General features: G+C 70.1%; 59 protein-coding genes (1 of these 59 cut by a window edge). 14 read left to right on the plus strand and 45 right to left on the minus strand.

The window, feature by feature from the left end; genetic code table 11:
• Positions 1–128: 128 nt before the first annotated feature.
• The 5 genes from ACZ63D_RS41945 to menD form a co-directional block, all read right to left on the minus strand.
• The gene (locus tag ACZ63D_RS41945; protein ID WP_465359953.1) at positions 129–518 is read right to left on the minus strand and encodes a DUF3592 domain-containing protein; all 390 of its coding nucleotides are present in this window, start codon (positions 516–518) and stop codon (positions 129–131) included.
• 84 nt (positions 519–602) lie between these two features.
• Positions 603–1,277, minus strand: coding sequence for a hypothetical protein (locus ACZ63D_RS41950; protein WP_465359898.1), 675 nt, complete (start codon positions 1,275–1,277; stop codon positions 603–605).
• A 57-nt stretch (positions 1,278–1,334) separates the two neighbouring features.
• Positions 1,335–2,849, minus strand: a complete 1,515-nt coding sequence (locus tag ACZ63D_RS41955) for a M1 family metallopeptidase (RefSeq protein WP_465359899.1) — start codon at positions 2,847–2,849, stop codon at positions 1,335–1,337.
• A 91-nt stretch (positions 2,850–2,940) separates the two neighbouring features.
• Positions 2,941–3,285, minus strand: a complete 345-nt coding sequence (locus ACZ63D_RS41960; protein WP_465359900.1) for a hypothetical protein — start codon at positions 3,283–3,285, stop codon at positions 2,941–2,943.
• Positions 3,286–3,318: 33 nt separating this feature from the next.
• Positions 3,319–4,995, minus strand: coding sequence for a 2-succinyl-5-enolpyruvyl-6-hydroxy-3-cyclohexene-1-carboxylic-acid synthase (gene menD, locus ACZ63D_RS41965; protein ID WP_465359901.1), 1,677 nt, complete (start codon positions 4,993–4,995; stop codon positions 3,319–3,321).
• A gap of 93 nt (positions 4,996–5,088) precedes the next feature.
• Between menD and ACZ63D_RS41970 the strand changes: the two genes are divergently transcribed.
• The 3 genes from ACZ63D_RS41970 to ACZ63D_RS41980 all read left to right on the plus strand — a co-directional run bounded on the left by ACZ63D_RS41970 (position 5,089) and on the right by ACZ63D_RS41980 (position 8,135).
• Positions 5,089–6,012 (plus strand): 1,4-dihydroxy-2-naphthoyl-CoA synthase, encoded by a 924-nt coding sequence (locus ACZ63D_RS41970; RefSeq protein WP_465359902.1) that lies wholly within the window; start codon positions 5,089–5,091, stop codon positions 6,010–6,012.
• Between the two features lie 66 nt (positions 6,013–6,078).
• Complete coding sequence (gene menE, locus ACZ63D_RS41975) at positions 6,079–7,218, plus strand: o-succinylbenzoate--CoA ligase (protein ID WP_465359903.1); 1,140 nt, start codon at positions 6,079–6,081, stop codon at positions 7,216–7,218.
• A 47-nt stretch (positions 7,219–7,265) separates the two neighbouring features.
• On the plus strand, positions 7,266–8,135 hold the full coding sequence (locus ACZ63D_RS41980; protein WP_465359904.1) for a 1,4-dihydroxy-2-naphthoate polyprenyltransferase: 870 nt from the start codon (positions 7,266–7,268) through the stop codon (positions 8,133–8,135).
• Here ACZ63D_RS41980 and ACZ63D_RS41985 read toward each other — a convergent pair.
• The gene (locus ACZ63D_RS41985) at positions 8,132–8,908 is read right to left on the minus strand and encodes a helix-turn-helix domain-containing protein (RefSeq protein ID WP_465359905.1); all 777 of its coding nucleotides are present in this window, start codon (positions 8,906–8,908) and stop codon (positions 8,132–8,134) included. The genes ACZ63D_RS41980 and ACZ63D_RS41985 overlap by 4 nt on opposite strands.
• Before the next feature lie 87 nt (positions 8,909–8,995).
• Here ACZ63D_RS41985 and ACZ63D_RS41990 point away from each other — a divergent pair, with 87 nt between their 5' ends.
• The gene (locus ACZ63D_RS41990) at positions 8,996–9,664 is read left to right on the plus strand and encodes an alpha/beta fold hydrolase (RefSeq protein ID WP_465359906.1); all 669 of its coding nucleotides are present in this window, start codon (positions 8,996–8,998) and stop codon (positions 9,662–9,664) included.
• A gap of 81 nt (positions 9,665–9,745) precedes the next feature.
• On the opposite strand, the gene ACZ63D_RS41995 is transcribed toward ACZ63D_RS41990, so the two are convergent.
• On the minus strand, positions 9,746–11,185 hold the full coding sequence (locus tag ACZ63D_RS41995) for an aldehyde dehydrogenase family protein (RefSeq protein WP_465359907.1): 1,440 nt from the start codon (positions 11,183–11,185) through the stop codon (positions 9,746–9,748).
• Positions 11,186–11,288: 103 nt separating this feature from the next.
• Here ACZ63D_RS41995 and ACZ63D_RS42000 point away from each other — a divergent pair, with 103 nt between their 5' ends.
• The gene (locus tag ACZ63D_RS42000; protein ID WP_465359908.1) at positions 11,289–11,939 is read left to right on the plus strand and encodes a TetR/AcrR family transcriptional regulator; all 651 of its coding nucleotides are present in this window, start codon (positions 11,289–11,291) and stop codon (positions 11,937–11,939) included.
• Here the strand turns inward: ACZ63D_RS42000 and cds1 are convergent.
• The 3 genes from cds1 to ACZ63D_RS42015 are packed head-to-tail and all read right to left on the minus strand — an operon-like array spanning position 11,917 to position 13,765.
• Positions 11,917–12,993, minus strand: coding sequence for an L-cysteine desulfhydrase Cds1 (gene cds1 / locus ACZ63D_RS42005; RefSeq protein WP_465359909.1), 1,077 nt, complete (start codon positions 12,991–12,993; stop codon positions 11,917–11,919). The two genes, ACZ63D_RS42000 and cds1, sit on opposite strands and share 23 nt — an antisense overlap.
• Positions 12,990–13,280 carry a DUF4229 domain-containing protein gene (locus ACZ63D_RS42010; protein WP_409183594.1) on the minus strand — a complete coding sequence of 97 codons (291 nt, stop codon included), beginning with the start codon at positions 13,278–13,280 and terminating at the stop codon, positions 12,990–12,992. Before ACZ63D_RS42010 ends, cds1 begins: the two co-directional genes overlap by 4 nt.
• Before the next feature lie 11 nt (positions 13,281–13,291).
• The gene (locus ACZ63D_RS42015) at positions 13,292–13,765 is read right to left on the minus strand and encodes an Lrp/AsnC family transcriptional regulator (RefSeq protein ID WP_009072012.1); all 474 of its coding nucleotides are present in this window, start codon (positions 13,763–13,765) and stop codon (positions 13,292–13,294) included.
• A 362-nt stretch (positions 13,766–14,127) separates the two neighbouring features.
• On the opposite strand from ACZ63D_RS42015, the gene ACZ63D_RS42020 reads away from it, so the two are divergent.
• Positions 14,128–14,340 (plus strand): BldC family transcriptional regulator, encoded by a 213-nt coding sequence (locus tag ACZ63D_RS42020; RefSeq protein ID WP_009072010.1) that lies wholly within the window; start codon positions 14,128–14,130, stop codon positions 14,338–14,340.
• Positions 14,341–14,533: 193 nt separating this feature from the next.
• Positions 14,534–14,716, plus strand: coding sequence for a hypothetical protein (locus ACZ63D_RS42025; RefSeq protein WP_465359910.1), 183 nt, complete (start codon positions 14,534–14,536; stop codon positions 14,714–14,716).
• Positions 14,717–14,887: 171 nt separating this feature from the next.
• Here ACZ63D_RS42025 and ACZ63D_RS42030 read toward each other — a convergent pair whose 3' ends face one another.
• The 7 genes from ACZ63D_RS42030 to hemL all read right to left on the minus strand — a co-directional run bounded on the left by ACZ63D_RS42030 (position 14,888) and on the right by hemL (position 22,321).
• The gene (locus ACZ63D_RS42030; RefSeq protein ID WP_465359911.1) at positions 14,888–16,183 is read right to left on the minus strand and encodes a MinD/ParA family ATP-binding protein; all 1,296 of its coding nucleotides are present in this window, start codon (positions 16,181–16,183) and stop codon (positions 14,888–14,890) included.
• A gap of 85 nt (positions 16,184–16,268) precedes the next feature.
• Positions 16,269–17,264 carry a c-type cytochrome biogenesis protein CcsB gene (ccsB, locus tag ACZ63D_RS42035; RefSeq protein ID WP_465359912.1) on the minus strand — a complete coding sequence of 332 codons (996 nt, stop codon included), beginning with the start codon at positions 17,262–17,264 and terminating at the stop codon, positions 16,269–16,271.
• A gap of 3 nt (positions 17,265–17,267) precedes the next feature.
• Positions 17,268–18,872 (minus strand): cytochrome c biogenesis protein ResB, encoded by a 1,605-nt coding sequence (gene resB, locus ACZ63D_RS42040; protein WP_465359913.1) that lies wholly within the window; start codon positions 18,870–18,872, stop codon positions 17,268–17,270.
• Positions 18,869–19,642, minus strand: a complete 774-nt coding sequence (locus tag ACZ63D_RS42045) for a cytochrome c biogenesis CcdA family protein (protein WP_465359914.1) — start codon at positions 19,640–19,642, stop codon at positions 18,869–18,871. Before ACZ63D_RS42045 ends, resB begins: the two co-directional genes overlap by 4 nt.
• 173 nt (positions 19,643–19,815) lie before the next feature.
• Positions 19,816–20,397: a TlpA family protein disulfide reductase gene (locus tag ACZ63D_RS42050; RefSeq protein ID WP_465359915.1), complete on the minus strand. Its 582-nt coding sequence runs from the start codon at positions 20,395–20,397 to the stop codon at positions 19,816–19,818.
• Positions 20,394–21,020, minus strand: a complete 627-nt coding sequence (locus ACZ63D_RS42055; protein ID WP_465359916.1) for a histidine phosphatase family protein — start codon at positions 21,018–21,020, stop codon at positions 20,394–20,396. Before ACZ63D_RS42055 ends, ACZ63D_RS42050 begins: the two co-directional genes overlap by 4 nt.
• Positions 21,017–22,321 carry a glutamate-1-semialdehyde 2,1-aminomutase gene (gene hemL / locus ACZ63D_RS42060; protein WP_465359917.1) on the minus strand — a complete coding sequence of 435 codons (1,305 nt, stop codon included), beginning with the start codon at positions 22,319–22,321 and terminating at the stop codon, positions 21,017–21,019. The genes ACZ63D_RS42055 and hemL overlap by 4 nt, the downstream gene beginning before the upstream one ends.
• Before the next feature lie 103 nt (positions 22,322–22,424).
• Between hemL and ACZ63D_RS42065 the strand changes: the two genes are divergently transcribed.
• On the plus strand, positions 22,425–22,937 hold the full coding sequence (locus ACZ63D_RS42065) for a TspO/MBR family protein (RefSeq protein ID WP_465359918.1): 513 nt from the start codon (positions 22,425–22,427) through the stop codon (positions 22,935–22,937).
• On the opposite strand, the gene ACZ63D_RS42070 is transcribed toward ACZ63D_RS42065, so the two are convergent.
• The 15 genes from ACZ63D_RS42070 to ACZ63D_RS42140 form a co-directional block, all read right to left on the minus strand.
• Positions 22,934–23,464, minus strand: coding sequence for a hypothetical protein (locus ACZ63D_RS42070; protein WP_465359919.1), 531 nt, complete (start codon positions 23,462–23,464; stop codon positions 22,934–22,936). The genes ACZ63D_RS42065 and ACZ63D_RS42070 overlap by 4 nt on opposite strands.
• Positions 23,465–23,471: 7 nt before the next feature.
• The gene (locus ACZ63D_RS42075) at positions 23,472–24,674 is read right to left on the minus strand and encodes an ABC transporter permease (RefSeq protein WP_465359920.1); all 1,203 of its coding nucleotides are present in this window, start codon (positions 24,672–24,674) and stop codon (positions 23,472–23,474) included.
• Entirely contained in the window at positions 24,671–25,369 is a 699-nt protein-coding gene (locus ACZ63D_RS42080) for an ABC transporter ATP-binding protein (protein ID WP_465359921.1), read from the minus strand. The genes ACZ63D_RS42075 and ACZ63D_RS42080 overlap by 4 nt, the downstream gene beginning before the upstream one ends.
• Positions 25,366–26,619, minus strand: a complete 1,254-nt coding sequence (locus tag ACZ63D_RS42085; RefSeq protein ID WP_465359922.1) for an efflux RND transporter periplasmic adaptor subunit — start codon at positions 26,617–26,619, stop codon at positions 25,366–25,368. The genes ACZ63D_RS42080 and ACZ63D_RS42085 overlap by 4 nt, the downstream gene beginning before the upstream one ends.
• A gap of 64 nt (positions 26,620–26,683) precedes the next feature.
• Positions 26,684–27,022: a hypothetical protein gene (locus ACZ63D_RS42090; protein ID WP_465359923.1), complete on the minus strand. Its 339-nt coding sequence runs from the start codon at positions 27,020–27,022 to the stop codon at positions 26,684–26,686.
• Between the two features lie 49 nt (positions 27,023–27,071).
• On the minus strand, positions 27,072–27,557 hold the full coding sequence (locus ACZ63D_RS42095; protein ID WP_465359924.1) for a hypothetical protein: 486 nt from the start codon (positions 27,555–27,557) through the stop codon (positions 27,072–27,074).
• Positions 27,557–28,129 (minus strand): hypothetical protein, encoded by a 573-nt coding sequence (locus ACZ63D_RS42100; protein ID WP_465359925.1) that lies wholly within the window; start codon positions 28,127–28,129, stop codon positions 27,557–27,559. The genes ACZ63D_RS42095 and ACZ63D_RS42100 overlap by 1 nt, the downstream gene beginning before the upstream one ends.
• A gap of 20 nt (positions 28,130–28,149) precedes the next feature.
• Complete coding sequence (gene hemB, locus ACZ63D_RS42105) at positions 28,150–29,121, minus strand: porphobilinogen synthase (RefSeq protein WP_465359926.1); 972 nt, start codon at positions 29,119–29,121, stop codon at positions 28,150–28,152.
• 340 nt (positions 29,122–29,461) lie between these two features.
• Positions 29,462–30,994, minus strand: coding sequence for a bifunctional uroporphyrinogen-III C-methyltransferase/uroporphyrinogen-III synthase (locus ACZ63D_RS42110; protein ID WP_465359927.1), 1,533 nt, complete (start codon positions 30,992–30,994; stop codon positions 29,462–29,464).
• An 82-nt stretch (positions 30,995–31,076) separates the two neighbouring features.
• Positions 31,077–32,024, minus strand: coding sequence for a hydroxymethylbilane synthase (gene hemC / locus ACZ63D_RS42115; RefSeq protein WP_465359928.1), 948 nt, complete (start codon positions 32,022–32,024; stop codon positions 31,077–31,079).
• Entirely contained in the window at positions 32,025–33,338 is a 1,314-nt protein-coding gene (locus ACZ63D_RS42120) for a glutamyl-tRNA reductase (protein WP_465359929.1), read from the minus strand. It lies immediately after the preceding gene.
• Positions 33,339–34,139 (minus strand): redox-sensing transcriptional repressor Rex, encoded by an 801-nt coding sequence (locus ACZ63D_RS42125; RefSeq protein ID WP_465359954.1) that lies wholly within the window; start codon positions 34,137–34,139, stop codon positions 33,339–33,341.
• A 740-nt stretch (positions 34,140–34,879) separates the two neighbouring features.
• Positions 34,880–36,436: a molybdopterin-dependent oxidoreductase gene (locus tag ACZ63D_RS42130; RefSeq protein ID WP_465359930.1), complete on the minus strand. Its 1,557-nt coding sequence runs from the start codon at positions 36,434–36,436 to the stop codon at positions 34,880–34,882.
• A 58-nt stretch (positions 36,437–36,494) separates the two neighbouring features.
• The gene (locus ACZ63D_RS42135) at positions 36,495–36,710 is read right to left on the minus strand and encodes a glutaredoxin family protein (RefSeq protein WP_465359955.1); all 216 of its coding nucleotides are present in this window, start codon (positions 36,708–36,710) and stop codon (positions 36,495–36,497) included.
• Positions 36,711–36,732: 22 nt separating this feature from the next.
• A complete protein-coding gene (locus ACZ63D_RS42140) occupies positions 36,733–38,268 on the minus strand; it encodes an AMP-binding protein (protein ID WP_465359931.1) in 1,536 nt (511 codons plus the stop codon).
• Positions 38,269–38,518: 250 nt separating this feature from the next.
• On the opposite strand from ACZ63D_RS42140, the gene ACZ63D_RS42145 reads away from it, so the two are divergent.
• From ACZ63D_RS42145 to ACZ63D_RS42155, 3 genes are all read left to right on the plus strand, one after another.
• Positions 38,519–39,229, plus strand: coding sequence for a sigma-70 family RNA polymerase sigma factor (locus ACZ63D_RS42145; protein ID WP_465359932.1), 711 nt, complete (start codon positions 38,519–38,521; stop codon positions 39,227–39,229).
• Between the two features lie 96 nt (positions 39,230–39,325).
• Positions 39,326–40,414, plus strand: a complete 1,089-nt coding sequence (locus ACZ63D_RS42150) for a DUF5667 domain-containing protein (protein ID WP_465359933.1) — start codon at positions 39,326–39,328, stop codon at positions 40,412–40,414.
• A gap of 163 nt (positions 40,415–40,577) precedes the next feature.
• A complete protein-coding gene (locus tag ACZ63D_RS42155) occupies positions 40,578–41,486 on the plus strand; it encodes an HAD family hydrolase (protein WP_465359956.1) in 909 nt (302 codons plus the stop codon).
• Positions 41,487–41,493: 7 nt separating this feature from the next.
• On the opposite strand, the gene ACZ63D_RS42160 is transcribed toward ACZ63D_RS42155, so the two are convergent.
• A complete protein-coding gene (locus ACZ63D_RS42160; protein WP_465359934.1) occupies positions 41,494–41,901 on the minus strand; it encodes a RidA family protein in 408 nt (135 codons plus the stop codon).
• Positions 41,902–41,970: 69 nt separating this feature from the next.
• Here ACZ63D_RS42160 and ACZ63D_RS42165 point away from each other — a divergent pair, with 69 nt between their 5' ends.
• Positions 41,971–42,582: a TetR/AcrR family transcriptional regulator gene (locus tag ACZ63D_RS42165; protein ID WP_465359935.1), complete on the plus strand. Its 612-nt coding sequence runs from the start codon at positions 41,971–41,973 to the stop codon at positions 42,580–42,582.
• Positions 42,583–42,587: 5 nt separating this feature from the next.
• Here ACZ63D_RS42165 and ACZ63D_RS42170 read toward each other — a convergent pair whose 3' ends face one another.
• The 12 genes from ACZ63D_RS42170 to ACZ63D_RS42225 all read right to left on the minus strand — a co-directional run bounded on the left by ACZ63D_RS42170 (position 42,588) and on the right by ACZ63D_RS42225 (position 54,341).
• Complete coding sequence (locus ACZ63D_RS42170) at positions 42,588–43,616, minus strand: lysophospholipid acyltransferase family protein (RefSeq protein ID WP_465359936.1); 1,029 nt, start codon at positions 43,614–43,616, stop codon at positions 42,588–42,590.
• Positions 43,613–44,659: an NAD-dependent epimerase/dehydratase family protein gene (locus ACZ63D_RS42175; RefSeq protein WP_465359937.1), complete on the minus strand. Its 1,047-nt coding sequence runs from the start codon at positions 44,657–44,659 to the stop codon at positions 43,613–43,615. The genes ACZ63D_RS42170 and ACZ63D_RS42175 overlap by 4 nt, the downstream gene beginning before the upstream one ends.
• A gap of 261 nt (positions 44,660–44,920) precedes the next feature.
• Positions 44,921–45,022: a 30S ribosomal protein bS22 gene (locus tag ACZ63D_RS42180; RefSeq protein WP_007030867.1), complete on the minus strand. Its 102-nt coding sequence runs from the start codon at positions 45,020–45,022 to the stop codon at positions 44,921–44,923.
• A 143-nt stretch (positions 45,023–45,165) separates the two neighbouring features.
• Complete coding sequence (locus ACZ63D_RS42185; RefSeq protein ID WP_033291067.1) at positions 45,166–45,381, minus strand: helix-turn-helix domain-containing protein; 216 nt, start codon at positions 45,379–45,381, stop codon at positions 45,166–45,168.
• A 231-nt stretch (positions 45,382–45,612) separates the two neighbouring features.
• Positions 45,613–46,425, minus strand: a complete 813-nt coding sequence (gene proC, locus ACZ63D_RS42190) for a pyrroline-5-carboxylate reductase (RefSeq protein ID WP_465359938.1) — start codon at positions 46,423–46,425, stop codon at positions 45,613–45,615.
• Between the two features lie 24 nt (positions 46,426–46,449).
• Positions 46,450–47,280: a thioesterase family protein gene (locus ACZ63D_RS42195; RefSeq protein ID WP_465359939.1), complete on the minus strand. Its 831-nt coding sequence runs from the start codon at positions 47,278–47,280 to the stop codon at positions 46,450–46,452.
• 234 nt (positions 47,281–47,514) lie between these two features.
• Entirely contained in the window at positions 47,515–48,318 is an 804-nt protein-coding gene (locus tag ACZ63D_RS42200) for a sugar phosphate isomerase/epimerase family protein (protein WP_465359940.1), read from the minus strand.
• Between the two features lie 34 nt (positions 48,319–48,352).
• The gene (locus tag ACZ63D_RS42205; RefSeq protein ID WP_465359941.1) at positions 48,353–50,059 is read right to left on the minus strand and encodes a hypothetical protein; all 1,707 of its coding nucleotides are present in this window, start codon (positions 50,057–50,059) and stop codon (positions 48,353–48,355) included.
• Between the two features lie 148 nt (positions 50,060–50,207).
• A complete protein-coding gene (locus ACZ63D_RS42210; RefSeq protein ID WP_465359942.1) occupies positions 50,208–51,191 on the minus strand; it encodes a Ppx/GppA family phosphatase in 984 nt (327 codons plus the stop codon).
• Positions 51,192–51,400: 209 nt separating this feature from the next.
• On the minus strand, positions 51,401–52,090 hold the full coding sequence (locus tag ACZ63D_RS42215) for a response regulator (protein WP_465359943.1): 690 nt from the start codon (positions 52,088–52,090) through the stop codon (positions 51,401–51,403).
• Positions 52,087–53,325: a sensor histidine kinase gene (locus ACZ63D_RS42220; RefSeq protein ID WP_465359944.1), complete on the minus strand. Its 1,239-nt coding sequence runs from the start codon at positions 53,323–53,325 to the stop codon at positions 52,087–52,089. The genes ACZ63D_RS42215 and ACZ63D_RS42220 overlap by 4 nt, the downstream gene beginning before the upstream one ends.
• A gap of 143 nt (positions 53,326–53,468) precedes the next feature.
• On the minus strand, positions 53,469–54,341 hold the full coding sequence (locus ACZ63D_RS42225) for an oxidoreductase (protein ID WP_465359945.1): 873 nt from the start codon (positions 54,339–54,341) through the stop codon (positions 53,469–53,471).
• A 75-nt stretch (positions 54,342–54,416) separates the two neighbouring features.
• Here ACZ63D_RS42225 and ACZ63D_RS42230 point away from each other — a divergent pair, with 75 nt between their 5' ends.
• Both ACZ63D_RS42230 and ACZ63D_RS42235 read left to right on the plus strand, forming a co-directional pair.
• Entirely contained in the window at positions 54,417–55,043 is a 627-nt protein-coding gene (locus tag ACZ63D_RS42230; protein ID WP_465359946.1) for a DNA-binding response regulator, read from the plus strand.
• Positions 55,040–55,741, plus strand: partial view of a hypothetical protein gene (locus ACZ63D_RS42235; protein WP_465359947.1) — the 5' portion only. It continues 216 nt past the right edge of the window; only the first 702 of its 918 coding nucleotides appear in the window; its start codon is at positions 55,040–55,042; the stop codon falls past the right edge of the window. Before ACZ63D_RS42230 ends, ACZ63D_RS42235 begins: the two co-directional genes overlap by 4 nt.

The raw sequence follows: 55,741 nt of genomic DNA on the forward strand, positions 1-55,741 counted from the left end.
ACCCCGCGGCCCCATCGAAACCGAAGCAGCCCGCCGCCTAGCAGAAGACCACGACAACTAACCGCCCAGGTTCCACAACACCCTCTGAGGGAATCAGATTCCGTGAGGGTTCCCCTCACGGACCTCCCTCAGACCTTCGCGGGCACCGGTCCCGGAACACCAGCTGACCGGTCCCGCTTGATCAGCCTGCGCAGCCACCACAGCAGCGGGCCCGCCACGAGCCACGTGATCAGCACCGTCATCCCGACCGGCAGCAAGGTCAGCGACGCGGTCCGGCCCGCGACCCGCGTCAGCTCCGGATTGGTCGCGTCGTACTCGATCGACACCAGCTGGCCCGCGGCGAGGCCCGAGGGGTACAGCACCCCGGTGGGCGGGCTGTGCACGATGCCGTCCGGGGTCTGGTACTGGATGATCGTGCGGTCGAAGGCCACCGATTCGACCGTCGCGGTCGCCGTGCCCAGGTGCGCTTCGATCGCGTTGTCGTTGCGGAACGCGGCGAAAACCAGGCTCACGCACATCACGGTGAGCAGCACAGCGACGCCCAGCACGGCGAACCACCCGATCCGCCGCGCCCGCACACTCCTGGCTGCCACACCGGGAGTTTAGTCGGGTGCGCCGACCAGCTCGGCACTCGGCAGCCAGTGCGCCCGGTAGAGCACGTGCAGGTTGTACGCGTTCACCAGCAATCGAGACGTCCAATGCAGCTGAGAACACTTGTGGTGCGGCGATTCCTCGCCCGGAGCCGAACCCGGGGCGCCGAACGCGAGGTCGAAGAAGTCCTCGGCGGTGTGCCGGAAGACCGCCGGGCTGCCGGTCAGGAACATCGTGCCGGCGTGGAACCGGTCGAGCAGCCGGTCCCGCGTCGGCCATTCCGGCCAATCGATCGGCCGCCGATCCGCCGGGATCCGCACCGTATGCGGCCGGGCCGTGCCGAGCGCCGCCCTGAGCCGCGGCCACTGCGAAGGACGCAGGTGCGCGGTGTGCTGGCTCAGCACGAGGTCCAGCGGCCGGCCGGAAAACTCCGGTTCAGCGGGAATCCGGCCGGTGCGCAGCGGCAGGTGGATGATCGTGTGCCGGGACCGGGAGGCCAGCAGCCACAGCACCCCGATCCGATACGCCGCGCGCCGATCGACGTACATCTCGACGTGCGACATCTCCTTGCCCGGGTCAAGCTCGAACAACAGCGCGGTATCTAATCCAGGATCCGGGCGCAGCACCCGCCACGCCCGGCCGTCGAGCCGAGCGTGGCGGAGCTGTGCCCGCACTTTCATGGCCACCGAATCCTCCTTCAGAGAGCGGAACTCTCCAGGATCCCGCGGCCAGGCAAGCGAATTTCAGTGCTGATGAGCCTCCGCGAGCGCACGGTGGTTCGCCTGGATCTGGTCCCACGCCTTCGGCTTCACGTGCGCGGCGAACGCCCTCGCCGCCGCGACCGTCCCATTAGGACCGACAGCGGGCTTGCCCTTGGTGAACAGCCAGGTCTGGAAAAGCTCCTGCAACGGCTTGCCCGACACCTTCTCCGCGAGTGCGATGAAGTCCGGGATCACCGCCGCCTTGCCTGCCTTGGCCGCCTGCCACTGCTGAAGGATCGAGAAGAACGCCTGGTCGCCGACCGTGGTGCGCAACGCCTGCACGGCCATCGCACCGCGGTCGTACACCGCGCGGTCGAACTGCTTCGGCTCGCCCGGGTCGCCCGGCAGGACCTGCCAGAACGGGTCGTCGGCGGCGTAGGAGTCGTAGGCGTACTGCGCGAGTTCCGCGGTCGTGCCCTCGCCCTGGTGCTCGGTCCACAGGTATTCGGCGTAGGACGCGAAGCCCTCGTTCAGCCAGATGTCGCTCCACTTGCCCAGCGAAACGTTGTCGCCGAACCACTGGTGTGCGTTCTCGTGCGCGATCAGCGTGGTGTTGGCACCGGCGGCGAAGTTGCGCGCGCCGTAGGTCGGCCGGGTCTGGTTTTCCAGCGAGAAGGTGATTCCGCTGGTCACGACGCCACCTTGAGCCTCGAACGGGTACGGCCCGAACTGCGAGGCCAGGAACTCGTCGACCTCCGGCGTCCGCTCCACGCTCGCCTTGGCCGCGTCGAGCGAAGGCCCGAGGTCGGAGCCGTAGGCGGTGATGAACGGCTTGCCGTCCGGCGTGGTGGACTGGACCACGTCGTACTTGCCGACGATGAACGACGTCAGGTAGGTCGCCTGCGGCTGGGTGCTGCGCCAGTTCCACCGCGTCCAGCCCGCGCGCTTCTTGGTTTTCTTCACGAGCGTGCCGTTCGTGATGGCGGCGAGGCCGTCCGGGGCCTCGATCGACACGTCGTAGGTCGCCTTGTCGGTGGGGTGGTCGTTGGCGGGGAACCACCACTGCGAGCTCTGCGGCTCGTCGACGCCGAGCGCGCCGAAAGCACCCTTCTTCCACGTGTTCAGTCCGCCGACCTTCTCTGTCGACGGGCTGTCGGAGTAGCTCACGACGACGGTCGCGGACTGGCCCTTGAGCAGCGGCTGCGCCGGGGTGATCACCAGCTCGCCGTCGCCGTTGGAGTTCGTGAACTGCGCCGGCCGGTTGTTCACCAGCACCTTCGACGCCTTGAGCGCGAAGTCCAGGTCGAAGCGCGACAGGTCCTGGGTGGCGGTGAGCAGCAGCGTCGTGGTGCCCGACAGGACGTCGGTTTCCGGTTGGTAGCTCACGCGGATGTCGTAGTGCTGCACGTCGGTGCCGCCGTTGCCGGCGTTGGGGTAGTACGGGTCGCCGACGCCCGGCGCGCCCGGTGCCGGTACTGCCGACGCGGTGCCCGCCAGCAGCACCGTCGCGACTCCAGCCGCAACCGCTCCGATTCCGGCCCGAGTTCTCGATCGCATGGTTCCTCCAAGGTGGCCAATGCGACCGAACGTATCCACGGCGGCACCCGGAAGGTACGTCCGAAGGACGGGTTCTTACCCCGTGGGAAGATCACCCGGATTCGGCGATCCACCACGCGATGGCGATCGGAATGCCGTAAAGGATCGGGCCCGCGTACAGCCCCGGCCACGGTCCCCAGCCGCGCCGCACGGCCAGCGCCGCCATCGCGAACGACCCGGCGATCGCCGCGATCCAGCCGACCCACGGCAGCGCCGCGACCGCCTGCTGCCCGGCCGCGCTGCAGATCGCCCGGCTGTCCCCGGCGAAGCAGTTGTCGCTGGCCATCACCAGAAACGACGAGAAATACGAGCACACCAGCCCGATCAGCGCCAGCGCCGCCACCGCCGCGCTGAACCACGCCCACCGGCCCCGCGGGCGCGGGTCCGCCTCGTTCACGCACACTCCCCAACTTCACCGGCTCCCCGCCGGTCAGACCGTCCCCACTGCTTCCGCGACCGCGGATTTCAGCCGCGCGTGGAGATTCCGGTGTTGTGCCCGGTCGACCCGGACCTCGACCACGCGCAGGCCCGGCGCGGGCCGCAGCGCGGCACGGAACTCTTCGACCGTCCCGGCCACGACGTGCGGCACCCGGTAGCCCGCGCAGAGCGCGCCCAGGTCCGCGCCGTGCGGTGTTCCGAAGACCCGCTCGAAGCTCGCCGAGTGTTCCGGCGCGCCCTGTTCCAGCAGCGAGAAAATCCCGCCGCCATCGTCGTTCAGCACCACGATCGTCAAGTCCGGCAACTGCTCCGCGGGCCCGGTGAGCAGACCGGACGCGTCGTGCAGGAACGTCAGGTCGCCCAGCAGCGCGTACGACGGCGCACGGTGCACGGTGGCCGCGCCGATGGCTGTCGACACCGTGCCGTCGATCCCGGCCACACCGCGGTTGCGATGCACCAGGACGTCCGGACGCAGCCGTCCGGCGAGCGCGACATCGCGCGTCGGGTTCGAGGAACCCACCACCAGCAAAGCGCCTTCCGGCAGCGCGTCGACCAGCTCAGTCGCCACCCGGACGCCGCTCGGCCACGGCTCGGCGGCCAGCGCCGTCGAAACCGCTTGGCTGGCCGCGGCGTCCGCGCGCTGCCAGCTCGCCAGCCACTCCGGGTCGGCGGGCTTGGTCGGTTCGGCGAACCACTGCCCGACCTGGCGGACGTTGTGCGCGGGCGCGGGCCAGTCCGAATCCGGACGCACCAGCAGCACCTCGACCTCGGGGTCCGACAGCACCTTCTGCACCTGCCGGAACACGGTCGGCCGGCCGAGGCACAGCACCTGCTCGGGACGGTGCCGCGAGATGAATTCCTCGACCCCCAGCAGCCAGGCCCCCGACGACATCGCGGTCGCGCCGGACAGCCCCAGCCCGCCGGTCTCCGAAACCACCGGCCAGCCGTGCTGTTCGGCCCATTCGCTGGCCGCCTGCGCGCCGGTGTCGCACGCGATGACCAGGCCGTGCCGCGCCGAGGGGACCACGAACGAGGGCAGCGCGCCGAAGTCCGGCAGCTCGGTCCAGCGTTCGCCGTCGGGACGGCCTTCGAGCGATTCGTACCACTCGCCGTCATCGTCGAGATCCGGCACGAGCGGCTCGCGGAACGGGATGTTCAGATGCACCGGCCCGCAGCGCCACTCGCCGTACGCGGCGTTCCACGCGCGGCAGATCTGGCTGCGCCAGTAGGAGTTCTGCCCGGCGCGGCGCTCGCCGACGGCCAGCTCGTCGAAGTAGCGGACCGCGTCGCCGTACAGCTCGTACTGGTTGATCACCTGGCTCGCGCCCGCCGAACGCAGCTCCGGCGGCCGGTCGGCGGTGAGCACGATCAGCGGCACGCCCGCCCGGTCGGCCTCCAGCACGGCCGGGTGGAAGTTCGCCGCCGCGGTGCCGGAGGTGCAGACCACCGCCGCCGGACGGCCGGTGCGCGCCGCGATGCCGAGCGCGAGGAACGCCGCGCCGCGCTCGTCGATGCGGACGTGCAGCTGCAGGCGTCCCGAAGCGGCGGCGTCGTAGAGCGCGATCGACAGCGGCGCGTTGCGAGATCCTGGACACAACACCACGTGCGACACGGTGTTGCGGACGAGTTCGTCGACGATGACCCTGGCCTGCGCGGTGGACGGGTTCACCGGCAGGCCCCTGGTAGGGCACCGTCCGACGGGCTCTCCCCGGGGGCGGCGTCAGGCACAGCGATCATGTCCACAGGTCCTATTCTCCCAAACGTGGATGACGCCCGAGTTTCCGAGCTGTTCGACCCCGCCGCCTGGTCCGAGGTCGAAGGGTTCTCCTTCACCGACATCACCTACCACCGTTCGCGAGACGCCCGCTCCGGCAAACGGGTGGTCCGGATCGCTTTCGACCGTCCGGAGGTCCGCAACGCCTTCCGCCCGCACACCGTCGACGAGCTCTACCGGGCGCTCGACCACGCCCGGATGAGCGCGGACGTCGGGTGCGTCCTGCTCACCGGCAACGGCCCGTCGCCGAAGGACGGCGGCTGGGCGTTCTGCTCCGGCGGTGACCAGCGTATTCGCGGACGCTCCGGGTATCAGTACGCGAGCGGGGAGACCTCGGACACGGTCGACCCGGCGCGGGCGGGCCGGCTGCACATCCTCGAGGTGCAGCGCCTGATCCGTTTCATGCCGAAACCCGTGGTCGCCGTCGTTCCGGGCTGGGCCGCCGGTGGCGGGCATTCGCTGCACGTCGTGTGCGATCTCACCCTCGCCTCGGCCGAGCACGCGCGGTTCAAGCAGACCGACGCCGACGTCGGCTCGTTCGACGCGGGCTACGGTTCGGCGGGCCTCGCCCGGCAGGTCGGGCAGAAATTCGCGCGGGAGATCTTCTTCCTCGGCCGCGACTACACCGCCGAGCACATGCACCGGATGGGCGCGGTCAACGAGGTCGTCCCGCACGCCGAACTGGAGCGGGTCGCGCTCGACTGGGCCTGGACGATCATCGGCAAGTCGCCGACCGCCCAGCGGATGCTGAAATACGCGTTCAACGCGATCGACGACGGGCTCGTCGGGCAGCAGCTGTTCGCCGGAGAAACCACCCGGCTGGCGTACATGCAGGACGAGGCCGTCGAGGGCCGCGACGCCTTCCTGGAGAAGCGCGACCCGGACTGGTCCGACTACCCGTACTACTACTGACCTCGTGCGTGTTTCTGCCGGTTCTAACCGGCATAAACACGCACAACCCCCAGCCGGAGGCCCCTGGTGCACGTTTCCTGGCTCGACGGCAGCGCCGACGCGCTGGCCGCCCTCGACTCGGCCCTCGCGGCTGCCCTTGACGGCGGCCCGGCGGTGCTGCCGCTGAACTCGGCGGACCCGTCGGCCCCGGCGCTGCTCGAAGCGATGGCCCCGGAGCAGCCGGTCGAGCCGGACACCGCCGTGGTGATCGCCACGTCCGGGTCCACCGGTGCGCCGAAGGGCGTGCTGCTGTCGCCGCGCGCGCTCACTGCGTCCGCGACCGCCACGCACGCCCGGCTCGGCGGCCCCGGGCACTGGCTCCTCGCTACTCCCGCGCACTACATCGGCGGCTTGCAAGTGCTGATCCGGGCGCGGCTGGCAGGCACGAAACCGGCGTTCCTGACCGGCGTCGGCTTCCGTACGGACGCGTTCGCCGCCGCGGCCGCTCCGGTGCTGGCGGAGAACGGGCCGCGCTACACCGCACTCGTGCCGGCCCAGTTGGTCCGGCTGCTCGACGACGGCGGCGCTGGCCTGGCCGCCGCGAAGGCGTTCGACGGGATCATCCTGGGCGGTGCCGCCACCTCGCCGAAGCTGCGGGCGCAGGCGGCGGAGGAAGGCGTGCGGATCATTCCCTCGTACGGGATGAGCGAGACCGCGAGCGGCTGCGTCTACGACGGTGTCCCCCTCGACGGCGTGCACGTGGAGCCGGACGCTGACGAACGTCTCTGGATCTCCGGCCCGGTGCTGTCGCACGGCTACCGCCTCGCCCCGGAACTGACCGCGGAATCGTTCCGGGACGGCCGGTTCCGCACCTCAGACCGCGGCCGGTTGCTGCCCGACGGCCGCGTCGAAGTGCTCGGGCGCGCGGACGACGTCATCAACACCGGCGGGGTCAAGGTGTCCGCTGGCTCGATCGAACGGCTTCTGAGCGCGCAGCCAGGAGTGCGGGACGCCTGCGTCGTCGGCATTCCCGATCCGCAGTGGGGCGAGGCAGTGGTCGCCATGGTCGTAGCTTCCGCGGACGAAGCGGAACTGCGAGCCGCCGTCCGCGCTGAGTTGGGTGCCGCCGCCACCCCGAAACGCATCGAGTTCACCGACGCATTGCCCTTGCGCGGCCCGGGAAAGATCGACCGCCAGGCAGTGGTCGCCGCCCTCCGGGCGCGGTGAGCGGGTTCACCGAACGGGTGAAGATCGCATGGCGTTGAATGGGACCCATGGCGACAGTCAGTGAGTGGATCGAAGGCGCGCGGCCGAGGACGCTGCCGAACGCGATCGCGCCGGTCGTGGCCGGGGTCGGAGCGGCGATCGCGCTCGACTCGTTCTCCTGGTGGCGTTCGCTGCTCGCCTTGCTGGTCGCGCTGTCGCTGATCGTCGGCGTGAACTTCGCCAACGACTACTCCGACGGCATCCGCGGCACCGACGAGCACCGTGTCGGCCCGTTGCGGCTCGTCGGCTCCGGTGCCGCGAACCCCAAGGCGGTGCTGCGCGCCGCTTTGACCTGCCTGGGTCTGGCCGGGGTGCTCGGCCTGACGCTCGTCGCGCTGAGCGGTTACTGGTGGCTGCTCGCCATGGGCGCGCTCTGCATCCTCGGCGCGTGGTTCTACACCGGCGGCAAAAAGCCTTACGGCTACTACGGTTTGGGCGAGCTCGCGGTCTTCGTGTTCTTCGGCCTGGCCGGCGTCCTCGGCACGGTTTACGTCCAGGCCGGCCGGGTCAGCTGGGACGCGCTGGGCTGCGCGGTGGCCGTCGGCTCGTTCTCGACGGGGGTGCTGGTGGCGAACAACCTGCGCGACATCCCCACCGACCTCGAGTCCGGCAAACGCACCCTGGCGACCCGCATGGGCGACGGCGGCACTCGAAAGCTGTACCTGACCCTGGTGACCGTGCCGTACGCGCTCACCGTGCTGATGGGGATCTGGCATCCGCTGCTGTTCATCGCCTTCGTGACCGCGCCGCTTCTGCTGAAGCCGGTCAAGGCCGTCGGCGGTGGCGGCAAGGGCCGGGAACTGATCCCGGCCCTGCGCGACACCGGCCTGGCCATGCTCGCCTGGGCGGTGCTGAGCGCGGTCGCCCTGGCGCTCTAGCGGCCGCTTCGGTAGCGCCCCGGCGTGGTCCCGATGACGGCGGTGAACGCCGCGATGAAACCACTGGGATTGGCCCAGCCACAGGCATAGGCGGTGCGGACAGTGTCGTGACCGTCCGCGAGAAGCACGAGCGCGTGGTAGATGCGGAGCTGGGTGCGCCACTCGTAGAAGGTCATGCCGAGTTCGTCGTGGAACAGCCTGCTGAGGGTGCGCGCGCTGGCTCCGATCGACTTCCCGAGTTCGGCCAGAGTGGCGTTGTCCGCCGGATTCTCGTGCAGCCGCTCCGCGATCGCCCGCAGCCGGTCGTCTCGTGGCGCGGGCAGTTGCAAGGGCGGGTCGGGCGCTTCGCGGAGTTCGTCGACGAGGACCCGGTGGAGCCGTGCCCGCGCGGAAGGGCGGTAGCCGGAACCTTCGTAATTGCGTGGCCCGGTCAGCGCGAGCAGGACTTCGCGAGCGAGGCCGGAAGTCCGGAACACCGCTGGCCGATCCGAGACCAGCCGGGCCAGCGACGGCTCGAGAAACACGATCCGGATGTCGGTGTCGCCGTGGGCGCGGTGGAAATGCGGGAACCCGGCGGGTGTCCAGGCGACTCGGTTAGCGGGCGCGAGCGACGTGCCGTACTCGGTCTGCACGACGAGAACGCCTCGGGCCGCGTAGACCAGGTGTCCCCGTTCGTGCGATTGCACCTCGCTGGTTTCGCCGGAGGGCCAGAGGTGCCTGCCGCCGGACGGCCACAGGTACGACTCCACACTGGGTTGGCGAGATACGGGCATCAAATGGCATTGTAGCGTTAACAAGCCACTCGTAATCCTTGAAAGGCTTTCTCTCGAACAGGCTGTTGCGGCTTAAGGGAGAAATGCATGTCGACGTTCGTTCTGGTCCCCGGTGCTTGGCATGGCGGCTGGGTCTTCGAGACGGTGGTGCCACTGCTGGAACGTTCCGGGCACACCGTGCACGCCCTGACCCTGACCGGTCTGCGGCCGGAGGACGACGCCGCGACAGTCGCGAGCGCCAACCTCGACACCCACGCCAACGACGTACTGGCGCTCCTCGATCGCACCGGCATTACTGACGCGACACTCGTCGGCCACAGCTACGGCGGGCTGGTGATCGCCGCCGCTGCCGACCGAGCCGACGGCCGGGTCTCCCGGGTCGTGCACCTCGACGCCTACGTGCCCAGCGACGGCGATTCGTGCTGGTCCTCGACCAGCGAGGCGTACCGGCAGGCATTCGTAGCCGGTGCCGCGGACACCGGCTACGCCGTTCGCCCGCCCGAGCGCGATGGCCGAGATTCCCGCCGCCGTCCCCATCCGCTCGCTTCGCTGCTCCAGCGGGTTCGGCTCACCGGAGAGTTCGCCAATGTCCCGCGCCGCGAGTTCGTCTACTGCTCCGGCTGGGAAGGCACGCCCTTCACCGAACTCCGCACCCGGCTCGAAGCCGACCCGCAGTGGCAGGTCCACGTCCTCCCGACCGGCCACAACGCGATGGCCGAAGATCCCGAAGCCGTCGCCAAACTGTTGGACAGCTGACCGTCGAAGCCGCCGATCAAAGCGGGTCGGAAGTGCCGCGTAGGGCCGGAATCGCTCCCGGCCCTGCGCGACCCTGGCGCTCTAGCGGCCCACCGCGATCGCCTGCCACTCCACGAACTCCGCCAGCCCGTGCGAGCCGTACTCCCGGCCGACGCCACTGGCCTTGAATCCGCCGAAGGGCGCGTTCCCGTGCCGCGGCGCGCCGTTGACGTGGAACGTGCCCGTGCGCACGGCCCGCGCGATCTCGACGCCGTGCTCCGGGTCGGCGGTCCACACGCCGCCGCTGAGGCCATAGTCGGAATCGTTCGCGAGCCGGATCGCCTCTTCCTCGGTATCGAACGGAATCACCACGAGCACCGGCCCGAAGATTTCCTCGCGCGCGATCCGCATGTCGTTCGTGACGTCGGCGAACACCGTCGGGCGCACGTAAAACCCTTCCGCCAGTTCAGGATTCGCGATCGGCTCCGGTCCGCCCGCCGCGATCCGCGCGCCTTCCTCGACGCCTAGCCGCAGGTACGACAGCACGCGCTCGTACTGGTCGCGGCGCACGATCGGCCCGACGTACGTGTCCGGCTTCGCCGGGTCGCCGACCACGAGCCCGTCGGCCATTTCCGCGAGCGCGGCCACGATCTCGGCATACCGCTCGCGTGCCGCGAAGATCCGCGTGTGCGCCACGCACATCTCGCCGTTGTTGGCGAACGTCGCGGTCCGGATCCCCTCGGCGACGGTCTTCGGATCCGCGTCCGCGAGCACGATCGCCGCGGACTTGCCGCCGAGTTCCAGCCCGACGCGCTTGAACTGCTGCCCGGCGAGCGAGGCGATCCGCCGTCCGGCCGCGGTCGAGCCGGTGAACGAGATCTTGTCCACGCCGGGGTGCGTCACCAGGTATTCGCTCACGTCGCGGTCGGCCGCGAACACGCTCACCACGCCCTCGGGGAACCCGGCGTCGGCGAAGATCTCCGCCAGGACCATCGCGTCGAGCGCGGTTTCCGGCGCGGCCTTCAACAGCACCGGGTTGCCCGCCAGCAACGCCGGGATCAGCTTCACCAGCGCGGCCGAATGCGGCGAGTTCCACGGGATCACCGCCGCCACCACGCCGACCGGCGCCGCGCGCACGATGGTCCGGTTGCCCGCGTCGTCGGTCAGCGTTTCCTCCCAAGAAAACTCGCGCGCCGTCTTGAGCCACGCGGCCGTGCGCTCCGGGAGGTTGTGCTGCGTCCAGCCGGTGAACCAGCTCGGCGAGCCGTTTTCCGCGGTGATCAGCTCGGCGATTTCGTCCGCGCGGGCGGCGTGCAGTTCGTTGAACCGCTCGACCAGGCGCAGCCGTTCGGCTAGCGAAGTTCTGCTCCACGGTTCGAGCGCCCGCCGCGCCGCCGCCACCGCGCGGTCGACGTCGGCCTTCGCCGCCTTCGGCGCGGTTCCCACCAGCGCGCGGTCGTGCGGCGAGTGGATTTCGAAGGTGCCGGCCGTGGCGGGCTCGGTCCAGCGGCCGCCGAGGAAGAGCTGGTCGTAAGTACGCATCGGGATCTCCTGCCCAGTTAACGGAACACTGCTCTCTTGTTCTCGAACCTAACAGGACGCTGTTCTTTTATCAAGAGAGCAGTGTCCTGTTACACTTCGCGGCGTGTCCGACTTCCAGCGCGCCCGCAGCCCGGAGCAGGTGGAAGCCCGCCGCGAGGCAATCCTCGACGTGGCCGAAGAGCTGATGACGGAGTCGTCCGTCGGCGAAATCAGCATGCGCGAACTGGCCCGGCGGGTGGGCCTGTCGGCGTCGAACGTCACGCGCTACTTCCCCACGCGAGAGGCCGTCTACCTGGAGGTGCTCGACCGCGCTCGCGGCGCGTGGCTCGACTCGCTCGATCTGGACGGCGAGCTGCCGGAGGTCGCCGCGGCACTCGCCGCTTCACTGGCCGCGCGGCCGGTGCTGTGCGAGCTGATCAGTGTCCTGGCGAACGTGCTGGAGCGGAACGTCTCGACGGAGATCGCGCGGGATTACAAGCTGCGGTCGGCGAAGCACAACGCCCGCACCGCCGACTTGCTGCACGCCGCGCTGCCGGGCCTTTCCGCCGAGACCGCGCAAGAACTGTCGTCCGCGATCTTCATGTTCACCGCGGGAATGTGGCCGCTGGCGCACCCGAACGAAGCCGTCCAGGAAGCCATCAAGGACCCGCGCCTGTCCGGCTCCCGCCTCGACTTCGAGGACCGGTTGCGCCGGCTGATCGTCGTGCTGGTGCTGGGCTACCAGGCCGACGCTAGCCGTCGAACCGGCCAGTGAGCAGGAACTCGTCGAACCGCGCCCGATACGGCGCGAGGTCGATCCCCTGCTCGGCGAGCCACTCGTCCGAGTAGTACGTGTTCGCGTACCGCTCGCCGCCGTCGCACAGCAGCGTCACCACCGAACCGGCCTGGCCTTCCGCCAGCATCCGCGAGATCAGCTGGAACGCGCCGTACAGGTTGGTCCCGGTCGAGCCGCCCGCCCAGTGCCCGGTGCGCTCCCGCAGCAGCCGGATCGCCGCGAGGGAACCGGCGTCGGGCACCTGGAACATCTCGTCGATCACGCCCGGCACGAACGACGGTTCGCACCTCGGCCGTCCGATGCCCTCGATCCGCGACGGCATCCCGGTCGCGTAGTCCATCGCGCCGGTTTCCCACGCGCCGTAGAACGACGAGTTTTCCGGGTCCACCACGCAGATCTTCGTGGTGTGCCGCTTGTACCGGACGTAGCGGCCGAACGTCGCGCTCGTCCCGCCGGTGCCCGCGCCGACGACGATCCACGACGGCACCGGATGGCGTTCGGCACGCATCTGCGCGAACACCGATTCGGCGATGTTGTTGTTGCCGCGCCAGTCCGTCGCGCGCTCGGCGTAGGTGAACTGGTCGAGGTAATGCCCGTTGCACTCGGCGGCCAGCCGCTCGGCTTCCGGGTACATCGCCGGAGCCGCGTCGACGTAATGGCACTCGCCGCCGTAGAACTCGATGAGCGCGATCTTTTCCTTGCTGGTCCGCCGCGGCACAACGGTCACAAAGCGCAGGCCCAGCATCCGCGCGAAGTACGCCTCGGAAACCGCTGTTGACCCGCTGGACGCCTCGACCAGCACGGTGTCCGGGCCGATGTGGCCGTTGACCAGGCCGTACAGGATCAGCGAACGCGCCAGCCGGTGCTTGAGCGAGCCGGTCGGGTGCACCGACTCGTCCTTGAGGTAGAGATCGATGCCCCATTCCGGGGGCAGCGGAAAGACGTGCAGGTGAGTGTCGGCGCTGCGGTTGGCGTCGGCCTCGATGATCCGGACGGCTTCCCGGACCCAGGCGCGGCTGTGCGGTTTGCTCATGCCGCGGAGTCGTCGGCCGGGGTCTCGCCGCGCAGCTGCGAACGCAGCTGGGCACGAGCACGCGCGCGGGATTCGTTGCGCTTGGCCAGACCGGCCGTCACGCGCTGATTCAGGCCGCGCAGGAGCAGCAGGCCGAGCGGAAGGCCGACGACGAGCCCGATCAGCAAAGCGACCAGCAGCGGCACGCCGACCAGCGAAAGCACGACCGCGACCACCGCGACGAGCGCGAACCGCGCGATCAAGTACACCGTCAGGTCACGGGGCAGATTGTCCGGTGTCTCGCTCACACCGAAACAGGCTACGCCCCGCTCGCCGGATCTTCGTCCAGGCCCGCGTTGTTGGGGCGGCCCTCGAACCGGGTGGAGAGCACGACTGTCGTATTGGTGCGGCCGACGCCCGGGATGCGGCGCAGCCTGCCGAGCGTCAGTTCCAGCTCGTCCACTGTCGAAACGCGCACCTTCACTACGAAGGCCTCGTCGCCCGCGACCGCGTAACAGCTCTCCACCTCGGGCAGTTCGCCGAGCGAGGCGGCGACGTCCTCGTCGGTGGCGGTGTCGGTGGGATGAATGCCGACCAGCGCGGTGACGCCGAGGCCGACCGTGTTCGGGTCGACCATCGCGTGGTACCCGGTGATCACGCCCGCGGCTTCGAGCTTCCCGACGCGTTCGTGCACCGACGACGCGGAGAGCCCCACCGTCCGGCCAAGGTCGGCGTAGGTAGCCCGGCCGTTGGCCCGCAGCTCGGCGATGATCTTCCGGTCCAGCTGATCCACCGGCTCATTATGCGGCGCACCCGCGCGGGAGGCGCATCCCGGTAGGGTCCGGATTGTCTCCTGCGTCACAGCAACCTCAGCGCGCGAAGCCGCCCAGACTCGGCCTTTGCCGGTTCTTTACCCGAATCCCGGCGCGGGTTGTCGGAAAATGCCTGGTCAGCGGGGCGCGAACAGGCTCTGAGCGATCCTGAGAATCTGCTGAGTTATGTCCCTTTTGCACTTTAAGGGCTCTTTACCCAAGGACAACCGTTCGAGTACCCGACGGGTGAAGTGCCACGATTGCCGCGTTGGCCACCCGGGCGCGACGGGCGAAATCGCCCGATGCCCCCGGTATAGCAAGTTGGGCGTTAAGGAGGCGGAAAATGACCGCAACCATGGGCGGACGGTTGCTCACCCCGGGTGAGGTGGCCGCTCTGTTCCGGGTGGACCCGAAGACCGTGACCCGCTGGGCCACCGCGGGTCGCATCGGCTCGATCCGGACGCCGGGCGGACACCGCCGGTTCCGCGAGTCCGAGGTGAACGACCTTCTGGCCGAACTCACCACGGACGCCAGCGAGCCGACCCGCAAGATCTGAACCGCGGGTTTCGCACACGCCGAAGGGTCGTGAGTGGCAAGGGGTGCTTCCCGCATCGCTTGCCGGTCCCGACCCTTCGCCGCGTTCCGGGACCCTGAACAGCCTCGGGTTCGGCGGCCGGGTGCCCGCTTCCCCCGATCCAGCGGGATTACAGCTAATCTGGGGGGCCAGCACGACGGGAAGGACCCCGGGCATGATTCCTTTGCTCGCGGCGGTGGGCGCGATCACCATCGCCGTTCTGTTGTGGCGGGCATTAGGCGTACAGCGGATCAGCGTCCCGCAGCGCCGCCCGGCCGTCGCCCCCGACGACGACCCCGAATTCCTGCGCAAGCTCTCCGAGCAGCAACGCAACCGCCGAGACGAAACTGAATCTTGAGTCTGATTGCCCCGGCTCCGCCGGGGCGCCGAGATCGCCGGGAAGCTGGTTTCTTCCCTCCCGATTTCGTCGGCCCGGGGGGGGCCGCCGAAATCGCTCAGTCCAGAAACCAGCGCGATCTCGGGTCTTGGTTGCGGAGCCTGAGCGGGCAATCAAACCCGGCCGGGGCAATTAGACCCTGCCGCTGAACCCATCCGCCACGGTTGCTGCCAGTTCCAGCAGCGCGAGCCGCGTGTCTCCGCTGAGCCGCTCCAGCTCGATCTCCGCGCCCTCTTCCAGGTGCGCGTCGAACGGGATCCGGCACACCGAGCGCACCTTCGCGCCGAAGTGCGCGGCCAGCTTGTCCAAGTCGACCGAGCTGCCCTTCGGGCGCACCGAGTTGATCACCACGACCGAGCGTTTCACCAGGTCGCCGTAGCCGTGTGCCTCCAGCCAGTCCAGCGTCGCGGACGCACTGCGCGCCCCGTCCACCGAGCCCGAGGACACCACCACGAGCGAATCGGCGACGTCGAGGACGCCCTTCATCGCCGAGTGCATCAAACCGGTGCCGCAGTCGGTGAGCACGATGTTGTAGAAGTGCTCCAGCAGGTTCACCGTGCGCCGGTAGTCGTTCTCGGAGAATGCCTCCGACACCGCCGGATCCTGTTCGCTGGCCAGGATTTCCAGCCGGCTCGACCCCTGCGACGTGTAGGACCGGACGTCGCTGTAGCGCGTGATCTTGTCCGCGTCGCGCAGCAGGTGCCGCACGGTCGCGGTGGTCTCGATGGCGATCTTCTGCGACAGCGTCCCGCGGTCCGGGTTCGCGTCCACCGCCACCACGCGGTCACCGCGCAGGGACGCGAAGGTCGCGCCGAGCGTGGTCGTGGTCGTGGTCTTGCCGACGCCGCCCTTGAGGCTCAGCATCGCGATCTTGTAGCACCCGCGCAACGGCTGGTTGACGCGCGCGATCAGCTCGCGCCGGCGCGTGTCCGCGGGGCTCTCCCCCGGGTTGATCAGCTTGCCGCTGCCCAGGTAGACCGCCTTGCGCCAGCCGGACTGGGGTGTCCGCTTCTGCTGTTTCACCAGGTGCGCGGTGGCCAGCTCGTCCGCGCCGGACGCGGGCTGCGGCAGTCCCCGGGCGGGAGCGCCCGGCACGGGAACCGCACCCGGTGCGGGAACCGGCGTGCCAGCCGGAGCGGTGGGCTGCTGGTACCCCGGCGGCGCGGCGTGCTGCGGCTGATGCTGCTGCGCCGGAGGCTGCAGCGGCGGCAGATTCTGGTCGTAGCGCGCCTGGTAGCCGCCCGGCTGCGGCAGCGGCTGATACGCCCCCTGCGGCGGCGGGTCGACGACCTGCGTCGGCTGCGCGTCGTACGGCCCGGTGCCGGGGTGCGGCGTCGAGTCGGTGCGTTCTTCGGAGAACAGGGCAGCCGGTTCCTGGGCCTGTTCGGACTGCTGTTCCCCGGCAGTCTCTTCACTGGGTCCGGTCACCGTTGCCAACCTCCCGGGTACGTCGAAGGGCCCCTGGCGACGACGGTAGTCGCCCGAGGCCCAGTCCGGGTGGTGGACCCCCGGCTCAGCTCACTCCGGCGTAGGAATGCAGTCCGGCGGTCACCAGGTTGACGAAGAACAGGTTGAAGATCGTCACCGAGAATCCGACGATGTTGATCACTGCGGCGCGGGTCCCTCGCCAGCCCGCGGTGGCGCGGGAGTGCAGGTATGCCGCGTAAACGACCCACGCGATGAACGCGACGGTCTCCTTCGGGTCCCAGCCCCAGAACCGGCCCCACGCCGCCTCGGCCCACACCGCGCCGCACAGCACGCCGAAAGTGAAGATCGGGAACGCCACGATCGTGGCGCGGTAGGCGATCCGGTCGAGGACGTCGGCGGCGGGCAGCTTCGGGCCGAATCCGGCGAACTTGGCCGGGTCGCGATCGTGCGCGGTGCGGAAGAGGTAGAGCACGCTCGCCACGCCCGGCACCAGGAACACGCCGGAGCCGATGATCGCGGCGGACACGTGGATCACGAGCCAGTACGACTGCAGTGCGGGCACGACCGGCGCGGCCACCGTGTACAGCATCGTGCCGTTGATGAACATCAGGATCACGACCGGCAGCAGCAGGAAGCCGGTGAGGTGGCGGACCGGGAACTTCTTGATCACCACGAGCCAGGCGACGACGGTGATGAAGGTGACCGCCATGCCGTACTCGTACATGTTGCCCCACGGCGCGCGGTGCACCGCGAGTCCGCGCAGCACGATCGCGGACAGCTGCAGCAGCGCGCCCAGCACGAGCAGCGCCGCGCCCATCCGGCCGATCCGCTCGGCACGGCCGACCGCGCGCGGGGCCTCCGGCTCGGCCGGAGCATCGCCGTCCTCGATCGCGGAGGAATCGTCGGAGTCCGGTCCGCCCGCGCCGACCAGCACGCGCTGGCGGCTGCGCTCGGCGGCGAGACGGCCCTTGGCCCCGAACGCCTGCTCGAAGAGCGTGAACAGCAGCGCCAGCACGTAAATCGCCACTGTCGTCGTGTACAGCAGGTCGCTGTACTGCGAGAGAGTCTCGTTGATTTCCATGCCTCAGCTGCCCTTCCGGCCCGTGACCAGCCGTTCGCTGATCCGCTGGAATTCCTCGCCGTATCCGGCTTGATCCGTGCGCGCGAGCCCCGCGACCTCGATCACGGTACTCGCGCTCCCGTCCTTGCCCGGCCGCACCCGCACCCACACGCGACGCCGCTTGACCAGCAACGACGCGCCGAGTCCGGCGAACATCACGATCGCGAAGCCGAGCACGTAGCCCTGCGTCGGATCGTGCGAGATCTGCAGGTTGACCCATTTGTTGACGCCGTCGAAACGGACCTTCGTGCCGTCGTCGAGCGTCAGCTCCTGGCCGACCGCGAGGTTCTTGCGGGCGACCCGCTTGAGCCGGCCGTCCTGGACGCGGGACTGGTCGACCGAGAACACCGACTGGCCGCGGCCCGCGTCGAGACCGAGGTCGCCGCGCAGCACGTCGACCGCGACCATCGGGTTGTTCAGCTGCGGCGCGGTCGAGGTGAGCACGCCGCCGTGGATGAACGACGACGGCGCGAACAGGCCGGTGATCGCGAGCTGCTTGGTGCGCCGCTGGACCTCGTCGGTGATGCCGGGCTGGTCGAACTTGGTCGCGCCCTCGGACAGCATCGTCGCCGGGTTGCTGTACATCCACTGGGTGTTCTGGGTGCGCTTCTCGCCGTTCGGGAAGGTCACCGTGAACTGCGGCGAATAACCGTTGCCCAGCAGGTAAACCCGGTCGCCGACGGTCCGCAGCGGCTCGTTGACCTCGAGGTCGTAGGGCTTCCAGGCGCCGGTCTGCAGGTCTTCGCCGGACTGGTACTCGATGTGCGAGTGGTAGTAGTCGGCCTGGTTGGTGGCGGTGTAGCGGGCGGTGAAGTCGTTGACCTTCACGCAGAACGGGTCGAGATCGGTGCCGTCGACGCGCAGCCCGGCCTCGAACGAGTCGTAGTTGTAGATGCCCGAATTGCAGAACTGGCCGCCGTTGGCCTGCACGATGACCTGGCCCTCGTAGCTGTAGAGCTTGCCGAGGGCGAAGAAAATGATCAGGCCGAGCATGCCGAAGTGGAAGAGCAGGTTGCCGGTCTCGCGCAGGTAGCCGCGTTCGGCCGAGACACTGAACCCGCCGCCGTCCTCCTCGCGCTCGACGCGCCGCCAGCCGGACAGCTGTTTGCGCACGTCCTCGCGAATCGTCTCCGGCGTGCGCGCGGTGCGCGCGATCCGGTGGTGCGGCATGCGCGCGAGATTGCGCGGCGTCAGCACCGGCTTCGCCCGCATCTGCTTGATGTACTCGAAACTGCGCGGCGTGAGGCAGCCGATCAGCGAGATCATCAGCAGGATGTAGATCGCGGAAAACCAGACGCTGGAGTAGACGTCGTAGAACTCCAGCTTGTCGAGCAGCGAACCCCACCAGCCGTGCGCGCTGATGTACTCGTCGACCTTCGGCGCGTTCAGCCGCCGCTGCGGCAGCAGCGCGCCAGGCAGCGCGGCGAGCGCCAGCAGGAACAGCAGCACCAGCGCGGTGCGCATGGACGTCAGGCCGCGCCAGGTGTTGCGCAGGAAAGCCAAAAACTGCTTCGCCGCGGACGGCCGGTACGGCCGCGGGTTCTTCGGGGGCGCTTCGGTAGTGGTCACAGTGGCAGCTCGAGATCGGAGGCGACGGAGTTGCGAAGCCAGCCCATGACGTCCCCCCACAGCCCGGTGACCAGCAGGATGCCGACCACCATCAGCAACGCCCCGCCGAAGATCTGCACGCGCCGGCCGTTGCGGCGGAGCCAGTCGGTGGCGCGCACGGCCCAGCGGGCGCCGAGCGCGAGCAGCAGGAACGGGACGCCAAGGCCGAGGCAGTAAACGAGCACCAGCACGTACCCGCGGACCGCGGCCCCGCCGGTGGCGCTGGCGAGGCTGGTGACGGCCGAGAGCGTCGGCCCGATGCACGGCGTCCAGCCAAGCCCGAACACCGCGCCGAGCACCGGCGCGCCCCACAGCCCGCCGCCGGGCACGCGGTGCGAGCGGAACTCGCGCTGCAGGCCGGGAATCCAGCCGAGGAAGACCAGAGCCATCAGGATGGTGAGGATGCCGCCGATGCGCTGCAGCAGATCCTGGTTGACCAGCAAGGTGTTCGCGAGCCAGACCAGCGTGCCCATGGTCGCGACGAACACCACGGTGAACCCGAGCACGAACAGCCCGGCCGCGCCGAGAACGGCGTAGCGGCCCTTCTTGCGTTCCTCGCCGTCGCGCACCGCCGGGGCGTCTGCGCCGACGAGAGCCGCGAGGTAGGCGAGGTACCCGGGCACGAGCGGCACCACGCACGGCGACGCGAACGAGATGGCCCCGGCCACCAGCGCGACACCCGCGGCGAGCAGCAGCGGCCCGGAGAGCGCCAGCTCGGACACGGAGTTCACGCACTTGAGAGTAGGCAGTGAGCTGGACGTGAGGCGGGCGGGGCCTGCTCACAGGACCTACGCCACAGCGGGGCCGGGACCTTCGTCCCGGGCCGCTGGGCTGGGTGCCGCACAACGGGAGCTCGTGAGGGGAACCCTCAAGGAATCTGATTCCGTCAGCGGCGTGGCGGAGGCTACTTCTCCGCGCTGAGCCGCTGCACCACCGGGACCAGGTCCGAGGCCAGCACCTGCCGCAGGAACACCGCCGCCACGCGGTGCTGTTTGTCGAGCACCAGCGTCGACGGGATGATGTTGCGCGGATATCCGGCCAGCTGCAGCAGCACGCGGCCGGACGGGTCCCAGATCGACGGGTACGTCAGGCCGCGGTCGCGCACGAAGTCCTGTGCCACGTCGCGCGCCGGGTCGCGCACGTCGAGGCCGATCACCTGGGCGCCGAGCGGGGCGATCTGCTTGCTCGCGTTCTCCAGCTCCGGCGCCTCGGCACGGCACGGGCCGCACCACTGGCCCCACAGGTTGATCACCAGCGCCTTGCCGGGGAAGTCCTCGATCGAGAGCTGTTTGCCCTCGTGCATCAGATCGTCACCGGCCAGCGCCGGGGCCTTCTGGCGTTCGTTCACCGGGTAGGTGATGTCGACTTTGCCGCCGGGCGAGACGAAGGTGAAGGTGCCGCCCGAGACGACCGCGTCCTTGCCGGTCGAGCAACCCGTCACGACCAGTGCGGCGGCCAGCAGCACCCCGAGCAGCCGCCGTTTCATGCGCCGGTCACCTTGGGATCGGTTGCGCCCGCGGGCTCGCTGTAGACGATCTCCAGCAGTTGTTCGCCGTCGAACACCAGGCTGGTGAGCGACGCCAGCGAACACTGCCGCTGGCGCGGGTCGTGCCACAACCGCTTCCCCTCCAAGAAGCGGCGAAGCGTCCAGATCGGCAGCTGATGCGACACGCACAGCGCTTCGCGTCCCTCGGCCTTTACGCGAGCACGGTGGACCGCGCCGAGCATGCGGTGCGCGATTTCGACGTACGGCTCTCCCCACGACGGCTTGAACGGATTCACCAGGTGCGGCCACGCTTTCGGCTGCCGCAGCGCGCCGTCGCCCACTGCCACGCGCTGGCCCTCGAAGACGTTCGCCGCTTCGATGAGACCTTCGTCAGTGGCGATGTCGAGTCGGTGCGCGCCCGCGATGGGAGCGGCAGTCTCCTGCGCACGCTGAAGCGGCGAAGCGACGACGTACGCGAGGTCATGCCCAGCCAGCGACTCCGCGACAGTGAGCGCCTGACGCTGCCCGCGCTCCGACAGCCGGTAGTTCGGCAGCCGCCCGTAAAGAACCTTTTCCGGGTTGTGGACTTCACCGTGCCGCAGCATGTGCACGACGGTGGTCATGGGCGAACCGCCTCAGCCGCCGCGCGCGCCGCTGCCGGCAACGCGGCTTCGATGACGCCGAAGGCTTCCTCGTCCATCGCGGCGTTCACGAACCACGCCTCGTACGCACTCGGCGGCGGATACACGCCCGCTTCGAGCAGGGCGTGGAAGAAGGCCGGGAAGCGCCACGTCTCGGTGGCCTGCGCGTCCGCGTAGTTGCGTACGGGCTTGTCGGTGAAGAAGACGCTCACCAGGTTGCCCGCGAACTGCACAGTGTGCGTGACGCCCGCTTCGGTGAGCGCCTTGTCGAAAAGCCCGCCGAGACGCTTCGCGTTGGCATCGAGCTTCGCGTACACAGCGTCGTCAGCTTCGCGCAGCGCAGTAAGGCCAGCGGCGACCGCGACCGGGTTTCCGGACAGCGTGCCCGCCTGATAGACGGGGCCGCCGGGCGCGAGCTTCGCCATGATGTCCGCACGACCGCCGAACGCCGCGGCGGGCAGCCCGCCGGACATCACCTTGCCGAAGGTGTAGAGATCGCCGGCCACGCCTTCGAGGCCGAACCAGCCAGCCCGCGAGACGCGGAAGCCGGTCATCACCTCGTCCATGATCAGCAGCGCGCCGTTTTCGTGCGCGAGGTCACGCAGTGCGGCGTTGAAGCCGGGATCCGGCGGCACCGCGCCCATGTTGCCCGCGGCCGCTTCGGTGATCACCGCGGCGATCTGCCCCTCGTTCTCCGCGAAGGACTTCCGGAGCGCGTCAAGATCGTTGTACGGCAAGACAATCGTGTCCGCGGCCTGCGCGCCGGTGACGCCCGGCGAAGTCGGCAGGCCCAGCGTCGCGACGCCGGAACCGGCTTCGGCGAGCAGCGCGTCGACGTGGCCGTGGTAGCAGCCGGCGAACTTCACGATCTTGGACCGGCCGGTGAAACCGCGAGCCAGCCGGATGGCGCTCATCGTGGCCTCGGTGCCGGAGTTGACGAGCCGGACCTGCTCGACCGGGCCGACCCGGCCGATGATCTCCTCGGCCAGTTCGACCTCGCCGATCGTCGGCGTGCCGAAGGAAAGCCCGTGCTCCGCGGCGGCGCGAGCGGCGGCCACCACCTTCGGGTGCGCGTGCCCGAGGATCATCGGACCCCACGAGGAGACGAGGTCGACGTAGCGGTTGCCGTCGGCGTCCCACAGATACGGGCCCTCGCCGCGGACCATGAACCGCGGCGTGCCGCCGACCGAGTTGAAGGCGCGCACCGGCGAGTTCACCCCGCCCGGAACGGCCGCCTTGGCGCGTGCGAACCATGCTTTGGACTGCTCGGTGCCAGTGCTCACCGCCCCAGTCTCGCAAATCCTCCATCCGGGTGTCGGCGGCGCCCGAGCTGCCACCCGTTTGCCACCGGGCACAGCGGCCCGACCGCTCCTAAGATGGGCGCGCATGGACGGGGCGAGCCATGGAGGAAACGTGACGGCGCCCACACATCGCCGGAATCCGTGGCTGATGCTCGCGGTGTTCTTCGGGCTGGTCGGCGTCATCGCGCTGGTCGGCGCGCTGGCCGCGACGTCCGCGCCGGACTCCTACAGCCGGTACGTGCTGCCCGGATGGGCCCCGCCCTCGTCCCTGTTCAGTCCGGTGTGGACAGTCCTGTACGTCGTGCTCGCCGTCGCCGGCTGGAGTTATTGGCGCACCGACGGCGAGAATCAGGGCTTCGCCGCGTACGGCATCGGGCTGCTGTTCAACCTGATGTGGATCTCGCTGTTCTTCGCGGGCGGTTCCACCCAGGTCGCCTGCGTGGACATCGTGCTGCTCGATTTCACCGTGATCGTGACGATCGCGCTCTTCTACCGCCGATCCCGCATCGCCGCGCTGCTGCTCGTGCCGTATCTGGGGTGGCTGCTCTACACGACCGCGCTGAACGTCGCGATCATCGCGCTCAACGACGTCCCTTAACGGCCCGGCTGCGCGACGATCGCCTGCGCGCTCACCGAACCGTCCGATCCGGTGCGGCCCTGGACGGTCACCGTCTGTCCCGGTTTGAGGTCGCTGAGCTTGCCCGGCTGGGTCACCCCGACCGTCGTACTGTCCGAAGTGGACACCTTCACTTCGCTGCCCTGCACGGTCTTGAGCGTCACCGTGCTGCCGTCGACCTTCTCCACCGTGCCGATCGTGCCGCGCCCGCCTCCCGCGCGTCCGCCGAAGCCCGCCCCCTGCTGGCCATCCGACGGAGCCGAGCGGGCGTTGGAAGTACTGCTCGACGGGCCGAACGCCGCGTGCGTCCACGCGCCGCCAGCGAAGGCGAGCGCCAGCACCAGCAATCCCGCGAGCACGAGCGTCGGCTTGCCGAACGGCCGCGCGACCTGATTCAACTCAGCGCTGAGATCGCCCTGAACCGCGGGCTCGGCGATCAGGTCTTCCGGACGCCGCGCGGCGGGTTCCTCCGGCGGGGTCGGGATGGGCTGGGTGGTCGACGCGGACATGACGCTCCTACTCGTGCCGGAGGGCGTCGATCGGCCGCAGCCGCGAAGCCCGGTTCGCCGGGAAACTGCCGAAGAAAAGCCCGATCAGTGCGGAAACCGCGAACGCGAGCGCGATCGACGACGGCACCACCACCGGCTGGATGCCCGCGATGCTGAACCGGCTGCCGACCACGCCGATCAGCACGCCGAGCAGTCCGCCGAAGAGGCTCAGCATGGTCGCCTCGGCGAGGAACTGGCCGAGGATCGCCGAGCGCGGCGCGCCGATCGCCTTGCGGATGCCGATCTCACGGATCCGCTCGGTGACCGTCACCAGCATGATGTTCGTGACGCCGATCCCGCCGACCAGCAGCGAGATCGCCGCGACCGCGCCGAGCAGCACGGTGAACGTCTGGATCGCCGACGTGCGGGTCTGCAGCAGCTGCGCGGAGTTCTGGATCTGGAAGTCCGGAGTGGCCGAGGCCCGGATCCCGTGCCGGGCGTCGAGGATCGCGGTGACCTCGGCCTGGGCCAGCCCGATCGCGTCGGCGTTCGTCGCCTGCACGGCGATCTGGTTCAGCCCGCCGTAGCCGGCGAGCGAGTTCTGCACCGCGCTGATCGGGGCGATCGCGACGTCGTCGGCGTTCTGCAGCCCGGTGCTGCCCTTCGTCTGCAGCACGCCGATCACGGTGAACTGGATGCTGTTGATCAGCACGTTCTTCCCGACCGGTTCGCTCTCGCCGAAGATCGACTGCGCCGTCGTCGGCCCGAGCACCACGACCTTGCGTGCCTGCGTCACGTCCTCGGCGCTGAACAGCTGACCGTCGGCGATCTGCCGGTTCGTGGTGGTGAAGTAGCTGGGTTCGGTGCCGACGACACTCGACACGTCGTAGGAAGTCTGCCCGTACGTCGCGGTCGCGCTGGTGTTCACCACCGGAGCCGCCGCTTTGACGTCCGGCGCGCCCACCGGGTCGGCCAGCGCGTGCGCGTCCTGCACGGTGAGCGGCCGGACCTGGCTGCTCTGCCCGCCGCCGCGGATCGGCGACACGTTGACCACGTCGGTGCCGAGGCCCTGGATGCTCGCGGTGATCGCCGCCGAAGCACCGTTTCCCACTGCTACCAACAAGATCACCGACGCGACGCCGATAGTGATGCCGAGCGTGGTGAGCACTGAACGCAGTTTGTTCGAGGCGAGTCCGCGCACCGCGAACCGCATGATCTCGACGAAGTTCACGCGACCACCCCGGCGCGGACCTCGTCCGACACGATCCGCCCGTCGCTGACCCGCACGACGCGATGCGCGTGGTGCGCCACCTCGTCCTCGTGGGTGATCACCACGACCGTGCGGCCGAGCGCGTTGAGCCGGTCGAAGACGCCTAGAACGTCGACGGTGCTTGCGTGATCGAGGTTTCCGGTCGGTTCGTCGGCGAGCAGCAACGCCGGTCCGCCGACGAGTGCCCGCGCCACCGCGACGCGCTGCTGCTGTCCGCCGGACAGTTCGTTCGGCAGATGCTTGGCCCGATCAGTCAACCCGACCATGTCCAGCGCGGCGAGCGCCCGGCGTCGTCGCTCGCTCCGCTTGAGTCCGCTGTAGACCATCGGCAATTCCACATTGGACAGAGCACTGGTGCGCGGGACCAGATTGAAGGACTGGAAGATGAAGCCGATCTTTCGGTTGCGCAGCAAGGCAAGCTGGCGTTCGTTGAGATCGGCGACCGAGAACCCGTCCAGCAGATACCGGCCCGAGGTAGGCGTGTCGAGACAGCCGAGCATGTTCAGCAGCGTCGACTTCCCGGACCCGGACGCGCCCATGATCGCCACGTACTCGCCCGGCCACACCTGCAGATCGACCCCGCGCAGCGCGTGCACCGCGGTTTCCCCGCTGCCGTAAGTCTTGCGCAGTCCGGAGACCGCGATCACCGGCTTCATCCCCGGCCCCCGACGCCGCCTTGGCGTCCGCCGCCGAACCCGCCCTGCTGACCGCCGAACCCGCCGAGACCGCCAGTGCCGCCCGTGCGCTGCTGGCCATTGGAGCCGCTCGACGTCGTCGGCGACGCGGCGGTGAGCACCACGCTGTCACCTTCGTTGAGCCCAGACTTGATCTCCACAGTGGACTCTCCGCGCACTCCGACCTCGACCTGCCGCGAGACCGGCTGCCCGTTCTGCTCCACCGTGACCACGTTCGTCGTCCCGCTGGTCCGTACCGCCGCGGCCGGAACGCTCAGCACGCCATCGGCTTCCGCGACCGTGATCACGACGCTCGCCGACTGTCCGGGCCGCAACCCCGACGGCGGATTCGTCAACGCCAGCTTCGCGCCGTAACTGACGACATTGCTGCTCGTGGTCGGCGTGAGGTCAATGCTGGAAACGGTCGCCTGCAACGGCTGATCCGGCGTCGCGTTCAGCGTGACTGTGGCTTTCTGACCGGTTTTCACCTTGCTTACGTCAATTTCCGCCACCGAGGTGTTGACGACGAGATTGCCCATATCGGTGATGTCGATGAAGCCACTACTGCTACTGCTGCTACCGCCGCTGTTGCCTGAGGACGATTGCTGACCGGATTGTCCGCCGGAACCGGAATTAGCGGCACCCGCGGAACTGGCGCTGGAATTGGAGCCACTGCCCGTTTGCTGCCCGACCGTCCCGTTGATTGCGGTGACCGTTCCAGCGCCCGGCGCGGTCAACGTCGTCGCGGCGAGGGCCGCTTGCGCGTTGTCGACGTCCAGCTGCGCTTGGTCCACCTTGGCCTGCAACGACGCGGTGCTGCTCTGCGCCTGGGTCGCGGTCTGGTTCGCGGGCGGGTTGTCCTCGGCCGTCGTGAGGTTGTCCTCGGCGACCGCGAGGTTGGCCTTGGCGACCTGAAGTTGTTTGCTCGCCTGGGAAGAGTCGATCGTGGCGAGCTTCTGCCCGGCGCTCACGACGTCGCCGACCTTCACGTCGATGCTCGTGACCTTGCCGGACGTGGTGAAGTTCGCGACGCCGGAGTACGTGCTCGCGATCGTGCCCGCCGCCGAAATGGTCTGCGAGACGTTCGCGCGCCGGACCGGAGTCGTCCGGGTCTGCGCCTGCGCCGTGGAGCTAGCCGGCGAAAATGCCTGGTAAATCCCGAAAGCCGCGCCGCCGAGCAGCACGACAAGGACTCCGTTGACCACCCAGGTTCGTGTGCGCAGCCGCGTCATGGGCGCAAGACTGCGGGGCCTGCTTAGCAGTTAGCTGTTGGTTTCCTGTGGGACAGCTGTGTAATCAGTCTTTCTTCTTTTTGTGCCGCGCACGCACCGCGAGAAGCAATTGACGGACCGCGTCCACCACCAATACCGCGGACAGCGTGCCCAAGCCGAGCGCCCCGGCGATATGTCCGCCGAAGTACCGTTGCGAGACCAATTTCGTGCCGTCGCCCGCCGTGGTGACGACCGGGACGACTCCGGCGTGCCACAGCGCGAACGCCGCCCACAGCACCAACCCGGCAACCACGACCTCGCCGAGCGCGACGAATCCGCGCCAGGGCTGGTTGAGCTTCGTCGGCGGCTGCGTTTCCTCCGGCGGCCAAAGCCCGGCTCCGGTCGGCTGGGGTAGGTCGATCACGGGGTTCAGCCTTTCAGGTTCGCCGCCGTCGCGCGTCCCTCGTGCGGGTTCAGTTCCGGGAGTCATCGGCCTGCTCCCCGGCGGTCTCGTCCTCGGGGCGGTTCTTCGCGGCCAGCTCACCGAGCGCGGTTTTCAACGCTTCGACGTCGCGGGCCCAGGCGAGCACCACCGTGCCGTCGTCCAGCTCGACCGGCACCTCGTCGTACTTCCGCGGCACCGACCAGCCGCCGCCGAGCACGCGCGTCCCGACCGGCGCGCCGACGTCGGTCACCGAGGCGATCCGTTCGGCGGCCAGCGTCTCCCGGCCCTGCCGCAGCCCCTCGGTGGTGACCTCGAGCGAAAGGAACCGGCGCCGGGCGTACACCCAGGGCAGCGTCAGCCCGCACAACGCGAGCCCGATCAGCACCCAGCCGACGACGTGCGTCGGCCCGCCGGTGGCTAGTTCGGCGAGTGCGCCCAGCAGCGCGAACAACGGGCCCCAGACCAGTGCCGACCAGCCGACACCGGGCTCGGAATACAGCGTCCTGGCCGCCATTACAGCTTCTTGCCGACCTTCGGGAAGTAGTCCGCGACCTTCGGCAGGTACAGCAGGATCAGCATGACGACCAGCGCCAGCGACGAGGCGAGCGCGAAGATGCTGCGGATCACCCCGAGCTCGAACACGATCCCGAGCACCGCCAGCAGCGTCGCGATGCTGCGCGCCGACCGCGTGCCCTCGCGGGCCTTCCAGGCGAACAGCACGAGCAGCCCGCCGAAGCACAGCGCGCCGATCAGCATGGCCCACACGAGAGTGCTGGCGTTGGCCTGCACCTGCGCGACATCGACTTTCTGGCCGCTCTTCTGCACCTGCTCGACCGCGCGGTCCACCAGCTCCTGCTTGAGCGCGAGCGTGACGACCTGCCCAGCCACCACGATGACCGCGGCCACGATCGCGAGGATGAACGCGACGTGCACCGGCGTCGGCGGCTGCACCTTCGGCGCGCTCTCCCCCGGCAGCACCGGATCCGGCGCGCGCCCGCGCTTGCGGCGTTCGTCGTCGGTGAGCCCGGAAAGATCGTCCGAGGTCGCGCTGGCTGGCTTCGGGGTGTTCTCGTCCTTCTCGGCCACCCGAAAGACCCTACCTGGGCTCAGTCCAGCCAGGCCGCGGCCTCGGCCGCCCAGTAGGTCAGGATCAGGTCCGCGCCCGCGCGGCGGATCGAGGTGAGCACCTCGAGCACGGTGCGCTCCCGGTCAAGCCAGCCGTTCGCCGCGGCCGCCTCGACCATCGCGTACTCGCCGGAGATGTTGTACGCCGCCACCGGAACCGGCGAGATGTCGGCGGCCGCCTTGATGATGTCCAAATAGGACAGTGCAGGCTTGACCATGACCATGTCCGCGCCCTCGGCGAGGTCCAGTTCGAGTTCGCGCATCGCCTCGCGGGCGTTGCCGAGATCCTGCTGGTAGGTCTTGCGATCGCCCTTGAGCTGCGAATCGACCGCCTCGCGGAAGGGACCGTAGAACGCGCTGGCGTACTTGACCGAGTAGGCGAGGATCGCGGTCTCGCTGTGCCCGACCTCGTCGAGCGCCCGGCGAATCACCCCGACCTGACCGTCCATCATCCCGCTCGGCCCGAGCACGTGCGCCCCGGCTTCCGCCTGCGCCACACCCATGTCCGCGTACAACCGAAGCGTGGCGTCATTGTCGACCAAGCCGTCCGCGTCGAGGACGCCGCAGTGCCCGTGGTCGGTGAACTCGTCGAGACAGGTGTCGGCCATCAGCACGGTGGAGTCGCCGAGTTCGCTGCGCAGATCCCGCAGCGCGACGTTGAGAATGCCGTTCTCGTCAACCGCGCCGGAACCCTCCGCGTCCCGCTTCTCCGGAATGCCGAAAAGCATCAGCCCGCCAACCCCAGCGTTGACCGCCTCGACAGCGGCCTTACGAAGAGTGTCACGAGTGTGCTGAACAACCCCCGGCATGCTGGCGATCGGCCGCGGCGCGTCAAGACCCTCAGCCACGAACATCGGCAGGATCAGCTGCCGAGGCCGCAACGTGGTCTCACTGACCAACCTGCGCATTGCCGGAGTGGAACGAAGCCTGCGGGGTCGCTGCTCAGGGAACACACTTCAACGGTACTCCCGAACAAAACGACCTCGCGGGCGAGTACTCACACTCGCCCCCGCAACCGAGCTCACCCACACCTCCACGACACCCCCCAGCCGCCGCAGCCGATGCACCTACCCCAGCAAAGCACCCACACCTCCCCCATCCCCGATACGAAGCCAAAAACACGGCGCGGGGGGGGGGGGGGGGGGGGGGGGGTTTTCCCCCCCCCCCCCCCCCCCCCCCCCCCCCCCCCCCCCCCCCCCCGCGCCGTAGTCACACTAAAAAATCGGGGTGCCCCGCCTCACCTCTCAACGGCAATGTCGCCGCCAGGCGACGAGCCGAAGCAGCGGAGAAACCTCAGCTACGCCGAGTCCGCTTAGCCTTCCGAGGCGGCGGCAACGCCCCCTCCGCCCGAAGCCGAGCCGCGTGCTCGGCAAGCGCGTCCACCAGATGCGGCACATCCGCCTTCTCCGGCTGAACATCCACCCGCAGACCGAACTCCACCGCGGTCTCGGCAGTCTTCGGCCCAATGCACGCGACCAACGTGCGCGTGTGCGGCTTCCCGGCAATCCCCACCAGGTTCCGCACGGTCGACGACGAGGTGAAACAGACCGCGTCAAACCCGCCGGTCTTGATCATCTCGCGAGTCTCGGCTGGCGGCGGCGCAGCCCGCACAGTCCGGTAAGCCGTGACATCGTCAACTTCCCACCCACGCTCGACCAAACCGGCCGACAGGATCTCCGTAGCGATGTCCGCGCGCGGCAGCAGGACGCGGTTCACCGGGTCCAGCACGTCGTCGTACGGCGGGAACTCCGCCAGCAGACCCTCGGACGACTGCTCGCCCGTCGGAACCAGCTCCGGGATGATGCCGAAGGACCGCACCTTCGCCGCGGTCGATTCGCCGACGCAGGCGATCTTCACGCCGGAGAACGCCCGTGCGTCGAGACCGAACTCCTCGAACTTCTCCCACACCGCGCGCACCGCGTTGGTGGAGGTGAAGACGATCCACTGGTACCGGCCGTCGACCAGGCCCTTGACCGACCGCTCCATCTGCGCCGGGCTGCGCGGCGGCTCGACCGAAATGGTCGGCACCTCGTGCGAGGTCGCGCCGTGGCCGCGCAGCCGCTCGGCCATCTCGCCCGCCTGCTCCTTGGTGCGCGGCACCAGGACCTTCCAGCCGTAGAGCGCCCGCGACTCCCACCAGGACAGCTTCGACCGCTGCCCGGCGGCCTGCCCGACCGTCACGACCAGCGGGCCGACCAGCTCGCCCGCGTCGTTCGCGACCGAGGCCAGCGTGGTGTCCAGCGTGCGCTGGGTGTTGATGGTGCCGTTCGCGGTGACCGCGACCGGGGTGGTCGGCGGCAGCCCCTTCTCGGTGAGCTGGCTCGCCGCCTCGGCCAGGTGCGCCGAGGTCGCGTGCAGCACGATCGGGCCGGGTACCGCGGCCAGCGCGCCCCAGTCGACCTCGCCGCGCACGTCCGCCTCGGTGTAGGTGCCGCCGAGCGCGACCCCCGCGTACGCCGGCACCGCGGTGCCCGGCGCGACGCCGGGGATGACGTCGAACACGGCCGAGGTGCGGGCGACGGCCTGGACCTCGGCCACGACGGCCGGGCTGGTCAGCGGGTCGCCGGAGACCAGCCGCAGCGCGAGCCGGCCTGCTTTGGCCTCGGCGGTCAGGTCCTTCGCGACGTCGGACGGTTCGCCGACGGCGGGCCGGACCTCGGCGCCGGCGGCGGCGAAGGCGAGCACGCTGGCGGGCACGTCCGGGTCGGTCACCACGACCTCGGCCTTGGCCAGGAGTTCCTGGGCGCGGACGGTGAGCAGCCCGGCGTCCCCGGGGCCCGAGCCCACGAAGGCGACGCGCCCGGCGGTCTTGCGAGCAGGGGTCATCGTTGGTGTTCTTCTCCTCTTGGGCGGCCGGTGCTCCGGCCGCTGGTGTCGGGCAGGTCGTGCGGGTCGGTGACGGCTGGCGTCACAGCGCGGGGCCGAGCAGCGCCCCGGCTCCCAGGTCAAGCAGTTCGGCGGCCAGTTCCCGGCCGAGCTTCTCCGCTTCGCCGATCCCGGCGATCGCGGAAGCCCGCACCATGTCGACGCCGCCGTTCTCGCCTTCGACGGCAGCGGTGCCGCGCAGCGAGATGCGTTCCACCACCGCGCCCTCGTCGTCGAGATCCTCGACGATCTCGGCGAGCGCGCCGACCGGCGCGCTGCACCCGGCTTCGAGCGCGGCGAGCAGAGCCCGTTCGGCCGTCACCGCGACCCTCGTGCTCTCGTCGTCCGCCGCGGACGCGAGCAGGTGCTCGATGTCCACGTCGGCGGCCCGGCACTCCAGCGCCAGCGCCCCCTGCGCGGGAGCGGGCAGCATCTGGATCGGGTCGAGGGTTTCGGTGATCTCGTCCACCCGGCCGACCCTGGCCAGTCCGGCACGCGCGAGCACCACGGCATCCAGCTCGCCGTCGGTCACCTTGCGCATGCGGGTATCGATATTGCCTCGGATCGGCACGATTTCCAAACCGAGACCCAGCGCGCGCAGCTGAGCCATCCGCCGGGCCGCTCCAGTGCCGACCTTCGAGCCCGGCGGAAGCTCGCCGAGGGTGAGGCCGTCGCGCGCGATGAGCGCGTCCCGCGGGTCCTCGCGCGGCGGCACCGCGGCCAGCACGAGACCGGGCTCGGGGGCGGTGGGCAGGTCCTTGTACGAGTGCACGGCGACGTCGATCTCGTTGCGCAGCAACGCTTCCCGCAGCGCCGAGGTGAACACGCCGACGCCGATCTGCGAGATCGGGGCGCTGGAGAGGTCGCCGGGCGTGGTGACGGTGACGATCTCCACCTCCGCCCCGGTGGCGCGGATGGTGTCGGCGACGATGCCGGTCTGCGCGAGGGCGAGCTTGCTGCCCCGCGTGCCGATGCGAATGACTCTGGTCACTTACCGCTTCTTCTCGGATTCCGGCGCTGTCGGGCTCGCCACGGCCGCAGGAGCCTGCGGGTCGAGGCAGAACAGTTCCCGCAACGCGTTGGCGTAGTCGGTGTCGGCCGTCTCGGCGGCCAGCTGCTTGACCCGCACCGTCGGCGCGTGCAGCAGCTTGTCGACCACGCGGCGAACCGTGCGGCCGACCTCTTCGCGAACCTGGCTGTCGAGTTCCGGCAGCCGGTTGTCCAGGCGGAGCAGCTCCGCGTCCACCACCTCGGCCGCGCGCCTGCGCAGCGCGGTGACCGTGGGCGTGACCTCGGCACTGCGCTGTCCGGCGAGGTACTCGCGCACCTCGTCGAGCACGATGCCGTTGGCTTTGGCGGTCTGCCGCTCGGTGGTCGGGGCTCCGGCGTCGCGCATGCGGCGCTGGATCGTCTCCAGGTCGACCACGGCGACGTCGGCGAGTTCGGCGACCTCGGGGTGGACGTCCTTGGGCAGCCCGAGGTCGCAGACGACCAGCGGACGCCCCGCCCGCGCGGGCACGTGCCCGGCGAGGAACACCGCGTCCTGCGCCCCGGTGCACGCCACGACGAGGTCGGCCAGTTCAACCGCGCCGGCCAGCTCGGCCAGCGGCACCGACCGGGCCGGAATCCCCTCCGCGACGACCTTTTCGGCCAGCCGGGCGGCGTTGGCCTCGGTGCGGTTGGCCACGGTGATCTCGGCGATCCCGGCCTTGCGCAGCTGCGAAGCGGCGAGCGCACCCATCGAACCGGCGCCCACGATCAGCGCGTGCTTGCCCGCGATGTCGCCCGCGGCGGCCAGCGCCTCGGACACGACGGACGCGCCGAGCTGGTCGAGCCCGGTCTCCGAGTGCACGCGCTTGCCGACGCGCAGCGTGGTCTGGATCAGCTCGTGCAGCGTGCGGCCGACCGTGCCAGCCTCGCGCGCGGTGGCGTACGCGGAGCGGATCTGGCCGAGGATCTGCGTCTCGCCGACCACCATCGAGTCGAGGCCCGAGGTGACCGAGAACAGATGCTCGACGGCCGCGCCCGCGTAGTGCACGTACAGGCTGTCGTACAGCTCGGCGGGCTCCATCCCGGCCTTGCGGGAGAGCACCTCCGAGACGTCGTTGACACCGCCGTGGAACGTCTCCACCACGGCGTAGACCTCGATGCGGTTGCACGTCGAGACGAGCATGACCTCGCTGATGTGCTCGGCCTGTTGCAGGTCGTGCAGGACCTTGGTCAGCTCGTCCGCGGGGATCGCCGCACGCTCGAGCGTGCCGAGATCCGCACTGCGATGGGAGAGCCCGACCGCCAACACGCTCATTCAGCGCACCACCATTCCGAGACCGCCGTCCGTACCGGCGCCGTTTCGCCCGCCGCCGCCATTGTCGGCGGGCAGGCCGGTTCCGGGTAACCCGGTATTCCCCTGGTTTTCCCCGGCGGCTCCCGCACTGCCCGCACTGTCGGCGCGCCGAGCCACGTGGAACGAGAGGATCTGCAGCTCGACGGCCAGGTCGACCTTGCGGACCTCGACGTGAGCCGGCACCTGGAGCACTACCGGCGCGAAGTTGAGGATGCACTGGACGCCGCCAGCCACCAGCCTGTCGCACACCGACTGCGCGGCGGTAGGAGGTGTGGCGATGATCCCCACGGAAATCTCTCGTTCAGAGCAAACGCGAGGAATGTCGTCCATATGCGAGACCGGCAGACCCCCTACGGGAACGCCGATCAGATCGGGGTCGAGGTCGAACAGCGCCTCGACCGGGAACCCGCGGCCGGGGAAGCCGCCGTAGTTGGCGAGCGCGTGGCCGAGGTTTCCGATCCCGACCACGGCGACGCGGTGCTGGCGGGTGAGGCCGAGGATGCGCTCGATCTGGCTGACGAGCACCTGCACCTCGTAGCCGACGCCGCGGGTGCCGTAGGAGCCGAGGTAGGAGAGGTCTTTGCGGAGTTTGGCGGAGTTCACGCCCGCCGCGGCGGAGAGTTCTTCGCTGGAGACGGTGGTCGCGCCCTGTTCGGCCAGTCCGGAGAGAATCCGCAGGTAGACGGCCAATCGAGCGACGGCGGCCTCCGGAATCTGCTTCGCGCGGACCGCGGTGTCCTCAGCGTCGGTGACGGCGGGCATCTCGGCGGTCGGGGCGTTGTCGGCGTCCGGCGCGGAGCGGGAAGTCCGGGCCGCGCGGCGGGTACGGGGTTTGGCGTCGTCCCCGGCGGGTGTTTCGGCCTGCGCGGCGGCTCGGGCGGCCGCCCGGGTGACGCGGCCGTTTCCGGCGGCGTGCTCACCAGCGGTGGCTGCTCGGTCCTGCCGAGCCGCCCGGGTGACGCGGCCATTTCCGGCAGCGTGCTCACCAGCGGTAGCCGCTTGGTCCTGCCGAGCCGCCCGGCTAGCGCGGCCCGAAGCTGCCCGTCCATTGCCCGCGGCGTGCTCCCCGCCACCGGCGGCCCGGCCGTTCTCCTGACCGACGTCCGCCGAGTTTCCATTGCGCGCCAAGCCGTTCTCGCTCACCGCGGCCCGGCGGCGGCTGCCCGCGGCGTGCCGTCCACCAGACCGGCGGGCGGTGGGAGGGGCGGGTTCCGCGGCGTCGGATTCGTCGCGGGGAGGCGTGGCCGGCGGTTCGGCATCGCCGCGCCCACCCCGCTGTGTCACCACGCTGACTTCTCCTCAATCCGGCTTCGTGCCCGCGCTGTCCCCCATCTGCCTGACCGGCAGTGGAAAACCAACCCTTGACCCCACGGCTTCCGTCCGGTTCGATGCCGGTCCTCGCGGGGGACGGGTCACTACGGTAGTCCACTTGTGAACGCATGCACAAAGTCACTGGTCACCAGCATGACCAGAAGCACAACCGCCGGGGTGCCGCGGCCCGCTCAAGCCGCGGTGAACGGCACCGTGTGCCACCCGGTCGCGCCGTCCGGGACCGGGTCCGCGGGCCGGTCGGTCTGGGTGTAGCCGGACTGGTCCGTCGCGCGCACCGTCACGGTGTGGCTGCCCGGCGGCACCGGCACCTCGGCCCACCACATCCGCCAGGTGTCCTTGTTGACCTCCGCCGAGAGCGTCGCCGGAAGCCACGCGCCCTGGTCCACGCGCACCTCGACCTTCGCGATCCCGACGTGCTGCGCCCACGCTGTCCCCGCCACCCGGACCCGGCCCGCGCGCACCGACGCCCCGTTGGCCGGTGCGTCGATCCGCGATTCGGTCTTGATCGGGGCCTGCTCCGCCCATCCGCGCTGCAGCCAGTACGCCTGCCGCGCGTCCCAGGTCGTGAACTCCAGGTCGGTGACCCATTTGGTCGCCGAGACGTAGCCGTACAGCCCGGGGATGACGATCCGCGCCGGGAAGCCGTGCTCGACCGGCAGCGGCTCGCCGTTCATGCCGATCGCCAGCATCGCGCCGCGCGCCGGGTCCAGCGCGACGTTGGCCGGGGTGCCGCAGGTGAAGCCGTCGACGCTGGTCGCGTACATCTGCTGCGCGCCCGCCCGCACGCCTGCCGCGTCCAGCAGATCGACCAGGTCCACGCCGATGAAGTTCGCGGTGGAGATCAGCTCGCCGCCGACCTCGTTGGAGACGCAGGTGAGCGTCACGGTCCGCTCGACCAGCGGCCGGTTCCGGATGTCCGCGTAGGAGAAGCTCACCTCGCGGTCGACCATGCCGTGGATCTTCAAGGTCCAGTCCTCGGCCCGCACCTGCGGCACGACGAACGCGGTGTCGATCCGGTAGAAGCTCCCGTTGGGAGTGATGAACGGCGGCGAGCCGAGCTTGTGGAAATCCGCGTCCGGCGGCAGCGGCGGAGCCTTCCGCGCGGCGACCAGCGGCCCGATCGACGCACGTGACCCGGTCGCGCTGCTGGTGGTGGACACGACCTCGCCAACGACCGCCGCGACGCCAGCGCCAGCCGCGATTCCCGCGCCACGCTGGAGAACCTGGCGACGGCTGAGTCCTTGCCGCGGTTCGGTTTCCGGCGGCAGCGCGCGCTTGTGCAGCCAGCTGAACACCAGCAGCGCAGCGCCCAGCGACAGCACCGGAGCCAGCAACGCGAGCTGTCCGACGTCCGTGCGCTCGAACACCGCGAAGATCCCGAACGCGCCGACCACGATCACCAGCAGCTGCCCCGGCAACGGACGGCGGCGCGAAAGCTGTCCGGCCAGTACCGCGAAGCCCAGCAGCACCACGGCCAGGCCGATCTTGAGCACGGTCTTGTCGGCGGTGCCGATGGTCTGCTCCGCCCACACCACGACGGCGTGCGGGCTGTGCGCGATGACGAAGTCCGCGACCGCGACGAACGGCGACGCGTTGTATCCGACGAATCCGGCGACCAAATGCCCGACGCCTAACGCGACAGCCAGCGAGACCAGCCCGATGAACGTCGCGATGCCCAGCGACAGGCGTGGCCGGATGGTCGGCGGAGCTTCCTTCAACGCACTCACCCCACCATCTTCGGCGGGTCCGACCCCGAGCGGCCCGTTCAAAGCGCTTACGGGTTGCTTACCGCAGTGCCGCGCGCAGCCGTTCTTCCTCGACGCGCCAGTACCCGTGCTCGACCCCGTCGATCAGGATCACCGGGACCTGATCTCCGTACTCGGCCTGCCATTCCGGGTCGCTGTCGACGTCCGCGGTCTCCCACGACACACCCAGCTCGCCGCAGATCCGTGCGACGTCCGCCTCGGCCACCTCGCACAGGTGACATCCTTCGCGGCTCATCACGGTCACTTTGTGCACAGGCTCAGCGTAGCTTCAACCGGCGCAGCTTCCCGGTCGCCGAATGCGGCAGCGTCTCGGCGAACTCCACGGTGTGCGGAACCTTGTACCCGGCCAGATGCGCGGCGCACTGGTCGACGACCTGCTGCTCCGACAACGCCGCACCTTCGGCAGGCACCACGACCGCCTTCACGGCTTCGCCACTGCGCTCATCCACCACGCCCACCACGGCCGCCTCGACCACCTCGGGCAGCTGCGAGATCACTTCCTCGACTTCATGCGGAAAGACGTTGAAGCCGTTGACGATGATCAAGTCGTTGGCTCGGTCGACCAGGTGCAGGTCGCCGTCGGAATCGAGATAACCGACGTCGCCGGTCCGGAACCAGCCCTCGGCGTCAGGTCCGTGCGCGCCGTCCGGCCAGTACCCGGAGAACAGGTTCGCCCCGCGCACCGACACCAGCCCGGTGCTGCCGCCTGCCTCGAACACGTCGTCCGGCTCCTCTGGATCGAGCGGCAGCTCGTCGGCGGACCCGTCGGACTCCACCAGTCGCAGCTCGATCCCAGGCAGCGGCCGTCCGACCGATCCAGGCTTCGGATAGCCGGTGACCAGCGTCGACGTCACCACCGGCGCGCATTCGGTGAGCCCGTAGCCCTCGTACACGTCGAGCCCGGCGGCCTCGCGGATCGCCGCGAGCACCTTCGGGTGCAACGGCGCGGCCCCGGAGGTCAGCCGTTTCACCGTCGCCAGGCCGCGGGCCAGTTCCTCGGGCTCGAGCGAGGCGAATTCGTTGTACATCGCGGGCACGCCGGTGATCGACGTGACGCGGTGCTCGGCGCAGTCCTGGAGCGTCCGCCGGGCCTCGAAGCGTTCGGACAGCACCAGCGTCGCGCCGACCGCGGTCGCCATGAGCAGGCCCGGGCCGAGGCCGTAGACGTGGAAGAGCGGGATCGACACCAGCACCCGGTCGTCGTGCTCGGTCACCCCGTCCACCTGAGACAACTGGTCGAGGTTCGCCAGCAACGCGCGGTGCGACAGCAGCACTCCGCGCGGCGGGCCGGTCGTGCCGGAGGTGTAGGAAATGATCGCGATGTCCTCGCCGGAACGGCCGAGGTCAACCGGGTCACCCGGTTCGTCGCTGCGCGGCGGCAAGCCGGTGACGCCCTCGGGCAGCTCGGCGTCATCGCGCTGCACCACGCGTTTCGCGCCGCAGTGCTCCAGCAGCCGCTCCAGTTCGGGCGCGGGGGCCTGCGGAGACAACGGCACCGCGATTCCGCCCGCGCGCAGCACGGCGAACAGGGCGACCGCGAAGTCAGCCGACGTCGGGAGCCGCAGCACCACCGGGTCGCCCAGCGCGACGCCGGAGGACACCAGGCGGCGTGCTTGCGCGTGCGCCGCTTCGTCCAGCTCTCGCCAGGTGAGCGTGGCACCCGTGCCGGTCTCGGTGATCGCGGTGCGTTCCGGCCAGCGGCTGGCCGCATCGGCGAGCAGGCCGGCGACGCCGTGGGCGGTGCTGATCCGGTCCACCCCCACCCCTCTCTCGTTCCGTTGCGGATTCGTCATCTTGTCACCCGTAATGGGGATGCCGCGCGATCGTCGCACCTCTGCCTGACCGGGACACTACCTACTTCGCGGTAACAACACGTATGCTGCACTGCGTCGCCGGGTGGCGTTGATCACTACCGGGTGACCCGAGCAAGGGAGTCGTCGTGCCGAAGCCGCCGGTCCACGAGGGTGTGGGACACGCGCCGCGGCACGCCTTCGCGCCCTCGGGAACACGCCCGGCCGCACGGACAGCCGGAGGTGCCGCCCGATGACCAGTCCGATCACCCTGTCCACCGCCGATCAGCGCGGCCCGGTCGCGATGTTCGCCGACCGCGTCTTCGGCGCGTCCGCGGCCGCCGTGCCACTGCCCAAGGCCGACGCCGAACCGGACCCGGCCGAGGTCGCGAAGGCCGAGGCGTGGGAACTGGTGCGGTCCGCGCAGGCGGGCGATTCGTCCGCGTTCGGCCAGCTCTACGACCGCTACGTCGACGTCGTCTACCGCTACGCGCTCTTCCGCCTCGGTGACCGCGACCTGGCCGAGGATGTCACCAGCGAGACCTTTCTGCGCGCGCTGCGCCGGATCACGTCGGTCAGCTACCAGGGCCGCGACGTCGGCGCGTGGTTCGTCACGATTGCCCGCAACCTGATCCTCGACCACGTGAAATCCAGCCGGTTCCGGCTGGAGGTCGTCACCGACGAGGTCGCCGAACCGGGCGGCGTGCCCGGCGGACCGGTCGGCCCGGCCGCCCAGGCCGGGCCCGAACAGCAGGCGATCGCGGGCGCGACCCGCGCCGAACTGCTGCGGTGTGTCGCCGAACTGGGCGACGACCAGCGCGAATGCATTGTGCTGCGGTTCCTGCAGGGGCTGTCGGTCGCGGAAACAGCGCAGATCATGGACCGCAACGAGGGCGCGGTGAAGGCGCTGCAGCACCGGGCGGTCCGGCGGCTCGCGCAGCTGCTGCCCACCGGCCTGCGTTGATCGTTCAACGACAACCGTAACTTTCTCGGCTTCTTAATCGTTTCTCCCCCAGACCGGCGGTCAGGGCCGGATGTTGGGTGGAGACGGAGCAGCACCGTGGGCGTGCCCGGGTGGTTTTCGCGTGGTCGGACCGAGAGCGAGCGGTTCGACGACGCGATCGATGCTTCCCCCGGACAGCGTCCGGAGGAGTTCGCCGAGGAGCTGGCCCTCGTCGGCGCCCTGCGCGAACTGGGCCAAGCAGGCGACCCCGACCCCGCCACCCGGGCGCGGATCCGCGCGGAAATCGAAGGCCGCATCGGCGAACCGCTTCCCCGGCGCCGGTGGCGGCCGCGGATGGCCGACCTCGCCGCCGCCGGGATCGCGTTGATCCTCGGTTTGGGCGGGCTCACCATGCTGCTTTCGCGAGACGCCTTGCCGGGAGATGCGCTGTACAGCGTGAAACGAGCCGGCGAGGTCACGTCGCTCAGCCTGACCTTCGGCGACGAAGCCAAGGCCGAGAAGCACCTGAAATTCGCCGCGAACCGCGTCGCCGAACTGGGCCGGATGACCGACGCCAGCCCGGCGGCGTACCAAACCGCGCTGCACGATTTCGGCAGCGACGTCCGCGAGGGCGTGGCAGAGCTCACCGAACTGGCGACCACGAGCGGCAACCGCACGGGGCTGACGACGCTGGAATCGTGGGCGCAGAGCCAGTCGCGGCAGCTGGAAGCGGAACAGGCCGACATCCCGTCATCCGTTCTCGAGGGTTTCCAGCAGGCCCGCGTCCTGCTCGACCGCGTCCAGCAGCGGACGTCCGCGCTCGGCTCGCGGCTGAGCTGCTACCAGATCACCACCGGCACCACCGACGAACTGGGCCTGCTCCCGGCGCACGGCGCGTGCACGCAGCAACCGCTGTCGCCGGGCGGTTCCACGCCGAGCAGCCCGCCGCCCGCGCCGGGTTCGAGCGTCCCGCCGTCGGACTCCCCGCTGCCGGTGCGCTCGGTGTCGTCGCCGACCCTCAGCAACCCGAGCACGCCGACCCCGACCCCGACGTCAGCCGAGGTCCCGCACCCGCCGGCCCCGCCGAGCTTCCCGCCGCCGATCACCGCCCCCACCGCACCCCGGATCCCGACCCGGCCCGCACCCCCGCCGGTGGTCTCGGTCCCGCCGCTGCTGCCGGGACTGCCGCCGATCGTCATCGGCTGACGCCCAAGGTCCGCGCGACTTTCGCCACTGTCGAGCACCATGCTCGGGAGAACCCGGCAACCCCTAGCCGAGGTCCCCGCCACATCTCCAACGGGTGACTCGCCCGGTCGCTACCCTGTGCTGCAGGACCCGGTCGGCGTCGTCCGCCGGGACGTGCCCGAACCTGGAGGCGGTGTGCGTGTCAGCTTGGCGTGGCAAGGATAAGAGTCAGGAACTGGAGCGGCTCGCCACGCTCGCCGGAGAAGCGTCGGCGGAGGCCGCGGCTTCCTCGGCGCAGCTGGCGACGACGATTCCGCCCGCGCCGCCGGACCTCACCGCGGGCGCCTTCTTCGACGTGGACAACACGATGATGATGGGCGCGTCGATCTTCTACTTCGCCCGCGGGCTCGCCGCGCGCAAGTTCTTCACCTCCGCCGACCTCGCCGGTTTCGTGTGGGACCAGCTCAAGTTCCGCGTCGGCGGCCGCGAAAACAAGGCCGACATCAAGACCCACCGCGAGCGCGCGCTGTCCTTTGTGGCCGGTCGCACGGTCGAGGAGCTCACCACGATGAGCGAGGAGATCTACGACGAGCTGATGGCGGACAAGATCTGGTCCGGCACCCGCGCGCTGGCGCAGATGCACCTCGACGCGGGCCAGCGGGTGTGGCTCGTCACGGCCACGCCGATCGAACTCGCCGCGATCATCTCGCGCCGCCTCGGCCTCACCGGCGCGCTCGGCACCGTCGCGGAAACCAAGGACGGCGTCTACACCGGACGGTTGGTCGGCGACATGCTGCACGGCCGCGCGAAGGCCCACGCGGTCCGCGCGCTCGCGTCGCGGGAAGGCCTGAACCTCAAGCGCTGCACGGCTTATTCGGATTCGCAGAACGACGTCCCGATGCTGTCGGTCGTCGGCACCGCGGTCGCGGTGAACCCGGACAGCGGCCTGCGCGACGTCGCTCGCGCGCGCGGCTGGGAGATCCGCGACTTCCGCACCGGCCGCAAAGCCGCCCGGATCGGCGTCCCGTCGGTGCTCGGCGCGGGCGCGGTCGCGGGGGCGGTCGCCGCGGGGATGGCCTACCGCCGCCGCTGAGACCGGATCAATCCAGCACCGCGGTCGCCTCGACCTCGACCAGCAGGTCCGGCTCCGCGAGGAACGCCACCCCGATCCCGGTCAACGGGGCCTGGATGGTGACGCCCAGCTTCTTCTCCGCCCGCTGCACGCCTTCGACGAACTCGCCCATTTTCTCCGCCGACCACTCGACGAGATACACCGTCAGCCGCGCGACGTCGGCGAACGTGGCACCCACCTCGGCCAGCGCCGCGGCCACGTTCAGGTAAGCCTGCTCGACCTGCGCGGCCAAATCCCCTTCCCCGACGTGCCCGCCCTCGGCGGTCCGCGCCACCTGCCCGGCGATGAACACCGTCCGCGAGCCGGTCGCGACGGACACCTGGCGGTAGAGATCGACCTGCGGCAGCGCGGCCGGGTTGACCAGGGTGACGGCCATGTTTCCTCCTGATGCCGGGAAGTTCTTCGGTCCTTAAAACATAGCATTGCAATGCTATAGAATGCCGCCATGGCGAGGGCTAAAGATCCGGCAGTGCGCACCTTGCTGCTCGAACGGGCAGCCCAGATGCTCCGCACCCGCGAACCGATCACCCTGCGCTCGCTGGTCGCCGGAACCGGAGTGTCGACGATGGCCGTCTACACGCACTTCGACAACATGGACGGCCTGTGGAAAGCCTTGCGCCAGGAGGGTTTTACCCGGCTGGCGCATCGCATGGCCGAGGTCCGCCCGTCCGCCGATCCAGTGCGCGACCACGCCGCGCTCATCTCCGCGTACCTCGGCAACGCGCTCGACCACCCCGACCTGTACCGCGTGATGTTCGACGCCAACTTCGAACTGGAAGACGCCCAAGCCGCGGACGACACCCTCGAATACCTGGTGCAAGCCGCCGCCCGAGGCCGCGACACCGGGCGGTACCGCGAAAGCGTCGACGCGCTCGAACTCGCCACGCAAAGCTGGGCCATCGCGCACGGCCTGGTCTCGCTGGTCGCCAACGGCCCACTGCCACGCGGCACGCTCGACCACGGCGCGCCCCTGCTGACCGCGCTCTTCGTCAGCGTCGGCGACGAGCCACAGCGCTGCGAACGCTCAGTACGCCGCGGCTGGCACCTCGCCGGGTAACCGGCTCAGCCGCGGAAAACGCTGCGCCGCTGGGAAAGCCGGCGGTACAGCGTGTGCTGGATCGACTCGCGCACCTGGTCGGTGAGCGTGAACACCAGCATCGGGTCGTCGACCGCGTCCGGGCCGTAGTCGTCGGTGCGGATGGGCTCGCCGAATTCGATGGTCCACTTCGTCGGCAGCGGCACCGCGCCGAGCGGGCCCAGCAATGGGAAGAACGGCGTGACCGGGAAATATGGCAGGCCGAACAGCCGCGCGAGCACCTTGAGCTCGCCGATCTTCGGGTACGTCTCCTCGGCCCCGACCACCGACACCGGGATGATCGGCACGCCCGCGCGCATCGCCGCCGACACGAAACCGCCGCGGCCGAAGCGCTGCAGCTTGTACCGCGCGGAGAACGGCTTCCCGACGCCCTTGAACCCTTCCGGCCACACGCCGACCAGTTCGCCGTTGGCCAGCAGACGTTCGGCGTCGGCGTTGCAGGCGAGCGTCTGCCCGGACTTGCGCGCGAACGACCCGACCAGCGGCAGCTTGAACACCAGGTCCGCGCCAAGGCCGCGCAGGTGCCGTCCGCCGGTCTCGTCATGCACCGCGACCGCGGTCATCAGAGCGTCGAGCGGCAAGGTGCCGGAGTGGTTGGACACCAGCAGCGCGCCGCCCGCCTTCGGCAGGTTCTCGACGCCGAAGGTGTCGACGCGGAACCACTTCTCGTACAGCGCGCGCAGCGGCGGCAGCACGAGTGTCTCGGTGAGCTCGGGGTCGAACCCGAACTCGTCCACCGCGTAGTCGCCGGTGAGCCGGTGGCGCAGAAAGGTGAGCGCGCCACGCACCGTCTCCGACAGCGGATCCGCCTCCGGCTCGCGCACCGGACCGGACGGCTGCGCCGGGAACTCGACGACCGGCGCGTCCGCCCGCTCCGGCGCCTGCTCCAGAACCTCGGCCGGTTTCTCCCGGCCGGGACCATGCAGTGGGATGACCTGTGCCTCAGCACCGTTCACGGGAATCGCCTCACTTCCGGCCCTCGTCGCGTGGTTCATCGGCGCGCCTGCCCGGTGGCGGCGGCCTCGAGCACCTTGCCGGCCAGCCCGGCCAGCGCACCGCCGTCGAGCACCGGGCGCAGGCCGCGGCCGGCCACGTAATCGTCGAACGCCTCGCGGGTGGTCCAGCGGGGCGTGTACCCGAACTCCTTCTTGAGCTTCGTGATGTCGACCGCGCGGCCGAAGTTCAGCAGCCGGACCTGGTCGGCGGAGAAATCGACCACCCGGGCGCCGCGCAGCAGCTTCCCGACCGACGGCACCACGACGCGCGGCATCGGCAACCCGACCCGGCCCGCCCGGCGGATCGCCTGCGACAGCGTGAGCACGCCCTCGGAGGCGACGTTGAACACGCCCGGCCGGTCTTCCATCGTCGCCGTTTCGAGCACTGACAGCGCGTCTGAAGCGTGCAGCAGCTGCAGCCGGGAGTCGTACCCGAAAACCGTCGGCACGACCGGCAGCGAGAAGTACCGGGCCAGCACGGTGTCGACCTCGGGGCCGATGATGTTCGCGAACCGCAGGAGGGTGATCGTCAGGTCCGGGCGGCGGCGGGCGAGGCCGCGCACGTAGCCCTCCATCTCGACCGCGTCCTTCGCGTAGCCGCTGGACGACGGCGGGATCAGCTCCGAATCCTCGGTGAACACCGCCTGCGAACGCGCGCCCGCGCCGTACACCGCGGCGCTGGACTTCACGACGAGCTTGCGCACCTTCGGCGCGCGCTGGCACGCCGCGAGCAGCCGCATCGTGCCGATGACGTTGACTTCCTTGACCGCCGCCCGGCGGCTCGGCCCCGCCGGATGCGCGGTGCACGAGGTGTGCACGACGGTGTCCACCTCGGCGCTGCTGATCACCTTCGCGATGAGCGGATTGCGGATGTCGGCGCGGACGAACTCGGCGCGGCCCATCCGCTGCTGGATGTCCTTGGCGGGCGGGGCGGTGTCGACGCCGATCACCCGCTCGAGATCGGGGTGGGCGCCGAGCCGGGCGAGCAGCTTCCCGCCAAGGTCGCCGGCGACCCCGGTGACGAGCACGATGTTCGAGGCCATGGAACTCCCTGATCGGCAGCAGTGTGCAAGACGGAGTGATCACTCGGGGTGCGCGAACCTGCACTCGCTGGAAGCATCGCGCTGATGCACCCGTCATGTTACCGGCCTCGGACACCCTTCTGACCAGGGGTTACCTGGTTTTTACGAGGGTCGTCCGGATTGCGATCCGCGCCTCACTCGATCGGGCGCAGGAAGGTCCGAACATGAGTGTGGCCCGTCCAGAGACTGGACGGGCCACGAAACACTAGCCGCGCGGACGGCTCACTTGCCGGCCTTGCGCCGCTGCACGCGCGTACGGCGCAGCAGCTTGCGGTGCTTCTTCTTCGACATGCGCTTGCGGCGCTTCTTGATCACGGAACCCATGGGCGCTCCTCTTGGTCGTCGGTCACGCTGCCCGGCGCAGCGTCCAACGGGTGGAGCGCACAGGCACGAGCGGTTTACCAGGTTACTAGCGTCCCGGCGCGGACCGGTCGGCGGGCATGGTCTGACGCATGCCCGCCGTCGGATCAGCCCACGTCGAAGTAAGCACCCTGCAGATACTCGTGCACCGCTTTTTCCGGCACCCGGAAGGACTTCCCGACTCTGACCGCGGGAAGTTCGCCCGAATGCACCAGGCGGTACACGGTCATCTTCGAGACCCGCATCAGCGTGGCCACTTCGGCGACTGTCAAAAACTGGACCTGCCCTACCGCGGGCAAATCCTCCCTCTTGTTCGGCGACATGTTTACCGCGTCCTTCGACACGTGTCGCGCCACGAGGCTTCCCCACCTGTGGTATCGACACGCACGTGCTCTTCCGAGGGTAGCGGGACAGGTGGGACTCGTGCGACGCCTGTCACCAGGATGGGCCCTCACCTGGGGCTTCGCGTAGCCCGGACGGCCCAGCTCGGCCCGTTTTGCCCGGATCCGCCGATCGCCTCGCTACGACATCGGGGCGATCGGCGGCCCCGGCGGTCAGTTTTCGTGGGCGCGGCCGAGCTCCTCCGAGCGGTCGCGGGCGGCCTCGATCGCGTCGAGCAGCGCCGCGCGCACGCCGTGCTTCTCGAGTTCGCGGATCGCGTTGATGGTCGTCCCGGCCGGGGACGTCACCGCCTCGCGCAGCAGCACCGGGTGGTCCTGGCCCTCGGCGAGCATCTTCGCCGCGCCGACCGCCGACTGGATGATCAGCTGCCCGGCCAGCGCACGCGGGAGACCGAGCAGGATGCCCGCGTCGATCATGGCCTCGACCAGGTAGAAGAAGTACGCCGGTCCGGAGCCGGACAGCGCGGTGACCGCGTCCTGCTGCCGCTCCGGCACCTCGACCACCTGGCCGACGTGCGACAGGAGCTCCTTCACTGTCGCGAGGTGGGCCGGGGTCGCGTGCTTTCCGGGTGAGATCGCACTCATCGCCTCGCCGACCAGCATCGGGGTGTTCGGCATCACGCGCACCACCGGGACACCCTCGGCGAGCCGGCGTTCGTACAGCGCGGTCGGCAGTCCCGCGCACAGCGAGACGACCAGCGCCGACGTCCCGAGCAGCGGGGCCAGCTCGTCCAGCACCGGCTCGATGTCCTGCGGCTTCACTGCGACCACGAGGATGTCCGCGCGCCGGGCCGCGTCCGCGACGGTCGCCGCTTTCATGCCCGGGTACCGCGTTTCCAGCTCCCGCGCCCGCTCTTCGTACCGCTCGGTGAAGAGCAGGTCGCCTGGTTCGTGGCCGCCGTTGAGCAGGCCCGACAGCAGGGCTTCGCCGATCTTTCCCGCACCCAGCACCGCGATCACACTCATGCCGTTCAGCGTGCCAAACGCGGCTCAGCCGCCCGGTGCCGGGGCGAGCGCGAGCTGCCGCACCTGCGCGACGAGCCGGCCCTGCGCGTCCACGACAGTGGCGTCGGAGTCGAACCACGGCTCGTGCACCGACCGCGCCTCGACGAGGACCCGCAGCCAACCCGGGGCCGGACGGGTGCGCAGCAGCGAGGTCAGCTGGACGGTCGGGGCCCAGCCGTGCCTGCCGAGGTTCGCCACCACCGGCGGGTTGAGGTCTCCGGCCAGCAGCGCGAAGTACACATCCGGCTGGCCCACCCGCGGCCGGGCCCACATCCGCAGCCGGGGCGGGTCGCCGGTGCGCCCGGACAGGAAACCCGCGGTCGCCGGGTCGAGCCGCACGTCGCAGGCGGCGGACAGGTGAAACGGGCCTTCCGGGTTGTCCTTGCCGAGCTGCGGAGCGCTCGACGGCGGCTCGGCGGGCATCTGCGGCAGGTCGGTCCATTCGGAACGGCGCATCGGCAACCGGCCGACCGTGACCCTGGCCTCGACGCAAGCCCGGCCGCGCTGTTCGAGCGACACCGCGACCACCGACACCCGGCGGCCGACCTTGCGCACATCGGCGCGCAGCAACACCGGCCCGAGCGCGGGCGCGTGCAGGAATTCGGTGCTCACCGCGAGCGGGTCGACCGTCGCGTCCCCGCGTTCGTGCAACGCGGCGGCCGCGGTTTTCGCCAGCAGCGCCACCAGAAATCCGCCGTGCGGATGGATCCCGATCGCCCATTCCGTCCGCAGGGTCGCGGTGAACGTGCCGTCCCCGAGCGACCGGACTGCGGTGGCCGCGGCGAAGGCGGTCGCGGTGTCGTCGGCCGCGCTCACGGACGACCGGCCACGGCGATACGGCGCGTGGGACCGGGTCCGGCGAGATCTGGAAACGGCGATGGCAGCGAGGTCACGCCCGCACTTTACGGTGCCCAGCCGCCTTTGCGAGCCGAGCCGGGCAGGGACCGCCCGGACAGCCGAGCAAGATCACCCGCGGGCCACCGCACAAGGTGCGGGCGGGCGAACAGCGGTGCTATCCGCCAAAGGGACGCGGCCCGCCCTGCCCTCGGATCACTGCCCGAGATGCAGGCGGGCGAACAGCAGCGCCTCCGCGAGCGCCCGGGCCCGCGCCGCCGCGCCCGTCGCGTGCCGCGTGTTGACCTCCAGCACCACCTGCCCGGAAAACCCGTCAATGACCAGTTTTTCCAGCAATTCCGCACACGGCTGCCCGCCATGCCCCGGAATCAGATGCTCATCTTTCGGAATCCCCGTCCCGTCCGCGAGATGGACGTGGCTCAGCCCCGCCCCCATCCGGTCCGCGAGCGCCAGCGCGTCCATCCGCGCCGCCGCCGAATGGGACAGGTCCAGCGTGTAATGCCGGAATCCCACGTCCGTCGGGTCGATCGAGGGCCGGAACGCCGACACCCGCGCGTCCCGCGAGCCGCCGGGCGGGCGGACCTTGAACATGTTCTCCACCGCGACGTCGACGCCGCTGGCGTCCTCCAGCTCGTCGACGAGATCGCCGAACGCGTCGCCATAGCGGCGCTGCCAGCGAAACGGCGGATGCACCACGACCGTGCGCGCGCCGAGTTCCAGCGCGGCGTCCACGGACCGGCGCAGCCGCACCTCGGGGTCCGGCGACCAGATCCGCTGCGTGATCAGCAGCGAGGGCGAATGGATCGACAGCACCGGCATCCCGGTGCGCTGCGACCAGCGCCGGATCGCCGCGACGTCCTGGCTGATCGGATCGGCCCACACCATGACCTCGACGCCGTCGTAACCGAGATCCGCGGCCAGTTCGAACGCCGCGCCCGCGCGCAGCGGCCACACCGAGGCGGTGCTCAGACCCACGGGGACGGGCGCGCTCTCACTCACGCGCCCATCCTGCCCCAGCGTCCTTGGCGGCGGGTTACTTGGCCACCAGCAACAGCGCCGCGGGCGACACCGTCACCACCAGCCCGACGAGAATCGCCAGCAGCGTCGTCTGCAGGTCCTCGGCGCGGCGGATCTTCCGCACGATCCACACCAGCGCCACGATCACCAGCAAAGCGCCCACGAGAGCGGCGGGCGCGAGGTTGACCCACAGCCAGTTGAAGCCGAGCCACACGGCGGCCCCGCCGACGACGCCCAGCGCGAGCTGTCCGGCCAGCGTCAGCCACTGCTTGCCCGCGGACACCGCGGGTTCCGGCTCGGCTTCGGCCTCCGGAGCGTCCTCGGCGACGGCTTCCTCGGGGTAGTCGTCGTACTCGTCGCCTTCGACGTAGCCGTCGGCGTGTTCGTACCCGTAGCTGTCGTCGCCCTCGAAGTCCGGCTGGCCCTCGGGGTAGCCCGCGGGCTCGGCGAACTCGCGCTCGTACTCGGCCAGCTCGTCGTCGACCGGGTCTTTGGCTCCCGGCGCGAACGGCATCGGAGCCGGGTAGCCCTGGGTCGGCGGGCCCGCGTCGTACTCCGCGGCGGCGGGCGGGTATTCGTCCTCGTAACCGTCGTCGACGTAGTCGTCCTCGACGTAATCCTCGGCCGGTTCCGGCTCCGCACCGGCGGGCGGCACGGCCGGCATCATGCCGACCTCGGTGTCCTCCAGCTGCTCTGCCTGCCGGCGCTGCCGCCAGCCGGCGAGACCCGCGGGCGGGGCGTCTTCGGCGACGGCCTCAGGAGGCGGGCCGTCGATCGCGTCGAACTGCTCGGTGTGCGGCTCCTGCTTCGGAGCCGGACGGCGGGCCGGGGCACGCCGCGGCCGGTTCGGAACGGCCGGAGCACCGGGCGCCGGGAACGCACCGCTCGCCATCGGCGGCGCGGGCGGTTCCGGGGCGTCGCCGTCGAGACCGTCGAGCCGGGCCGCCAGACCGCCGTCCGGCGGGGGCGGCGGAGCCTGCGGGGCCGGGCGGCGGCGGACCGGCGGCACCGCGCCGCGGGTCTCCTCGTCGGCGGCCTGCGGACGCGGCGGGCGGGCGCGCGGCGGAACCGGCATCTGCCCGGATTCCTGCGGCGGCGCGGGCGGACGCACGTAACCCGATTCCTGCGGCGCGGCCGGACGCAGGTAGCCAGTGCTCTGCGGACCGGGCGCGGGCGGAGCCGGCGGCGCGGGGCGGGCGAACTGGCCCGACTCCTGCGGCGGCGCGGGCGGGCGCACGTAGGCCGAATCCTGCTGGCCGTTGGCCGGTCGCGGGTACTGCCCGGACTCCTGCGGCGGAGCCGGGGGACGCACGTAAGCCGAGTCCTGCTGGCCGTTCGGAGCCGGGTACTGCCCGGAGGGCTGGCCGTTCATCGGCGGCGGCCCGGACTCCGGCGACGCCGGGTACTGCCCCGAGGGCTGCTGCCCGGGACGCGGGTACTGGCCCGACTCCTGCGGAGCGGGACGCGGGCCCGCGTCCGGACGGCGGCGGCCGCCGCCCGGTGGGCGCGAAGGAGGCGGCGGGGTGCCGCCCTCGGCGGCCACCCGGTCGATGATCGCCTGCGGTCCGGTGTCGGTGAGGCCCGAGCGCCGCGGGGCGGCCTCGTCCTCGTCATCGGCCGCCCTGCGCCTGCGTCGCCGTCCGCCGTCGACCTGCTGCCCGTGCTGGGCGAGCAGTTCGGCCACGGTCTTCTGGGGCTGGTCGCCGCCGGTCTGGTCCGTCATACCGTGCTGTCCAAAGCGCGCTCGGGGTTGGTTGTGGTCACTCGGGCACACCTGCCTCCGGAGCCGCGCGCGATCGACACCGTGCAGTGCATGTCCGTCACCTCTTCACCGTGCCTGGTCTTCGTCGGCCAAGTCCAGTCCGCTGCTGTCACCGGTCCTCCCCGCTCGCCGAAACGCCGGAGAACGCGATTCCCGTTTCGTCCGACCCGTTGGCGTGGTCCAACCGCCGCAGGATGACACCCTCTCGCAGCGCCCAGGGGCAAATCTCCAACTCGGTGAGGGAGAGCGCCCGCATCGCGGCCTGCGCCACCAGCGCGCCCGCGACGAGCTGGTGCGACCGGCTCCCGCTGACGCCTTCCAGCTGGGCCAGATCCGCGGCGGTCATCCGCGAAATGAAGGCGATGAGCTGGCGAAGGGCAGTATCGGTGAGCGTACGGCGCACGCGCGGGCCCGCCGCCGAGGGGGCCGCCCCGGTCAGCCGGGCGAGCGAGCGGAACGTCTTGGAGGTGGCCACGACCCGGTCCGGCAGGCCCTGCGCGGCGACCTTTTTCGCGAGCCCGGCGAGCTGGTCCTCGAGCCAGGCCGACGTCGCGACGACCTCGGAACGGGTGGGCGGGTCGTTGCGGAAGCGGGTGCGGGTGGTGCGGCCCGCGCCGAGCGGGAGCGATTCGGCGAGTTCGGGTTCCTCGTCGCGGCCCATCGCGACCTCGAACGACCCGCCGCCGATGTCCAGCACCAGCAGTTTCCCGGCCGACCAGCCATACCACCGGCGCACCGCGAGAAAGGTGAGCCGCGCTTCGTCCTCTCCGGACAGAACGCGCAGGTTGACGCCGGTTTCAGCGGTCACCCTGGCCAGCACCTTCGCCGAGTTCTTCGCCTCGCGCACCGCGGACGTCGCGAACGCCATGACGTCCTCGCAGCCGAGCCGCACGGCCGCGGCCTTGGCCGATTCGACCGCCCGGACCAGGCCGTCCTCGCCCGGGCGGCTCAGTTCGCCGGACCCGGTGAGCTGTTCGGCCAGCCGCAGCATCGTCTTTTCGGAGTGCATCGGGGTCGGGTGGGCGCCACGGTGGGCGTCGACCACGAGCAAGTGGACGGTATTGGAACCGACGTCGAGTACCCCTAGGCGCACGAGGATTCAGCGTACCGGTCCCAGTGCCAGGTCTCGAAACTGTAACCAACTCCACTCGGATCAACATCAACTCAGCGTGCGCGGACCGGCACGGTGTGCGCTGAAACCCGGACAAAAGCCGTGAAGGACCCCTTGCGGGACGCAGATTCCCGCCAGGGGTCCTTCACGGACCGGTTCCCGGCGGACCCCTCGATGCGCCGGGAAACCGCTCAGGTCTCGAACTTGTAGCCGAGCCCGCGCACGGTCACCAGGTGCCGCGGCGAACCCGGGTCGGGCTCGATCTTCGAGCGGAGCCGCTTCACGTGGACGTCGAGGGTCTTGGTGTCGCCGACGTAGTCCGCGCCCCACACCCGGTCGATCAGCTGACCGCGGGTGAGCACCCGGCCGACGTTGCGCAGCAGGTATTCCAGCAGGTCGAACTCCTTGAGCGGCAACGAAACCTCGACGCCGTCCACGGTCACCACGTGCCGTTCGACGTCCATCCGCACCGGTCCGGCCGACAGCACGAGCGGCGCGAGTTCACCGTCGGAGCCCGGCTCTCCGCCGCGGCGCAGCACCGCGCGCACCCGCGCGATCAGCTCGCGCGCGGAGTACGGCTTGGTCACGTAGTCGTCCGCGCCGAGCTCCAGCCCGACGACCTTGTCGATCTCGCTGTCGCGCGCGGTCACCATGATCACCGGCACCGCGGAGCGCTGCCGCAGCTGCTTGCAGACGTCGGTGCCGCTCATCCCGGGCAGCATCAGGTCGAGCAGCACGATGTCGGCGCCGTTGCGGTCGAACTCTTCGAGCGCCTGCTGGCCGGTCACCGCGACCGCCGCGGTGAAACCCTCCTTGCGCAGCAAGAAGGCGAGCGGGTCGGCGAAGGACTCTTCGTCCTCGACTATGAGAACCCTCGTCACAGGTTTCCTCCATGGTCTGGGCTGGAGAGCTCCTGCCCGGTTGCCACGAGCCGGGGTGTCCGCTCGGGGGTCTTGTCCGGCCGCGCGGGCGCGGCCTTGCGTGCGGTGTCGGCGGGTTCGGTGCGCACGTGCGCGGGGATGCGCAGGGTGAACGTCGACCCGGTGCCGGGACGGCTCCACAGGCCGACCGAACCGCCGTGGTTGGCCGCGACGTGTTTCACGATCGCCAGTCCGAGCCCGGTGCCGCCGGTAGCGCGCGAACGCGCCTTGTCCGCGCGGTAGAAGCGCTCGAACACCCGCTGCTGCTCGTCCTCGGCGATGCCGATGCCGCGGTCGGTCACCGCGATCTCGACCATGCCGTCGGCGAGCCGCCGCGAGATCGACACCGGGCTGCCCGCCGACGAGTACGCGACGGCGTTCTCCAGCAGGTTCGACAACGCGGTGACCAGCAGCGTCCGGTCGCCCTCGATGAGCAGGCCGCTCGGCGCGTCGGTGGTGATGGTGATGTCGGCGGATTCCGCGGACAGCGTGGTGCGCCCGAGCGCCTCGCGCACGACGGCGTCGACCTCGACCACGTTGAGGTCGGGCAGCCGTTCGGCTCCCTGGAGGCGCGACAGCGCGATCAGCTCGGTGACGAGCTGGCCGAGCCGGGTGGACTCGCGCAGGATCTTGCCGCCGAAGCGGCGGACCTCCTCGACGTCCTCGGCGGCGTCCAGCACGGCCTCGGTGAGCAGCGCGATCGCGCCGACCGGGGTTTTCAGCTCGTGGCTGACGTTGGCGACGAAGTCCCGGCGGACCGCTTCCAGCCGGATCGCCTCGGAGTGGTCGACGGCCTCGACGACGGTGAATCCGTCGCCGAGCGGCCGGACTTCGCCGAGCACCGCCTCGGGCTGGCGGCGGCCGCGGTTCTCCAGCGGCGAGAGGTCGACCTCCATCGGCTCGTCGGTCTCGACCACCTGCTCGGCGGCCTTGCGCGCCCGCGGATCGGCCTGGTTGACCCGGACCAGGCCGAGCTCGTACGCCCGCGGGTTGTGCAGCACGAGGTCGCCGAACCGGTTGAGCACGATGACGCCGTTGTTGGAAGAGCGGATCAACCGTTCGAGCAGCTCCGCGACGGTCGGGCCGGTGGGCCGGGCCGCCTCGCGCCGGGCGCGCGCCCTGGCGGCCAGGAACCCGGCGACCGCGCCGACGACAAGAGCGCCGATGGCCGTCAGCAGGACAACAGGCGTGGTCACGGGGGAATCGTAAGCATCCCGGTAGCCTTCCGGCCTAGTCCTGGAAGCCCTGTCGTGAGGCGAGTGACACCTGAGGGGTACATATTCGCCTCGGGGTCAGGCCCCGTTCACCCGATCGAGATGTTTCGGCCAAACCGACCCGCTTAGCGCGCGTCGAGGGTCGCGAGGTCCTCGTCGGTCAGCTTGAGCGCCGCCGCGGCGACGTTCTGCTCCAGGTGCGCGGGGTCACTCGTTCCGGGGATCGCCAGGACGTGCGGACCCTGCGCGAGCGTCCATGCCAGCCGGACCTGAGCGTCCGTCACACCATGCCGGCGCGCGACCTCGGCCACCCGTTCGTCGGACTGTCCACTTGCGACCGCGAAGAATGGCACGAACGCCACGCCCTGCTCACCGCACAACCGCAGCAGTTCGTCATCCTCCCGACGCGCGGACAAGCCGTACTGGTTCTGCACGCACACCACCGGCGCGATCGCCTGCGCCTCGGCGAGATGCTCGACGCCGACGTTGGAAATCCCCAGCTCGCCGATGAGCCCCTCGGTACGCAGTTCGGCCAGCGCGCCGAAGTGTTCGGCGAGCGAGCCGGTGCCGCGCTCGAGGCCGGTACCGATCCGCAGGTTGACGACGTCGATCTGGTCGCGGCCGAGTTCGCGCAGGTTCTGCTCGACCTGGCCGCGGAGTTCATCGGGCCGGGCGAACGGGCGGAACTGGCCGGATTCGTCGCGCGAAGGGCCGACCTTCGTGGTCAGCACCAGGTCGTCGCGGTACGGCGCGAGCGCGGCCTTGATCAACGCGTTGGCCGACCAGGTGGCTCCGAAGTAGAACGCCGCGGTGTCGATGTGGTTCACGCCCAGCTCGACGGCCCGGCGCAGCACGGAAATCGCGCGGTCGGCGTCGATCGGGGCGGTCGGGTCGAGCGATCCGCCGAGCCGCATCGAGCCGAAGCCGAGCCGATTGACGGTGCGGGAGCCGAGCTGCCAGGTGCCCGCGGCAGCGGCGGGAAGGGTCGTTTCGGTCATGTCTTCACTGTGCTTTCCGGCCGGTTCCGGCAGTGGGTTTGGCAGCAAGCTGCCAACCGGGGAACAGTGGAGGACGTGCCCCGAACCGAGGAAGTCGCGAATGTGCGCGACGAACGAGAACTGGTCGAGCGCGCCGGACACCTGCTCGCCGGCGCGGACGAGTTCGCCTGCGCCGCCAACGACCTGCACACCTGGTCGGCGATGCAGAAATTCGCCCGGGAGCTGCCGGAACGACGGAAGCTGCGGGTCCGCAAGGTCTACCTCTCGCGCGTGCTGCTCGATCCCGCCGGCGCCGAGCACCTGCAGACGTTGCAGCGGCTCGGCGCGGAAGTCCGGATCAGCGACCACGAGATCAACGAAACGATCCTGCTCGACGGCCGCATCGCGATCCTCGCCGCCGGTCCCGGCTACAGCGTCGTGACCACACCGAACCTGGTGCGCGGCATTTCGTCGCTGTTCGAGGCCGCCTGGCGCTCCTCGACCGCGATGGAGGCGTACGAAACGCGGTTCGCCGAATTGCGGCAGTACACGCCGCAACTGCTGGACCTGCTGTCTTCCGGTTCCACGGACGAAAAGGCGGCCCGGGCGATGGGCGTCGGGCTGCGGACGTACCGTCGGCGGGTGGCCGAATTGATGGATGTACTGGGTGCGACGTCGCGGTTCCAAGCGGGTGCTCTCGCGCGGGAGGCGGGTCTGCTGTGAGGCGCGCTGTCCTCGCCGCGGCCTTGCTCACCGCCGGTTGCAGCGGAGCTGTCTCCGGGCAGCCCGCGCCGCCTGCTCCCTCGCCCGCGCCCGCTCCGGCGAATGTGGCCTATGTGGACGCCAACGCGACCAGCGACGCGATGTCCGGCGTCAAAAAGGCCGTGGAAGCCGCGTTCACCTACGACTCCACGAAACCGGACGAGGTCGCGAAAACCGAGCAGGAGTACCTGACCGGCGCGGCCCGCGCGCAGTTCGACAAGACGTTCGCCGAGGTCCGCACCGAGCCGGTGACCACGCGGACGCAGGTGATGGAAACCGGACTGGCCGAGCTGACCTCGGACCACGCCCGGATGTTGATCGCGGCCACGCAGCACAGCAAACGCCCCGACGGAGCGACGAACCAGGCGGGCGCGCTGATGCTGGTCACCGCGGTGCGGGCGAACGGGCACTGGCAGTTGCAGGACTTGAACTTCGACCCGCGCGGCCCGCTGACATCAGCCTCCGCTCCGGCGAAAGGCCTTGCCGCGACTAGGGATTCCGCCGTCGACGCGGCTCGCCGGGACGGCGGGATTCTGCTGACCGTCGACCCGCAGAACATCGACGGGAACTACGCGGCCTGGGAGAACGTGGCCGCGGAACCGCTGCTGTCGCAGTTCAAAACGAGCCGCCAGGAAACCGTGGACAGCATCCGGAAAACC

The sequence above is a fragment of the Amycolatopsis sp. NPDC104775 genome (assembly GCF_055583325.1).

What these genes read in the sequence shown, in the direction of transcription:
- ACZ63D_RS41945 (WP_465359953.1), bottom strand. Translation starts at nt 518, where the DNA reads ATGTGCGTGAGCCTGGTTTTCGCCGCGTTCCGCAACGACAACGCGATC.
- ACZ63D_RS41955 (WP_465359899.1), bottom strand. Translation starts at nt 2,849, where the DNA reads ATGCGATCGAGAACTCGGGCCGGAATCGGAGCGGTTGCGGCTGGAGTC.
- ACZ63D_RS41980 (WP_465359904.1), top strand. Translation starts at nt 7,266, where the DNA reads ATGGCGACAGTCAGTGAGTGGATCGAAGGCGCGCGGCCGAGGACGCTG.
- ACZ63D_RS41985 (WP_465359905.1), bottom strand. Translation starts at nt 8,908, where the DNA reads ATGCCCGTATCTCGCCAACCCAGTGTGGAGTCGTACCTGTGGCCGTCC.
- ACZ63D_RS41990 (WP_465359906.1), top strand. Translation starts at nt 8,996, where the DNA reads ATGTCGACGTTCGTTCTGGTCCCCGGTGCTTGGCATGGCGGCTGGGTC.
- ACZ63D_RS41995 (WP_465359907.1), bottom strand. Translation starts at nt 11,185, where the DNA reads ATGCGTACTTACGACCAGCTCTTCCTCGGCGGCCGCTGGACCGAGCCC.
- cds1 (WP_465359909.1), bottom strand. Translation starts at nt 12,993, where the DNA reads ATGAGCAAACCGCACAGCCGCGCCTGGGTCCGGGAAGCCGTCCGGATC.
- ACZ63D_RS42020 (WP_009072010.1), top strand. Translation starts at nt 14,128, where the DNA reads ATGACCGCAACCATGGGCGGACGGTTGCTCACCCCGGGTGAGGTGGCC.
- ACZ63D_RS42025 (WP_465359910.1), top strand. Translation starts at nt 14,534, where the DNA reads ATGATTCCTTTGCTCGCGGCGGTGGGCGCGATCACCATCGCCGTTCTG.
- ccsB (WP_465359912.1), bottom strand. Translation starts at nt 17,264, where the DNA reads ATGGAAATCAACGAGACTCTCTCGCAGTACAGCGACCTGCTGTACACG.
- ACZ63D_RS42050 (WP_465359915.1), bottom strand. Translation starts at nt 20,397, where the DNA reads ATGAAACGGCGGCTGCTCGGGGTGCTGCTGGCCGCCGCACTGGTCGTG.
- ACZ63D_RS42055 (WP_465359916.1), bottom strand. Translation starts at nt 21,020, where the DNA reads ATGACCACCGTCGTGCACATGCTGCGGCACGGTGAAGTCCACAACCCG.
- ACZ63D_RS42065 (WP_465359918.1), top strand. Translation starts at nt 22,425, where the DNA reads ATGGACGGGGCGAGCCATGGAGGAAACGTGACGGCGCCCACACATCGC.
- ACZ63D_RS42070 (WP_465359919.1), bottom strand. Translation starts at nt 23,464, where the DNA reads ATGTCCGCGTCGACCACCCAGCCCATCCCGACCCCGCCGGAGGAACCC.
- ACZ63D_RS42080 (WP_465359921.1), bottom strand. Translation starts at nt 25,369, where the DNA reads ATGAAGCCGGTGATCGCGGTCTCCGGACTGCGCAAGACTTACGGCAGC.
- ACZ63D_RS42085 (WP_465359922.1), bottom strand. Translation starts at nt 26,619, where the DNA reads ATGACGCGGCTGCGCACACGAACCTGGGTGGTCAACGGAGTCCTTGTC.
- ACZ63D_RS42095 (WP_465359924.1), bottom strand. Translation starts at nt 27,557, where the DNA reads ATGGCGGCCAGGACGCTGTATTCCGAGCCCGGTGTCGGCTGGTCGGCA.
- ACZ63D_RS42110 (WP_465359927.1), bottom strand. Translation starts at nt 30,994, where the DNA reads ATGACCCCTGCTCGCAAGACCGCCGGGCGCGTCGCCTTCGTGGGCTCG.
- ACZ63D_RS42120 (WP_465359929.1), bottom strand. Translation starts at nt 33,338, where the DNA reads ATGAGCGTGTTGGCGGTCGGGCTCTCCCATCGCAGTGCGGATCTCGGC.
- ACZ63D_RS42125 (WP_465359954.1), bottom strand. Translation starts at nt 34,139, where the DNA reads ATGCCCGCCGTCACCGACGCTGAGGACACCGCGGTCCGCGCGAAGCAG.
- ACZ63D_RS42135 (WP_465359955.1), bottom strand. Translation starts at nt 36,710, where the DNA reads ATGAGCCGCGAAGGATGTCACCTGTGCGAGGTGGCCGAGGCGGACGTC.
- ACZ63D_RS42140 (WP_465359931.1), bottom strand. Translation starts at nt 38,268, where the DNA reads ATGACGAATCCGCAACGGAACGAGAGAGGGGTGGGGGTGGACCGGATC.
- ACZ63D_RS42145 (WP_465359932.1), top strand. Translation starts at nt 38,519, where the DNA reads ATGACCAGTCCGATCACCCTGTCCACCGCCGATCAGCGCGGCCCGGTC.
- ACZ63D_RS42160 (WP_465359934.1), bottom strand. Translation starts at nt 41,901, where the DNA reads ATGGCCGTCACCCTGGTCAACCCGGCCGCGCTGCCGCAGGTCGATCTC.
- ACZ63D_RS42165 (WP_465359935.1), top strand. Translation starts at nt 41,971, where the DNA reads ATGGCGAGGGCTAAAGATCCGGCAGTGCGCACCTTGCTGCTCGAACGG.
- ACZ63D_RS42170 (WP_465359936.1), bottom strand. Translation starts at nt 43,616, where the DNA reads ATGAACCACGCGACGAGGGCCGGAAGTGAGGCGATTCCCGTGAACGGT.
- ACZ63D_RS42175 (WP_465359937.1), bottom strand. Translation starts at nt 44,659, where the DNA reads ATGGCCTCGAACATCGTGCTCGTCACCGGGGTCGCCGGCGACCTTGGC.
- ACZ63D_RS42180 (WP_007030867.1), bottom strand. Translation starts at nt 45,022, where the DNA reads ATGGGTTCCGTGATCAAGAAGCGCCGCAAGCGCATGTCGAAGAAGAAG.
- ACZ63D_RS42185 (WP_033291067.1), bottom strand. Translation starts at nt 45,381, where the DNA reads ATGTCGCCGAACAAGAGGGAGGATTTGCCCGCGGTAGGGCAGGTCCAG.
- proC (WP_465359938.1), bottom strand. Translation starts at nt 46,425, where the DNA reads ATGAGTGTGATCGCGGTGCTGGGTGCGGGAAAGATCGGCGAAGCCCTG.
- ACZ63D_RS42205 (WP_465359941.1), bottom strand. Translation starts at nt 50,059, where the DNA reads ATGACGGACCAGACCGGCGGCGACCAGCCCCAGAAGACCGTGGCCGAA.
- ACZ63D_RS42225 (WP_465359945.1), bottom strand. Translation starts at nt 54,341, where the DNA reads ATGACCGAAACGACCCTTCCCGCCGCTGCCGCGGGCACCTGGCAGCTC.